Source organism: Actinomycetota bacterium, assembly GCA_005888325.1.
GTDB lineage: Bacteria > Actinomycetota > Acidimicrobiia > Acidimicrobiales > AC-14 > AC-14.
Genome location: VAWU01000019.1, coordinates 20,798 through 77,334 on the forward strand (window position 1 = coordinate 20,798; position 56,537 = coordinate 77,334).

Here is a 56,537-nt window from a genome sequence, read left to right on the forward strand (position 1 = left end):
GACCTCGCCCGGCTCGAGCCCCGCGTCGGCGAGCGCCCGCTCGACGGCCTGAGCCGCGATCTCCGTCGTCGTGCGGCCCGACGCGCGGGTCTGCTCGGCCTCGCCGACGCCGGCGATGGCGACCTGGCCGCTCACGTCGTCGAGGCGGGTGGCGAAGCCCCAGCTGTGCGCCTCCGCTTCGCTCTGCTTCTGAGAGGCATGGTGCTCGCTCATCGGTTCGCCGTCCTCGTCCCTCGGACGCCGCACCGATCTGTCACATGGGAGCTGTGCGCCTCCGCTTCGCTTCGGTGCTCGCTCATCAGGCGCCGAGGGGACGTTCGCCGATGATGTCGCGGGCGCGCAGGTCGTCGATCTCCGCGTCGTCGAGACCGAGCTCCCCGCGCAGCACCTCGTCGTTGTGCTGGCCGAGCGTGGGCGCAGGCGAGCGGTACCACGGGCGCTGACCCCGGCTCGCGAAGCGGAACGGCACGCCCGGCAGCTCATGGGTGCCGGTGACGGGGTGCTCGAGCGCCTCGAAGAACCGGCGCGCCCGCATGTGCGGGTTGTCGGCGATGTCGCGGGGGACGATCACGGGCGCGGCCGGCACGTCGCGCCGGGCGAGCTGCTCGACCAGGTCGTCGAGCTCGCGGTCCGCGCACCAGACGGCCAGCTCCTCGTCGACGAGGTCGTGGTCGGCGCGCCGGTCGATGGCACGGGCCCATTGGGGGTCACCCATCACGTCGCGGAGCGCGTCCCAGTGCTCGTCGGTCACAACCGCGAGCGCCAGCCAGCGCTCGGTGCCGGCACACGCGTACAGACCCTGCGGCGCCGCGACGGGCCCGCGGTTGCCGTGACGGCCCAGCAGGGTGCCGTTGGCCGAGTACTCGACCACCTGCTCGGCGGCGGCGTTGAGCGCGGCCTCGACCATCGTGACCTCGACGAGCATCCCCACACCTGTGCGGTCGCGGGCATCGAGGGCGGTGAGCAGCGCGAGCACCGCGTGCATGCCCGCAAAGGGATCGCATGCGCCGCGCGGGATGAGCGGCGGTCCGTCGGCGAACCCGGTCACCCAGGCCATGCCGGTGATCTGCTCCATGGTTTGCGCGAAGCCGGTGCGGTCCCGCCAGGGACCGTCGAGCCCGAAGGCGGGCATGCGCACCATGACCGCGCGCGCGTTGCACGCGTGGACGGCATCCCAGTCGAGCCCGAAGTTCTCCATCACACGCGGCGAGAAGTTCTCGATCACCGCGTCGGCGCCGGCGATGAGACGCTTGGCCAACGTCAGGCCGTCGGGTTGGTCGAGGGCGAGGGTGATGCTGCGCTTGCCCGCGTTGGCGCCGTGGAACACGGGACACCACTCCCACCACTGCTCGGCGCGGGGAGCCGTCGTGGTGTAGCGCATTCCGTCGGGACGCTGGACCGACTCGACCTTGACCACGTCGGCGCCGAGCGCGGCGAGCATGTGGGTCGCGGCCGGGCCCGCCCAGAAGGCGGTGAAGTCGAGGATCCGGAGCCCGTCGAGGGGGAGGCCGTCGCGGGGGCGCGAGGGCGCCGCCGGCGGGCGCGGCTCCCATCGCACGCCGCCCGAATGCTCACCGAGTCTCGGCGCAGGGGTGAACGGGCGGCCGCGGCGACCGTCGACCGCGTACGGCACCCGCGGCTGCACGAACCCACCGCCCGGATGCTCGACGAAGGTGCCCCGGGCCCGGAAGTGGTCGAGGGCGGGGAGGGTCGCGCCGTTGCCGACCGGCGTGACCGGGATGCGCAGCAGCGTGGCGAGCTCGATGATCTCGTCGCTGGTGCGCTTCGTCGTCCAGTCGTGGATGACTGCGAGGATCTCGTCCATGCGCTTCGAACGCCCGATGGCGCTCGCCAGGTCGCGGTCGTCGATGAGGTCGGGTCGCTCGATCAGGACGAGGAAGTCCTGGAACTGCTGCGCGGTGATCGTGCAGAAGCCGACGTAGCCGTCGGTCGTCGGCTCGACCGAGGGGATCTCGATCGTGCGCGCGGGGCCGCGGAAGGCGGGCCGGCCCATGAAGCTGGAGAACACCGACGTGAAGGTGTTCATCGTCACCGACATGCACTCGAGCAACGACACGTCGACCCGCTCGCCGCGGCCCGTGCGCCGCGCCTGCTTCCACGCCGCCACCGCCGCTACCGCGGCATAGGCGCCGCCGATCCACTCGCCGAGGCGGCCGCCGGCCGCGACCGGGGGCCGGTCGGGGGTGCCCCGCGAGCCGGTCGACCCGCACCACGCCTGCAGCACGAACTCGGTGGCGGCGCGGCCGGCCCACGGGCCCGAGAGCCCGAACGGCGAGATCGACACGACCACGATTGGCGCACCATCGGGCACCGCGGGGTCGCGTCCCGAGCTGTCGATCACGATGTCGGCCGCGGCGACGAGGTCGCGCACCTCGTCGACTGCGATGTCACCCACGACCGAGCGCTTCGACGTGTTGAGGAACTCGAAGAGGGCTCCCGAACGCCACTGGCGGAGCGGGTCGCCGCCGGGTGGCTCCACCTTCACCACGTCGGCGCCCGCGTCGGCGAGCAGCTTGGTGCAGTAGGGACCCGCGATCTCGGTGGAGAGATCGACGACGCGCAGGTCGTCCAGCACGCTTACGTCCTCGAGAACTCGACGGGGAGATGGTCGATGCCGCGGACGAAGGCGCCGGGGGTCCAGCGCACCTCGTGGCCGGGGACGACGTGGATGTCGGGCAGGCGCCGGAGCAGCTCCTCGTACATCACCCGGATCTCCATGCGGGCGAGCGACGCGCCCAGGCAGAAATGCGTGCCGAACCCGAAGGCGACGTGCGGGTTGTGCTCGCGAGTGATGTCGAAGCGCTCAGGGTCGTCGAAGACCGTCTCGTCTCGGTTCGCCGACGAGTACATGAGCAGCACCTTGTCGCCGGCGCGGATCGTCTCGCCGTGGAGCTCCACGTCGACTGTGGCCGTGCGGGCCATGTTGAGGATGGGCGTGACGTACCGGAGGAACTCCTCGACGGCAGTCGGAAGGCGGGCCGGGTCGTCGCGCAGGAGCCGCCACTGGTCGGGATGGCGGCTCACGAGGTCGAGCGCACCGGTCATGGCGTTGCGACTGGTCTCGTTGCCTCCGATGAGCAGCAGCAACGACTCCGCCAACAGCTCGTCGTCGCTCAGCCCGCTGCCGTCGATCTCCGCGTGGGTGAGGATGCTGATGAGGTCGTCGGTCGGCCGGCCCTTGCGGGCTTCGAGGATGGGGGTCGTGTACTCGTAGAACGCGAACACCGCGGCCATGCGCTCGTCGTTCATGTACCTCGGGCCGCCACCGAGCTGGACGAGCTTGTCGGACCACTCTTGCAGGAGGTGCCAGTCCTCGGGGCGGACGCCGAGCATCTCGGCGATCACGATCATCGGCAACGGTGCCGCGAGGTCGTGGACGAAGTCGCACTCGCCGCGCGTCGCGACCTTGTCGATCAGGTTCGTGACGAGCCCGCGCACGTGGGTCTCGTGGTCGCCCACCCGCTTGGGGGTGAAGCCCTTGTAGACCAGCCGGCGCTGGACGTTGTGACGGGGATCGTCGCGGTCGATCATCGACGGCGTCGTCGCCTCCGCCGACATCCCCGGCCGCGAGCCCGCAGCGTTGCTGAACCGCACCGGGTCCTTCTCGACCGCGACGACGTCGGCATGACGCGAGATGCCCCAGAGCCGGTTGACGTCGTCCCAGTAGGCGGGCGCGTCGGACCGCAGCCAGGCATAGGTCGGGTAGGGGTCGCCCGCGTAGAAGTCGCCGTCGAGCAGGTCGACGTTCGATGACGGCGCGTGCACCGACGAGGCGTTCACGCGGTGAGCACCTCGCGGCTCGACAGGATGCGGCCGGTGAAGGTGGCGGGGTCGCAGGTGCACAGCACGAGCACGGCGTCGACGAAGAAGTCGAGCTCCTCGACGATGCCCGGGTTCGCGTCCATCACGTCGCCGACGATCGCCTCGGCGCCGGGTGTGCGCACCGCCGCGACCGGCGCGAGCGAGTTCACCGCGATGCCGTCGCCGTGGAGCTCTGCGGCCAGACCGGTCGTGACGCGCTCGAGCGCCGCTTTGGTGGCCCCGTACATGGTCGACGTGGCTCCGAGCTTGTGCCCACGCGAGAAGGGCGGCCCTTCGGGGTGCTTCGAGGTCGCGCTCGAGATGTTGACGATCCATCCCTGTCCGCGGGCTCGCATGGCGGGCGCGACGGCCTGTGCCAGGTCCACCGCGGCATGCACGTTGAGCTCGAACAGCAGACGGCGGCGCTTCAACGACATCTCCGCGGTCGGCAGGTAGAAGGCGGCCGCCGCGTTGTTCACGAGGATGTCGATGGGCCCCAGCACGGCTTGCGCGTCCGGCACGATCCGTGCCCGGTCGTCGGCGTCGGTGAGGTCGGCCCTGATCGCGAGCGCACGGCCTCCACCGCTCTCGATCGCGGCGATCGTCTCGTGCAGCGTTCCCTCGAGCGGGCCGGGCGCGTCGAGCGTGCGTGCGGTGACCGCGACGGCCGCTCCCTCGGCGGCCAGGCGCCGGGCGACGGCTGCGCCGATGCCGCGGCTGGCGCCGGTGACGAGCGCGGTGCGTCCCTCGAGACCCATGGGCCCGGTCAGACGATCAGTGGGCCCAGCCCGTCGGCCTGGGGCTTCCGGCCTTCGAGGTCGGCGGTCTGCGCGTCGCGCTGGCGCGTGGTGCTGTGGACAGGGTCGGTGTCGAACTCGGGGATGATGTGGCGGCCGAAGGTCTCGACCGCCTCGACCGCCACCTCGATCGGCATCGTGCTCGAGAGCATCCCGAAGGTGAGCTGGTCGGCGCCCACGTCCGCGTAGCCCTTCACCGCCCGGTGGCACTCGTCGGGTGTGCCCACGCACACCAGGCCCTTGGCGATCTGCTGCTCGAGGCCCTCGGGGGTGGGCTCGGGGATGAGGTCGGGCCACACGGGGAGCCCGGGGGGCTTCGGGAAGGTGTCGAGGTAGCGGAACACCAGGCTGTTCTGGTAGCCGGACGCCATGTTGCACGCGATGTCGCGGGCGCGGCCGCCGTCCTCGAGGCACAGCATCTGGCTCGTGACCATCACGTTGTTGTTCACGTACTCGCCGACCGGCTCGGCGTGCTCGATCTCCTTCTTGTACGTCTCGATGAGCGGCGCCAGCGTCGCGGGCGAGCCCATCGTGAAGCACAGCACGCCGAGGCCCATGCGGGCCGCTTTCTCGAAGGTCGAGGGACTGCCCGCGGCCACCCACATCGGCGGGTGGGGGAGCGTGTAGGGCTTCGGCAGGACGTTGCGCGGCGGCATGGAGAAGAAGCGACCCTCGTAGCTGTAGTCCGTCTCCCGCCACATGCGCTTGAACTGGGGTACGACCTCGTCGAACATCTCGCGCGTCAACTCGGAGTCTCCGATGCCGAAGCCCTTCTGCTCGGTCGTCGACGAACCGCGTCCCATGCCGAACTCGAAGCGGCCACCGCTGAGGTGGTCGAGCATCGCGACCCGCTCCGCCACGCGGGCCGGGTGGTTCACCGGCGGGGTGACGTTGAAGATGCCGGTGCCGACGTGGATGCGGTCGGTGATGGCGGCGACGTAGGCCAGGAACGACTCGTTCGCCGAGAGGTGCGAGTACTCCTTGAGGAAGTGGTGCTCCGTGGCCCACGTGTACTTGAACCCGTTGGCGTCGGCTGCCTTCGTCCACGTCACCTCGTCGATCAACCGGTTGTGTTCTGCGTGCCGGGGGTCCGCGTCGGTGAGGTGGTGCGGGAGATAGAGGCTGTTGAAGATCCGGAACTCCATGGGCGAAAGCTAGCCCCCGGAGGGAGGAAATGAAACACGATCTAGAAACGCGCGGTCGCCCCGACGCACCGTCGATCCGACGCGGTCAATCCAACGCGGTGAAGCCCACGAGGTCGGTGTCGGAGAGATCGACCGCGAACATGCACGTGCCGCGGGCGAGCAGTTGACCGTCGCGGTCGTGGATGGTCGTGTCGGCGACCGAGAGGCGGCGCCCGGCGCGCACGACGACGCCGCGACACTCGACGGTGTCTCCCACCCTGATGCCGCGCAGGAAGTCGACGTGCAGCGACGCGGTGGGGAAGGCGCGCCAGTCGGGCAGCATCGACGACACCGCCATGCCGGCGATGTCGTCGACCAGCACGCCGACGAAGCCGCCGTGCACGAACCCCATCGGGTTGCCCACGTTGGCCTGCGGCGTCCAGCTCACCACGCTCCGGCCCCCACCCATCTCCACCATCCGGTAGCCGAGCAGGCTCGACCGGCCGTTGCGCAGCTTCTCCCAGTCGGGTTCCTTCTCGGCACGCATGAGGCCGTCAGACTAGAACCTGTTGTCGTGAGGGCGTCGCTCGGGCTCCCGACCCACCGGATCGACCGCGGCGACGAGTTCGTCGGCGGCGATGCCATCGCGCACATGGCCCGGGCCGCGGAAGCCGCCGGCTTCGACGCGGTGTTCGTGACGGAGCATCCGTTCCCGGGCGACGCCTGGTTGGCCCACGGTGGCCACCACGCGCTCGACCCGCTCGTCGCGCTCTCGTTCGCGGCCGCGGCCACGACCCGGTTGCGCCTGCAGACCAACCTGTACATCGCCGCCTACCGCAACCCGTTCCTCTCGGCCAAGGCGGTGGCGACGCTCGACGTGCTGTCGGGTGGCCGCGTGATCCTCGGGGTGGGGACGGGCTACCTGGAGCCGGAGTTCGTCGCCCTGGGCGTCGACTTCGAGGAGCGCAACGCGCTCACCGATGAGGCGTTGCGTGCCATGAAGGCAGCGTGGTCGGGCGAGAGCGTCGCGCTCGACGGCATGCACTTCACCGCGACGGGCAACACGATGCTTCCGCGGCCGGTGCAGCGGCCGCACCCGCCGTTGTGGGTCGGCGGCAACAGCCGCCGCGCCATTCGCCGCGCCGTCGAGCAGGCCGACGGTTGGGTACCGATGCCGAACCCGGCCCGTTCCGCGTCTCGGCGGCGAACGCCCCCACTCGAGTCGATCGACGACCTGCGCGCGGGCATCGCGTACGCACGCGAGCACGGCGAGGCCGTCGGCCGCGAGGCACCCCTTGACGTCGAGTTCATGGCCCTCGGCGCCGACATGTTCAGCACCGGCCGGCTCGACGCCGGTCGCGTCGTCGAGAGCGTCGCCGAGCTGGCGGCGGCCGGCGTGACCTGGCTGGCCGCCGGCGTGCCCGGCGAGTCGAGGGCCGAGTTCGTGGACAACGTGGTGCGTTACGGGGAGGAGGTACTCCGGTCCCCCGACTTCCCGGCGACTCCAGCAGGGCCGTCAAAGCTGTCCTGAGGTCGCGTCCTCGGTGTTGAGTCGGCAGGGGTGCCGGTCACCCTGTCGGCCAGGGAGACCAGACCGACCGCGGCGATCATGGCGATCAGGGGAGTGGCCGGGACCTTGTAGCGGGGCGCGCCGTACAGCAGGATCGGCGTCGACGCGAGCGAGGCGGCCGTCAGCAGGAGGAACCAGTGCCTGCCCGTCCTGCGCCCCGCTGACCGCGACACCCCGACCGCGGCCAGCCCGAGGGTGACGAAGAAGAACCAGTCACCGACCTTGGCGAGTGTCGTCCCGGTGCCTGGAGCGATGAACGGCCCGACATCCTCCAGCGCGTCGTGATCGTCTCGATAGGCGAGCCTGATTCGTGTGGGCCACTGCCGGACCTCCCGTGCCGGGTTGTGGACGACGAAGGTGATCGCCTGAGACATGGCGTAGTCGTTCTCTCTCACCTCTTGATCCTCGGGAGCAATGCCCTTTGTGGGTGGGACGCAGTACCGGCGCATGTTCTCGCGCGCCGCAGCGGACTCCAAGACCGAGTTCCCTCCCGATGCGCCGGGATGGCGCGCCATGCACAATGCCGCGCCGTAGCCGGTCGAGATGACCACAGGAGAATGCAGCTTGACGATGTTGCGGATGGTCCACGGCAGCACGATGAGGCCGACCACCGCAACGACGATGCCGCACTGCGCCAGCGCCCGGCGGAGGCTCGACCCCTCGAGCCGGGCGGCAAGAGCCAGCAGCAAGACCATCGGCCACGCGATGGGGCGGATCAGAACGGAGCATCCGAACAGGGCAGCGAAGGCGAGCAATCGGCGATTCGGGACGCGCCCACCGGGCCATGGCCGCCCGAGCAGCACCAGGAGCGCGGCCATGGCGACGAAGATGAACGTCGTCTCCCAATGCAGGGTGGCGGTGTGGAACACGAGGTTCGGGTACACCGCGAGCACCGCGGCGGCCACGAGCGCCACCCTCGTGTCGAAGAGCCGCCGCATGATCTCGAACGCCATGAGGATGGTCGCGACGCCGAGCGCGACGTTGAGCGCGACTGCCGCGGCGACGAAGTTGTCGGGAAGCGGTGAGTGGATCACCAACCAGAAGAGCGCCCCGAGCGTCGCCGGGTAGCCGGGGGGACCGATGGCGGTGGGGACGTCGTGTCCGGGAACCGCGTTCGACCGGGACACGACTGCGCGGGCGATGCGCTGCCAGTACACGGTCGCGCTGTTGTAGCCCTCGCCGCGGGCGATCTGGACCGCTTGGATGTGGTACTGAGCCGGGTCGCCGACGACGGGAATGTCTGCGGCGTAGACGCACCAGACGACGCGGAGCGAAAGTGCAACCGCGAGGATCGCGACGAGTGCCTTGCGCTGTGCCGGAGTTCCCGTGCCCCGCCACCAACGGGCGATCCCGCTCGGTTCGCGGACGCGTGGACGTTCACCTGCAGGACGCTCTTCGAGCGCAGTCCGCGACGAGCCACGCGGCCCCAGGCTCACGCGGCATCGTACCCGTCCGGCGCCCGGGCAGGCTGGAATGACGACACCGGCTCGCGTCACCATGTCACCGTGGTCGGCGGTGGGGACGGGTGAAGGGGATGGGTGAAGAGGTGCCGGCACGGGCTCGATCGATCGAAGGAGCGACATGGCGCTGAAGGGCCTCGAAGGGAAGGTCGCCGTGGTGACGGGCGCCGCGGGCGGCATCGGGCGGGCGGTGGGCCTGCGCCTCGCCGACGAGGGGGCGCAGGTGGTGCTGGTCGACCTGGACGAGGTGGCGGCCAAGGTGGTGGCCGACTCGCTGGGCGCGACGGGAACCCACGCGCTCGCGGTCGGAGCCGACGTGTCCACGGAAGAGGGGACCGACGCGTGGATGCACGCCGCCCTCTCGACCTTCGGGCGCGTCGACCTCCTCCACGCCAACGCCGGGGTCGAGGGCCCGCTCGCCGCGGTGCCCGACTACCCGATCGCCGAATTCGACCGCATCATGTCGGTGAACGTGCGCGGCGTGTTCCTCGGCGTGCGCGCGGTCATGCACCACCAGCGGGCCGTCTCCGGCGGTGGCGCAATCGTGATCACCTCGTCGGTCGCCGGGCTCATGGGCTCGCCGCTGTTCCCGGCCTACGTCACGAGCAAGCACGCGGTCCTCGGTCTCACCAAGTGCGCGGCGCGCGACGGTGGGCCCTTCGGGGTGCGGGTCAACGCGGTGTGCCCGGGCCCGATCAACACCGACATGATGCGGCGGCTCGAGTCGGGGCTGGGTGACGAGCTGGCGGACACCACCGCCGAGCAGATGCGCTCCACCGTGCCGATGGGCCGCTACGGCGAGCCCGCCGAGGTCGCCGCGCTCGTCGCCTGGCTCCTGAGCGACGAGGCGTCCTACGTCAGCGGCGGCGTCTTCACCGTCGACGGCGGCCAGCGCTACTGAAGCGCTGATACCCAACCTGTTCTCTGAACGATCGGCGGGGTCAGGGCCACACGAATCGTTCCGAGAACGATCGGTCGACTAGGTGGTGAAGATGCCTCCGTTGACGGGCAGCGTCTGTCCGGTCACCCACGCCGCCTCGTCCGACGCGAGGTAGGCGATCGCCCCGGCCACGTCGGCGGGCCGACCGAGACGCCGGGTGGGGTACCCCTTGACCATGCCGTGGCCGGCGCCGTCGGCCCGTTCGATGACACCGAGCGACACACAGTTGACCGTGACTCCGAACGGGCCGAGCTCCACCGCCAGATGACGGGACAACCCGACCGCGGCCGCCTTGGATGCGCCGTAGAGCGAGATACCGAGGCCGGTGCCGGCCCGACCCGCCTCGGAGGAGACGGTGACCACGCGGCCCCAGCCCCGCTCGCACATCCCGTCGACCACCGCACGCGTGCAGTGCAGGGTGCCGTACAGGTTGAGGCGGATGAAGGGCTCCCAGTCCTCGAGGGTCGTGTCGCGGAACTGCTTCAAGGCGAAGCCGTCGGCGGGGATGCCGGCGTTGTTCACGAGGATGTCGACCGGCCCGACGCGGGCCTCGACGGTCGCGACCATCGCCCCCACCGCGTCGACGTCGGTGATGTCGGCGTCCACCGCCTCGGCGCGGCCCCCGCTCGCGATGATCTCGTCGGCAACCGTCCGGGCCCGCGCCGCGAACAGATCGTTCACCGCGACCGCCGCGCCCTGGCGCGCGAGCGTGCGCGCCACCTCCGCGCCCACGCCCTGACCCGCCCCGGTGACCAGCGCGACCCGGCGCGAGAGGTCGAACATCACGCCGTCGCGCGGAACCCGCTCAGCACGTCGTGCATGCATTCGGTGCTGGGCTCGTAGGGCATCGAGAAGCTGATGCGGTCGGCCAGGTCGCCGTAGCGCTCCCGCACCCGCGCGCCGATCGACCCGGGCTCGCCCCGGACCGCCAGCGCGTCGACGATCTCGTCGTCGATCAAACCCGTCATCTCGTCCCAGCGCCCCTGCTTCGACAACGCGTTCAAGTCGGTCTGCAGATCGCCCCAGCCGTGGGCATCGAGCGTGACGCGATAGGCCGGGGTCGATCCGTAGAACGACAGCAGGCGGCGAACGCCTGCGTCGGCGCCCTTCAGCTCCTGCTCGTCGCGACCGGTGAGCACGATGGTCGTGACGGCGACGGTGAAGTCCTCGCGGGAGCGCCCGGCGCGCGCCAGGCCCCGCTCGACCGCGGCCGCGGCCTGCTCGCGCACGAAGCGCTCGGTGTTGAACGGGTGGATGAGGAGGCCGTCGCCCACCTCGGCGGCCATCTCGGTCATACGGGGCCCGAGCCCGGCGACGAAGATCGGGGGTGCGCCGTGGGGGTTGGGCCCCGGGTCGAAGAACGGCGTCATGAGCGTGTGCGTATAGAAGTCGCCGCGGAAGTCGAGCCGGGCGCCGTCGTTCCAGCAGCGGTGGATGGCGCGGACGGCCTCGACCAGCTCGCGCATGCGCGCCACCGGACGGCCCCACGGCATGCTGAAGCGCTTCTCGATGTGGGGCCGGATCTGGGAGCCGAGGCCGAGTATGAAGCGTCCGTTGCTGGCGAGCTGCAGGTCGTTGGCGATCTGCGCCAGGTCCATCGGGCTGCGTGCGAAGGCGACCGCGATGTTGGTCATCAGCTCGATGCGCTCGGTGTGCTCGGCCGCGAGCAAGAGCGGGAAGAAGGGGCCGTGCGGGCCCTCGAACGTGAACGCGCCGTCGTAGCCGAGCGACTCGAGCCGGCGGGCGGCGGCGCCGGAATCGGTGAGCGAGCCCTTGACCCAGCCGTCGAGCTTCATGAGGTGCGTGTCACGATAGCCAGATGTCCTTCCGCGGGGAGGCGGCGATCGTCGGGATCGGCGAGACCGACTACATGCGCGGCGCCGAGCGCCTGCCCGTCGAGCTGATGCTCGACGCGGCCCGGGTCGCGGTCGCCGACGCGGGCCTCTCGCCCGCAGACATCGACGGCATCATCCCCCCGGCGGGCTTCACGACCGCGGAGGAGCTCGCGGTCAACCTCGGGATCGAGAACCTGAGCTACTCCGTGACGGTCATGATGGGCGGCGCCAGCCCGACCGCGGCGCTGCAGAGCGCGGCGATGGCGGTGACCTGCGGCCTGGCGCGCCACGTCCTCGTCGTCGTGGGATGGAACGGCTACTCGGCGTTCCGGGCCAAGCCCGGGGCCCGCCGACCGCGCCACGGGTTCCTGCGCACGTCGGTCACCGACACCACCGCCGACTTCTACGTGCCGCACGGCGGTTTCGCACCATCGCAGTTCTACGGATGGATCGCCATGCGCCACAAGCTGTTGCACGGCATCCGCGACGAGGACGCCGGTGCGGTCGCGCTTGCCTGCCGCAAGCACGCGCAGCTCAACGACAAGGCGCTCATGCGTGGCAAGCCGCTCACCATCGACGACTACCTCGGCGCCCGCTGGGTGTCGGAGCCGTTCCGCCTCTATCACTGCTGCCTCGAAACCGACTGCGCGGCGGCCATCGTCGTGTCGACGACCGAGCGCGCCCGCGACCTGGCGCGCGTTCCGGTCGTCGTGCTGGGCGCGGCGGAGGGGCATCCCTATCCGGCCGACGACATCGCCAGTCGGCCCGACCTCAGCCGCATCGGACTGACCGCGGCCGCGCCGCAGGCGTACGCGATGGCCGGCATCGCGCCGCACGACGTCGACTTCCTCGAGGTCTACGACTGCTTCACCTACGTCGTGCTGCTGCAGCTTGAGGCGCTGGGGCTGTGTGGTCCCGGGGAGTCGGGTGCGTTCGTCGCCGACGGTGCCATCGAGCTCGGCGGCCGTTACCCGCTCAACACCCACGGCGGACTGCTGTCGCAGGGTCACATGTGGGGGATGAACCATCTCGTCGAGGCGACCCGCCAGCTGCGTCACGAGGCGGGTGCGGCGCAGGTCGCGGACTGCGAGCTCGGGCTCGTCACCGGGTGGGGCGACTTCGGCGACGGGAGCATCGCCGTCCTGGCCCGGGCGGCGTGATCAAGCCGATCCCGAAGCCCGAGGGTTTGAACGCGGAGTTCTACGAGCACTGCGCGCGCCACGAGCTGCGGTTTCAGCGGTGCGAGTGCGGCGTCTGGCGCCACCCGCCACGGGTGCTGTGCGCGGCGTGCGGTTCCGAGGAATGGACGTGGGCGCCGGCGAGCGGCCGCGGTCGGGTGTTCACCTGGACGGTCACCCATCAGGCGCTCCACCCCGCGTACGCGGACGACGTACCTTACGCGGTGCTCGTGGTGGAGATGGACGAAGGCGTGCGCATGGTCTCGTCGCTGCGCGACCTCGACCCCGGGGACCTCGCGCTCGATCTCCCCGTCGAGGTGGTGTTCGAGGCGCGCCCCGACGCAACCCGGCCGGACGCGATCACCCTGCCGTGCTTCAGGCCTTCCACGCGGCGATGACGTCGTCGACCGCCACGCGCGTGGCGAGCAGGGCGATGGTGTTGTCGATCACCGCGCGTCCGTACTCACGCGGCACACCCGCCACCGCGTCGGTGACGACCGCGACGCGATAGCCGAGGTTCACCGCCTCGATGGCGAGCCCCAGCACGCCGAGGTTCACCGACACCCCGGTCGCCACGACCGTGGTCACGCCGAGGTTGCGCAGGATCGAGTCGAGGTCGGTACCGGTGAACGGCGAGATGCCGTGGCGGCGGGACGACACGACGTCGGAGGGGTGCGGGCCCAGCTCACCGACGACCTCGGCCGCGGGTGAGCCCACCTCGAGGTGGGTCGGGTTGCGCATCATGACCGCGAGCATCGGCGCGTTCACGGCCGAGCCGGCGCGATCGGCGCGGAACTCGGCCGTGCAGTGGACGACGCGCACGCCGGCGCGTCGCGCCGCCGTCGCCAGCCGCGCCGCGTTCGTGATGACGCTCTGGGACGCCACCTCGGCCGCCAGATCCGGGACGGCGGCGAGGTCGCCGATGACGCCCCGCTGCATCTCCATCGTCAGCATCGCCGTGTGGCCGGGCGCCAGCAGCTCGACGAGGTCGATCGGCATGTGGGGAGGCTAGCGAGCCGAGGCGCTCGCCCCGCTCCGGGCCCGGCCCGGTCGAGCGTCCCCTCGTAATGTGGCGTGATGAGCGGGCGCAGGAGCTAGCCGCATGGGCAACGGGGTCGACCTCCAGGGCGTGGCGCTGGTGACGGGCGGGCGCGGCGGGTTGGGCCGGGCGCTCTGCCAGCGGCTGGCGAACGCAGGCATGACGGCTCTGGCCGTCGACCTGCCCGGGCTCGGCGCGGACGTCGAGCTCGACGTCACCGATGCCGAGGCGGTTCGGGGTGCGGTCGAGCAGGTCATCGGCACCCACGGCCGGCTCGACGTCGTCATCGCCAACGCCGGCATCGGCGTCGGTGGGGTCGTCGAGGCGCTGCCCGCGGCTGCTTGGTCGCGGTCGTCGGCGGTGAACCTGGGCGGTGCGATCAACGTGCTCCGCGCCGTGTACCCGACGATGATCGAGCAGCGGCGTGGGCATCTCGTGTTCGTCTCGTCGCTCGCGGGTCTCGTCCCGACACCGCTCCTCGTCCCCTACGCAATGACGAAGCACGCGATCGTCGGGCTCTCGACCAGCCTGCGCCCCGAGGCGGCGCGCTACGGGATCGGCGTCACGGTGGTGTGCCCCGGCCCGATCGACACCGGGTTCCTCGACACCGGCGGCAGTGCGGGCGTGGTCGAGGGCGTCGACATCCGGCGCTACCTCACGCGCGCCGCCGGACGCGCCATCACGCCCGAGGCGGTTGCGGCAGCCACCTTGCGCGGCATCCGCCACAACCGGGCGGTCGTGGCGCCCGGGCGGGCCGGTCTGATCTGGCGCGCGGCCCGGCTCTCCCCCCGGCTCGTCGAACAGGTCATCAGCCGGACCATCCGCGCCGAGCTCGCGCACACGGGTTGAGGGCCGGGCCCGTCACGGTCGAGCGCGTCACTGCCGAGCAGTCGCGGCGCGCCCAGTCGAGAGTCGCCGGCGCGCTCGCGCGGCTGGGCATCGGGCGCGGTGAGCGCGTCGCCTTTCTGTGTGCCAACTCGGCCGGGCTCGTCGCCGCGTGCCTCGGTGCGTTGCGCACCGGCGTCGTGCCGGTGTGCCTCAACCCCGCGTTGCTCGCGCGCGAGAGGCGGGTCCTCTTGGACGACGCGGAGCCCGCGCTCGTCGCGGGACCGCGCGCGCTGACCGCCCTGCTCGACGGGCCCGAGGCCGACCTGGCGCCGGTGCCCCTCGCCCGGCCCATGCACTACACGTCGGGCACGACGGGCACACCGAAGGGGGTGTGGTCGGGCGTGCTCGACGAGGCGACCGCCGGCGCGCTCCACGACGACGAGTCCGCGGTGTGGGCCTTCTCGGCGGACGACCGCCTGCTCGTCGCCTCACCGCTGCACCACTCGGCGCCGCTGCGGTTCAGCACCGGTGTGCTGCTCGCGGGGGGAGAGCTCTGCGTGCTCGAACGGTTCGACGCCGCGGCCGTGGCCGATGCCATCGCGACCTTCCGCCCTACGCTCGCGTTCTTCGTCCCCGCGCACCTCCACCGGCTGTTCGCGCTCGGCGCGCTCCCGCGGCTCGACTCGTTCCGCCTCTTGGCCCATGCGGGCGCACCGTGCCCGGTGGCGCTGAAGGAGGCCGCGCTCGCCGCGTTCCCGACGGGCACGGTGTGGGAGTTCTACGGCTCGACCGAGGGGCAGTTCACCGTCTGCTCGCCCGACGAATGGCTGGAGCGCCCGGGCACGGTGGGCCGCGCCCGCCCCGGCCGCACGTTGTCGGTGGACGACGGCACGATCTGGTGCGACGTCCCGCCGTTCGCGCGCTTCGAGTACTGGCGCGACCCGGAGAAGACCGCGAGAGCGTGGCGGGGAAGCGCGTTCACGGTCGGCGACCTCGGCCGGCTCGATGACGACGGCTTCCTGTTCCTCGACGGCCGCCGCGACGACCTCATCATCTCGGGTGGGGTGAACGTGTACCCGCTCGAGGTCGAAGCCGCGCTGTCTGCGGTTGAGGGGATCGAGGAGGTCGTCGTCTTCGGCGTGCCGGACGAGCGGTGGGGTCAGCGCGTGTGCGCGGCGGTGATAGGCGACGCAGCCGCGACGGCCGTCATGACGCACGCGCGCGCCACGCTCGCCGCGTACAAGTGCCCGAAGGACGTCTACGTGGTGGCCGACCTGCCGCGCACGGCCAGCGGCAAGGTGCGTCGCTCAGCCGTGGCGAGCCACCTCGGCCTCGATGTCGAGGGGGGCGACCGGGGCTGAGTGCTCGTAGTCGCCCCACTCCGCCCGCGGCAGCATCCACATCACCTCGAACTCGTTGCCGTCGGGGTCGCGGCCGTAGAGCGACTTGGTCGCCCCGTGGTCGCTCTGGCCCGAGAGCGCGCCCAGCGCCTCGAGCGTGTCGCGCCCTGCGGCCAGGTCGTGGATGGACGCGACCTGCCACGCCAGGTGGTACAGCCCCACCGCGCCGGACGGCGGTGAGGGAGCGCCCGCGCCGACCGCGAAGAGACCGAGGTCGTGATGGTTGTCGGATCCCGCGGCCCGGAGGAAGGCCGCCCGTCCCGCCAGCCGCTGCACGACCTCGAAGCCGAAGGCCTGCTGGTAGAAGGCGACCGACCGGTCGACGTCGCGGACATAGAGCACGGCGTGGTTCAGGCGTTGGACGGGGATGGGACGGGGTTCTTCCATGTCACCACTCAACCACGCCGGGCCGACGCGATCTTCCCTCGTCGGTCGACTAGAGCTGGACGGCGCCGCGGGCGGCGAGGTAGAGCCCGACGACGACGATCAGCGACGAGGTCGCGACCGGGAGCACGCGTGCCAGGTCGCCGAAGCGGCTGGGCCGTGCACGACGGGCCGCTCGCCGGTCGAGCGCGCCGCGCGCCCGGACGAGGAGGATCCCCGCCGCGGTGAGGGTGACCGCCATCCCCATGCCGTAGGCGACGACGAGCACGACGCCGAACCACGTGTGCCCCAGCGCGATCGCGCCGAGGAGCACGACGAGGGCCGACGGCGCCGGCACCATGCCCCCGGCGAAGCCCATGGCGACCAGGCTGCGCCAGTGCAGGGGGCGGTCGGGGTCGACGGGCGCGTGGGAGTGGACCCGTCCGCCGTGGGCATGGGGGGCGTGCTCGTGGTGCGGGTGCTCGTGGTCATGCGAGACGTGGTCGTGGTGCGCATGCTCGTGGGGCGGGTGGTCGTGCGCGTGCGAGCGGGCCCGCTCGCGCCGGGCGCGCAGCGCGCGCGTCAACAGGCCGCCGCCGACCCCAGCCAGCAGCGCCCCGCTCGCCAGGCCCAGCCACGGGTACAGGCGCTCGGGCGCGATCACCGCGCTCGTCGAGAGCACGAGGCCGAGCACCATCACGCCGAGCGTGTGGGTGATGGTGACCGTGAGGCCGACGAGGCCGGCCTGGCGCATCGAGCCCCGCTGGCCCACGAGGTAGGCGGCCATCACCGTCTTGCCGTGCCCGGGCGCGAGCGCGTGGAGCCCGCCGAGGAAGAGCGCGATGGCGAACGCCAGCACGCCGAAGCCCACACTGATGTCGTGCCGGGCGACGAGGTCGGTGAACGACCGGGTCGCCTGGTCGATGCCGCGGGGGAGCGCGGCACCCGGCAGGACGAGCTTGGCGGCTGGCCCCGAGTAGCGGGCACCGCCGGGGCGCACGCTCAGCGATGCCGCCCGTTGGTTCAGCGGCGACCGCAGCAGGTCGTTGGGGTATGCGGTCAGCTGGCGGCTCACGCTGTTCCGGGGCACGGTGCTCGCCACGAGGGTGGCGCCGTCGCCGACGGCGGTGATCTCGTGCCACCCGACGCGGTCGGTGAAGTTGGCGTTGTGGAAGTCGAGCCGGTGCTCGCCGCGCAGGAGACCGCTCATGGCGACGAGGTTGCACGTGAGGCGCAACGTGACGAGCCCGCCCTGCCCGGGCGGGAACCGCAGCCCGCTGCTGACCACCCGCACGGGCGCGGGCGCCCCGTCGAGCTGCAGCCTCAGCCGGCCGGCCTGCTGCGCGCACGCGCGGTTGCCGTACGCCGTCGCCTCGGCCGGGTCGGTGCGACCGTCGCCGTTGGTGTCGTAGTCGCTCCGGCTCTGGAACGTCGGGATCTCCGCCATGTCGACGACCAGGTCGAGGAGCACCCGATCGGGTTGCACGCGCAAGCCGCTGTACTCGTTGACCGTGAAGTTCCCGAGCGGGTGGGCCGACGCAGGGGCCGCAGGCACCAGCACGGCCACGACCCCAACCGCGCCCAGCGCCAGCAGGCGGCGGACCGACCTCACCGCGCCACCCCGAGCTGCGTTGCCAGCGCCTGCGCCGCCGGCAGGTCGCGAACGCTGATGTGCGGGTCGATCCCGAACGCGCGCGTGAGGTGGGCCCGTGCGTCCGCCGTACGGCCCAGGTCGGCGTCGATGACCGCCAGGTGGTACCAGAGCAGTGCCTGCTGGGTGCCCAGGCGCACCGCGGCCGTCGCATGGGGGAGCGCGTCGGCCGGTTGTCGCGCGCCGCGCAGGGCCCAGGCCAGCGCGTCCTCGGCGAAGATCGTCGGACGCGCCGCGAGCGCCGCCTGCGCCTGGGCGACGGTGGCGGCGGGGTTGGCGCCCGCGTCGCCGAGATGGTCGGCATCGAAGCGCGCCAGCTCGAAGTCGACCGACACGCCGTTGGCGCGGTTGAGCGACTCGATGGCGCGCACCAGGTCGTACTGCCGGGCCGCGTCGGACGGCCTGCCCATCGCGTCGAGGACGTCACCGAGCAACGCGACCGTGGCGGGGAGCGGGAGGCGGTTCGCGGTGGCCGTGAGCCGGTCGGCCGCACCCTGGAGGTCGCCGCGCGCCGCGGCCACGCGTGCCCGGCCGACCTCGGCCGGCCCGTAGTCGGGGTGGTCGCGCTCGGCCCGCAGGTAGTTCGCCTCGGCCACGGCGAGGTCGCCGCGTCCGAGGTGGAGGTCGCCGAGCAGCACGAGGACGTAGGCGCGGTCGTCGGGTGACCCCGCACCTGCCTCCACTGCCTCCGTCATGGCGCCGATGGCACCAGGGGTGTCACCGCGCAGCTCGCGCAGGTACGAGAGGCGTGCGTAGCTCGCGAGCGCGGGACGCGTGCTCAACATCTCGTCGACGGTGGTGGCCGCCGCGTCGTACTGGCCGAGCTCGATGTGCGCATCGAAGATGGCCGTCAGCGGATCGGGGTCGTCGGGGTTGAGCGCGTGGGCGCGGGTGGCGCGCTCGAGGGCGCGGCCGAAGTTGTGGCGGGCCAGGTCGAGAAAGGCAGCCGTGGTCAGCGTGTGGCCGTCGTCGGGCGCGAGGGCGGCGCTGCGCGCCACGGCCTGGTCGGCCTTGTTGTAGTACGTCGGGTCGGCGGTCTCGCGGGCGCGCACGAGGTAGGCGTCGGCCAGCTGGGTGAGGAGCGCGGGGCTGTCGGGTTGCGCGCGCAGTTGCGACTGCAGGCGGGCGACGCGCGCCTCGGCGCTGGTCCGGTCGCTCGGCGGCGCAGGCGCCGGCACGGGATGGTCGTTGCGCCCGGCCACGATGAAGCGGCCGAGGAGGAGCCCGAAGACGGCGGCCACGACGAGCGTGGCCGCCAGCCCTCGCCGCCAGGCCCCCCGTCGAGGGGGCTGGGCGGCAGAGTCCCGGGAAGGGGGCCCGGTGGCCCGGGCCCCCTCCGTCGGGTGTGCAGCGGTGTCAGTCAGCAGCACGTGGTCGTGGAGCCGACGGCGTGGTGCGTGTGGTCGTAGCCCTGGTGGGGCGTGGCCACGTACGGGAACCGGGCGAGGAACGGAAGGTCGTTCTTGTTGACCCCGTCGCCCAGGATGTTGTTCGGCGCACTGTTGAAGTCCGGTGTCAGGACCGTGCCACCGGCGAGCGCGCGCAGCTCGATGTCGGTGACGTCGTCGGCGAGTCGTCGGCCGTTCGGGAAGCCGGCGTTGTCACCCGCGATGACCCCGAGGTGGTTCTCGTTGCCGAAGGGGTCACTCCCCGACTTGAGGGGCACCGGCGGGATCGCCATGTTGAGCCGGAGCATCTCCGACGGCCTGACGTTCGGCGGCTGGTTGAGACCGGGGATCCCGGTGAGGAACACCGCGACCAGGTCGTTGCGTGGGTTCGGCGGCACCTTGACCCCCGGGTAGAGGGCCGGGATGAGGCCCGCCAGCTCCGGGTTGGTCACGTTGCCGAGGAACTGGGCGTCGTCCTCGGGCTCGGATGCGTTGAAGCGGTCCTTCTTGCCCAACGGGATCACGACCTCGTTCACCAACGGGGCCCCGAGGCGGGACACGTTGACCCACTCGCCCGACTGCCGCACGAACGGGTCACGCTCGCTCAGGCTGCGATTGGCCATGCGCTGGGTCTCGGAGTACACACCGATGATCGAGTTGGGGCCGGTGTCGCCCTTGTCGCCGTGATCGTCGTCGCCGTCGTCGTCACCCTCGCCGTCGTGTCGGGACGTCGTCGTCGCCACGTTCAGGCCGCGTGCCGGCTTGCCGTCCCGAGTCAGCTCGGTGATGGGCACCTGCAGGGCGATCGTGTGGGTGTTGAATCCGCCCACACCGTCGACACCCGGCTGGGTCGTCTTCGGCGGCAGCGCGTGCGCGGAGTTCAACGGGCGCAGGCCACCGAGGTCGAAGATCGATCCCAGGTCGACGAAGAACGGGTCGTCGCGCTGTCCGACGAACGACTTGTAGCCACCCGGCAGGTCGTAGACGGCTGACCGAGCCAACGCCTCGTAGTTCGGCGTCGAGCGGGGACCGATGTTCACCGGCGGCGTGGCGAGGCCCTCGCCGATGATCTTGCGCGAGTCACCTTGGATCTTCGCGATCGAGTAGTACTGCCGGATGTTGAAGTGCGGGTCGTTCAGGCTGGTGATCGGCCCCGTGTTGTAGAGGAACGTGTTGGGGTTCACCACCTTGGTGGTGAAGCGCCACTCGTAGATGATGTCGTCGGCGGCATCACCGTTGTTGTCGATGTTGATGCGATAACGCACGTCGTCGCCGAACTTGAAAAAGTTCGGTCCGCCCGCCGGCTCCTCCAACGGGATCCAGTTGGCGATGAACGTCACCGTGTCGGGACGGTCCGGGCTCACGAAGGCGTACAGATCGGTCGTGTCCGCCAGGGGGTCCTCGCTGATGCGAGGCGCTTCCCGGTGGCTCGACGTCTGTCCCGGTACGACTGATGCCAGCAGGCCGGCCAATCCGAGGGCCGGTACCAGCAGCAGTTTTCGGTAGTTCCGCACTGCAGCTCCTCCTTCTTTCAGAAAACGGGTTTCAGAGAACAGGGACACGCGCCCCGACGCGAGACCGGGGTCCCTCAGCACCGGCTCGGACGATCACCCCCTTTCATCCGTCCGCGCCGTCGACCAACACACCGAGAACGCGCCAGTCGTCGCCCAGGGGCCCGACGGCTGCGAAGAAATGCGAACGCGGGCCCTTCACCGGCACGAGACGACCCCACGAGCCGACGCCCGGCCCGAAGGCGGCCACATAGGTGCCGTTGTCGGGGGCCGCGTCGAATCTGGTGGTGCTGCCGACCTGCCACGCGCCCTGCTCCTTGCACGGCGCCTGGCCGAGCTGGATGGGCCCGTAGAGCATTGAGCTCAGCTGCAGGGAGCGCGCCCCGCCCGTGTCGCACGCCTCCATCCGCGCCACCCACGCGCGCACGACGTCCTGCGCCGCCTGATCGACCGGCAGCACCGGCACGGCCTTCACCGGTTCGGGGTCGACGCGCCAATGGTCGTTCTCGCGCCAGACCCGCCACGTCTCCTGGGCGCGACCGGGTACGAGCCCGCTGAAGGTGTCGAGCGCGGGCGCGTGCGTCGCGTTCACCTCGATGTCGACCGCCTGCCCGTTGTCGACCTCGGCCGCGTGCTCGGCGCCCAGCTCGAAGGTCGTGGGCACCAGGCGGTCGACGGCGCTCGTCTCCCAGGTGCTCAACGACGGGAAGTGCCGGCGGCTGTCGGTCGTGATGAGCGCGTACGAGGCGCCGGCCTGCTTGGCGGCCTGCGCCTGGAAGAAGTCGGTGAGGGCCTCGGCCGCGGTTGCCGGTTCCACCGCGGGGACCGGCGCCGGGTCGCCCGTGATCGGGCGGGGGCCGGGGTGGGCGACGGACCGGGGCAGGTGGATGCTCTTCGCGGAGGGCACCGGTTTCGCCGAGCCGTCGCCCTTGTCGCGCCAGAGCACCAGGGCGCCGCCGACGCCGAGCGCGAGGCCGAGCGCGGTCACCGTCGTGACGAGCACGGGTTTTCGGGCGCGTCGCAACAACTCGGCGGATGTCGCCTTCACTGCGATCCCCTCCCCTTTGCGGACTTCGGTGTGTTATTCGCTGAGCCGCGGCGGATGGATGACGACCGGCGGGCGAAGGGGAGATATGTCCGGGTTCGCCAGGCTACGCGTCGCCCGCGCCCGCGGCGACCAACGCGGCACGGAGTTGCTCGAACACCGACGGCGCGGCGGCGAGGACGAACTCTGTCGACGGCGCGCCGCCCTCGAGGTCGCCGGTGCGTGCTCCGGCCTCGGTCGCGATCAGCGCGCCCGCCGCGAAGTCCCACGGGGCGAGGCCCTTCTCGTAGAACGCGTCCAGGCGCCCCGCTGCCAGCCAGCAGAGATCGAGCGCGGCCGAGCCCGCGCGCCTGACGTCGCGGACGGCGGGGAGCACGGCGGTGAGCACCTGCGCCTGACGCGCCCGGCGATCGGCGAGGTAGGAGAAGCCGGTGCCGACGAGCGCGGTGGCCAGCTCCGCGTGGTCGACGACGTCGAGCGGCACACCGTCGCACTGCGCGCCTGACCCGCGGGCGCCGGTGAACACCTCGCCGTTGGACGCGTCGGCGACGACACCGACCACGACCTCGCCGTCGACCTCGGCCGCGATCGAGACCGCGTACGCGTGGTAGCCGTAGAGGTAGTTCGTCGTGCCGTCGAGCGGGTCGACGAGCCACCGCACGCCGCTCGTGCCGGTGTCGGCGGTACCCTCCTCACCGACGATGGCGTCGTGCGGTCGGGCCGCCCGCAGCCCGGCGACGATCAGCGCCTCCGACGCGCGATCCACCTCGGTGACCATGTCGGTGCCGCTCGACTTGGTGCTCACGACGTGGCGACGTGACCGCCGTTCACCGAGCACCGAGCTCGCGTCGCGGGCGAGCCCCACCGCGAGGTCGAGGAGGGTTCGCTGATCGGCGCCGCCGGTGGTGCCCGCGCCGGTATCGGTCACGCTTCCACCCTAGAGGTGTCTAGCCTCGGCGCGATGACCGACGGGTTCGTCGACCTCCGCTCCGACACGGTCACCCGGCCCACGCCCGAGATGCGGCGCGCCATGGCCGAGGCCGATGTCGGCGACGACGTGTACGGCGAGGATCCCACCGTCAACGCGCTGCAGGAGGCGTTCGCGGCGCGTGTCGGCAAGGAGGCGGCGCTGTTCGTGCCTTCGGGCACGATGGGCAACCAGCTCGCGCTGCGCCTCCTCACCCGACCGGGCACCGGCGTCGTCGCCGGCCGGCGCCAGCACGTCGTCGTCTACGAGAACGCCGCCGCCGCGTACAACGCGGGCGTGCAGTTCACGATCGTCGACGACGACGACGGAACGCTCTCGGCGAGCGATATCGCGTGGGCGGTGAGCGCGGCCGACCACCACTACCCGAAGCTGTCGCTCGTGTGCGTCGAGAACACGCACATGCCTGCCAACGGGGCGCCCTGGCCGCTCGCGCGGCTCGAGGCCGTCGCCGCGTGCGGCCTGCCGGTTCACCTCGACGGCGCGCGGCTCTTCAACGCCGAAGTCGCGACGGGCACGCCCGCGGCCGCGTACGCGAGGTGCGCCACCACCGTGATGTGCTGCATGTCGAAAGGCCTGGGCGCGCCCGTCGGCTCGTTGCTGGCCGGTCCCGCCGACGTCATGGCCGAGGCGCGGGCGACCCGTCAGCGACTCGGTGGCGGCATGCGGCAGGCGGGCGTGATCGCGGCGGCCGCGCTGGTTGCGCTGACGACGATGGTCGAGCGCCTCGACGACGACCATCGGCGCGCCCGGCGGCTGGCCGAGTGCGTGGCCGAGCGCTGGCCCGAGGCGGGGCTCGACCCCGACACCGCGCGCACCAACATGGTGATCTGGCGCCACCCCCGGGCTTCCGCGGTGCTCGACCGGCTCCGGGCCGACGGCGTGCTTGCCGGCGCGATCGCTCCCGGCGTGCTCCGGATGGCGACGCATCTCGACGTCGACGACCATGGCATCGAGCGGGCCTGTAAGGCGCTGTCCGCGGCCTGAGCACGCTGCCCCTCCAGGTACGCTGCTTCTCCATGCCCGAGCTGGTCGACGAGGCGCCGGTCTCGGCCCTCGCCGTCTACGCCCATCCAAACGATCCCGAGGTGTCGTGCGGGGGCACGCTCGCGCGCTGGACGCGCGCGGGGGCCGAGGTGCACGTGCTGGTCGCCACGCGTGGCGACAAGGGATCGTCCGATCCCGATGTCGACGCCGACGAGTTGGCGGTGCTGCGGGCCGAGGAGATGGCGGCCGCGGCGCGTGTGCTCGGGCTCGCGGGTCATCACCAGCTCGGGATCGACGACGGTGAGCTCGAGAACACACCCGCCGTGCGGTCGCGCATCGTCGAGCTGATCCGACGGCTGCGCCCCGAGGTGCTCGTCTGCCCCGACCCGACCGCGGTGTTCTTCGGTGACCGCTACTACAACCACCACGACCACCGGATCACGGGTTGGGCAACCCTCGACGCGGCCGCGCCGATGGCGGGCAGCCCGCACTACTTCCCGGGGTTCGGCGGCGTGCACGCGGTGCCTCGCGTGCTCATGTCGGGCACGCTCGAGCCCAACGTCTGGGTCGACGTGACCGCCACGCTCGAGACCAAGGTCGACGCCCTCTTCTGCCACCGCAGCCAGCTGCCGACGACCGACGAGTGGTTCCGCGACTTCCTGCGCGATCGGGCCGAGGAGAGCGGCCGGGTCGCGGGCGTGCGCTATGCCGAGGGCTTCCGGCGTCTCTGGCTCGCGGAGTGACGGACTACCCGATCGGCTCGGGGGGCTCGCCCTCCTTGATCGTGCGCCATTCACCCATGGCCCGCAGGACGAGGGTGGCGATCACGGCCACGCCGGCGGCGGCGACGACGGCACCCACGAACGCACCGAGACCGTTCGGCACCGCACAGTCGCCTTTGCACTGCACGCGCACCACCGCGTAGCCGATCAGGCCGCCGCTCACGCCCGCGACGAGGATCGCGGCGAACGCGAGCGCACGGGCAGCCACGGACGGGAGGGCCGATGGCGACGGCTCGGGTTGCATGGACGAGGATCGTACGGCGTCGACCGTATGGTGTCGCGCTAGGTTGCCCCGATGACACCGACCGTCGACGTCCTCGCCGACTTCGAGCGCACCGAGTTCACCGCCGAAGGCAAGACCCGCGACGTCTACCGCATCGGGAGCGGGCCGGGCGTCATCGTGATCAGTGAGATGCCGGGCATCACGCCGCGCGTTGCCGATTTCGGCCGCATCGTGGCCCGCGACGGGTTCACGGCCGTGCTGCCCCACGTGTTCGGCGAGCCGGGACGCGAGGTGTCGGTGCCTTACGTGCTGAGCAGCGTCTCGTGGGGCTGCATCTCACGAGAGTTCTCCACCATGGCCCTGCGACGCACGAGCCCGATCACCAACTGGCTGCGCGCGCTGGCGCGCGCGGTGCACGCGGAGCTCGGCGGTCCCGGCGTGGGTGTGGTCGGCATGTGCTTCACCGGCGGGTTCGCGCTGGCGATGATGGTGGACGAGACGGTGATGGCCCCGGTGCTCAGCCAGCCGTCGCTTCCGTTCGGCCTCACGCGCGCCCACCGTCGCGACCTCGGCGTCTCCGACGACGACCTGGCGCGCGTCAAGGAACGAGTCCGCGCGTCCGAGGCCGGCCGCGGAGACGAGCCCGGACTGTGCGTGCTCGCGCTCCGCTTCACGGGCGACAAGTTGGTGCCCGCCGACCGGTTCCAACGGCTGCGCGACGAGCTGGGCGACGGGGTCGTGACGGTGGAGATCGACTCGTCACCCGGCAACGCGTGGGGGATCAAGCGCAACGCGCATTCCGTGCTCACCGAGGAGCTGGTGGCCGACGACCCCGACCACCCGACGCGTCAGGCGCTCGAACAGGTGCTCGACCTGTTCCGCACCCGACTGCGACCCGGCCCCGACGCCTGAGCGCCTGAAGGTTTACCGCCGCTTGGCGAGGTCGCACACGAGCCCGCCCGTCGCCTTCACCAGCTCCGAGGGCGTGATCGAGAAGTTGACGTGCGGCGTGCCCGCCGCGGCCCAGAGCTCGTCGTAGTCGAGCAGGTCCTCGTCGACGAAGACCCGCAACGGCTCGCGGTGTCCGAACGGCGGCACCCCACCCACCGGGAACCCGGTGGCGTCGCGGACGGTGTCGGCGTCCTCGCGCCATGCCCGTTCGCCGCCGGCGCGCGTCGCCAGCTTCTTCTCGTCGAGCAGGTTGTCGCCGCTCACCAGGGCCACCACGACCTCGCCGTCGACGCTGAAGACCAGCGATTTGACGATCTGGCCCAGGTCGACGCCGATGGCGAGCGCGGCGTCGGCCGCCGATCGCGTCGAGTCGGGGAAGTCCCGTGGGTGGATGTCGACCCCGAGCGCCCGGCCTGCCTCGACCACCGCCCTGACGTTGCGATGCACGGTCGCTCATGCTGCCAGACTGCGGTCGTGCGTGAGTGGCTCGTGGCCGGCGCCCTCATCGAAGGGCCCGAAGGGTTGCTGATGGTGCGCAACCGCAGGCGCGACGGGTCGCACGACTGGTCAACGCCCGGGGGTGTCATCGACCGCGGCGAGACGGTGCACGCCGGGCTCTCCCGTGAGGTGAACGAGGAGACCGGTCTCGTCGTCACCGAGTGGGAGGGCCCGCTCTACGAGGTCGATGCGCTCGCACCCGACCTCGACTGGCATCTGCGCGTCGAGGTGCATCGTGCGGTCGCCTACGAAGGCGCGCTGCACGTCGACGATCCCGACGGGATCGTGGTCGACGCGCGGTTCGTATCGGTCGACGGCTGTTCCACGCTCCTCGACGGCGCGCACCCGTGGGTGGTCGAGCCCTTGGCCGAGTGGTTGGGCGAGCGCTGGGGCCTCGATGCCCGGCGCGGCTTCCGCTACGAGATCAGCGGCGCCGACCGCCGCTCGATCGTGGTCGTGCGCGTGTGAGCGACGACAGCCGCCGGCGCCGCGACGCCACCGTCCTCCACGTCGACATGGACGCGTTCTACGCGTCGGTCGAGGTGTTGCACGACCCCGCGTTGCGGGGCAGGCCCGTGATCGTTGGTGGGACGGGCGATCGGGGTGTCGTCGCGTCCTGCTCCTACGAGGCGCGCGTGCACGGCGTGCACTCCGCCATGCCGTCGACGCGCGCCCGGCGGCTGTGTCCGCACGCGGTGTTCCTCGCCGGCCGCTACGAGCTCTACAGCGACTACAGCCGGCGCATCCACGAGGTGTTCAGGTCGTTCACGCCGCTCGTCGAGGGGATCGCGCTGGACGAGGCGTTCCTCGACGTGTCGGGCGCGCGCCGGCTCTTCGGTGAGCCGCCCGCGATCGCGTCGGCCATCCGGGCGCGGATCCACGACCACGTCGGTCTGACCGCGTCGGTGGGCGTCGCCACCACCAAGTTCGTGGCCAAGCTCGCCTCCGAGGCGGCCAAGCCGCGCGCCGACCGAAGCGGCACCCGTCCGGGCCGGGGCGTCGTGGTGGTGGCGCCGGGAGAGGAGCTCGCCTTCCTCCATCCGTTGCCGGTGCAGTCCCTCTGGGGGGTGGGCCCGGCCACGCGCCGGCGGCTCGACCGCTTCGGCGTGCGCACCATCGGCGATCTGGCCGCGCTGCCGGAGGCCACCCTGGTGACGGCTTTGGGACCTGCCGTCGGCCATCACCTCCATCAACTCGCATGGGCGCACGACGAGCGCGCGGTCGAGCCCGACCATCAGGCGAAGTCCATCGGTCACGAGGAGACGTACGCACGTGATCACCACGAGCTCGCGACGTTGCAGCGAGAAGCCGTGCGTCTGGCCGACTCAGTGGCGTCGCGGCTGCGCAAGCACGAGCTGGCCGGGCGCACGGTGAACATCAAGGTCCGCTTCCACGACTTCCGAACGATCACGCGGTCGCGCACGGTGCCCAGCGCGGTCGACACCGGGCCCGACATCGCGCGCGTGGCTGCCGGCTTGCTCGAGCACGTCGATCCATCGCCGGGTGTCCGGCTGTTCGGCGTCAGCGTGTCGAACCTGATCGACCAGCGCACGCGCCAGCTCACGCTCGACGACGGCGACGAGCAGCGCGGTGTCACGGCCGCCGTCGACCGGATCCGCGGTCGCTTCGGCGACCGGGCCGTGGGCCCGGCGACGCTCGTCGACGACGCCGGCCTGCGCGTGAAGCGCCAAGGCGACACGCAATGGGGCCCGGCCGGCCCCGCCGGCGACGGGCACAGCCACGAGCACGGCCCGGCCGGGCCGGAGGATCGGCGCGACGGGTGACGACGCGCATCGGCATCGTCGGCTGCGGCACGATCGCGCAGGCGCACTCGCGCTCGTTGAAGGCGATCATCAAGGCTGGGCTCGTCGACGCGGCCGTGGTGGCCACCCACGACATCGACACGGCCCGGGCGGAGGCGTTCGCTCGCGCCCATGGAGCCGATGTGGCGGCCGACGCTGACGCGCTGCTCGACGGGGTCGACGCGGTCTGGGTGTGCACGCCGACGAGCAGCCACCTGCCGCTGGTGGAGGCGGCGGCCGGTCGCGGGGTTGCGATCTTCTGCGAGAAGCCGCTCGCACCCACGCTCGCCGAGGCCGAGGCCCTGACGCACGCGGCCGCGGTCGCGCGGGTGCCCGCCCAGGTGGGTCTGGTCCTCCGTACCTCGCCGGTGTTCGTGGCGCTGCGCGAGGAGGTGACGTCGGGCGTGCTGGGCCGGCCCATGGCCGTCAGCTTCCGTGACGACCAGTTCTTCCCGATCCAGGGCCACTACGCGTCGACGTGGCGCGGCGATGTCACGGTGGCCGGCGGTGGCACCTTGCTCGAGCACTCCATCCACGACCTCGACGTCCTGCGCCACTGCCTGGGCGAGGTCACTGAGGTGACCGCCCGCACGGCCAACTACGCGGGCCACGACGAGATCGAGGACGTCGCGGTGACCCTGCTGTCGTTCGCGTCCGGTGCCACGGCGGCCCTGGTCAGCGTCTGGCACGACGTGCTCACCCGTCCGTCGGGCCGCCGGGTCGAGGTCTTCTGCGAGCGAGGCCTGGTCTGGCTCGACGACGACTTCTCGGGCCCGCTCCACGTGGAGACGACCGCCGGGACGGAGGTGCGCCCGTGCCCGCCGCCCGATTGGGTGACCGCGCTCCCGTGGTCGGACGACTCCACGATGATCGTCGTCTCCCATTACGCGGAGGCCAACCGGGCCTTTTTGGACGCGATCGCGACCGGGCGCGCGCCTCGGCCGGGCCTCGAGGAAGGCCTCGCCGCCCACCGCCTGGCGGACGCCGTCTACCGCTCCGCCAGGCAGGGAAGGCCGGTGGGCATCGCGTTGTTGAGCCGCTGAGGCTGTGCCAAGATGGCTCGGGTCAGGGGCCATCGAACTAAGAGGGCGAGAGTCACGAGGGGTTGCCGTGCCGCTGTCTGAGGACGAGCAGCGAATCCTCCAGGAGATCGAGCAGCAGTTCTACGAGCACGACCCCGACCTCGCCCGCGCCGTCGGCTCGACGACCGTCTACAGCCACGCCGGACGCAACCTGAAGTGGGCGGCCCTGGGCTTCGTTGCCGGCTTCGCCCTCATGATCGTGTCGTTCGCGTCGCGGACGTGGCTGGGCATCGCCGGGTTCCTCGCGATGTTCGCCTGCGCGGTGGTCTTCGAACGTAACCTGCGCCGGATGGGCAAGGCGGGCTGGCAGCAGGTCACCGAGACCATGCGGGCCGGCAACCTGCGCGAGTACTTCGGCGACGCGGGCAAGCGCATCCGCCGCCGGTTCAAGCCCGAGGACTGATCCTCACCGCAGGTTCCGCGGGTCGACCGACCACTTGACCCGCTGCACGCGGGTGGCCCGGTCGAGCAGGGTCCGCCGCATCTGGGCGACCGTCGCCTCGGAGCGGTCCGCGATCCCGTCGTCGACGCCTGTGGACGAGAAGCCGGCGGCCGACGTGTCGCGCGCGAGCCCGGCGAGCAGCCCGGCGTCGAGCGGTGCGGCCGCCGCCACGCGGGCGGCATACTCGAGCGGGGTCTCCGCCGGGCGCCGGGGAAGCCCGGCGGCCACCGCGAGGATCTCCTCGGCTTCCTCCCATGCCACGAGGACGCGCGCTTGCGGCGTGACGGCCGCGGCCCGCCGCTGCCTGCGGCGCAGCGCCCGCACGACCGGCACCCCGGTGAGCCCGGCGGTGGCGAGCCCGGCGAGCACGATCAGGATCACCAGCGGGTGCCGCCACCACGGCCGGTGCCCGCCGGCCCCGGTCGAGCCGGCGCCCCCGACGTTGAGGCCCTCGATGTTGCGGTTCGAGGAGGACCCGGCGGCCGGCGCCACGGTGGTCGGCGGGGTGGACGTGGCCGTGGCTGCCGGATCGTCGCTGGTCCTCGCCTGGTACACGGGCGTCCCTGCGTACGTGTCACCGCCCGGCAGGCCCCGCCCGTCGGCCGGTGTGGGCTCGAACGGCACCCATCCGTAGCCGGACAGGTAGACCTCGGGCCACGCGTGGGCGTCCTTCCCGCGCACGTGGAAGCCGTCTTTCTGCAACAGGCCGGGAACGAACCCGACCGCGATCCGCGCCGGCAGTCCCACCGCCCGGGCCATGGCCGCATACGTGCCGGCGAACTGTTGGCAGAAGCCGCTCCGCGTCTTGAACAGGAACTGCTCGATCGCCGTCTCGTCGGTTCCGAGCGTGGCGCTCGCGTTGTAGGTGAACCGCGACGACCGGAAGTACGCCTGGAGCGCGAGCGCCTTGCGGTACGGGGTGGTCGCCGCGGCCGTGACCTGCTCGGCCTCGCGGATCACCTTCAGGGGGAAGCCGCGGGGCAGCCGGAGGTAGCGGTCCGCGATCCGTCGCGGGACGGCGCTCCGCACGCGGGCCAGGTCGGCCTCCGAGAACCGGGGGATCCTCGACACGACCGTGTAGGTGAGGCCGTTGCCGTTGGCGGTCGAGCTGATGAGGCTCCCCGACTCCTCGTCGTAGCGGGCTCCGGACTGGCCGGTCAGCCGCTCCGGCTGCACCGCTGCCGGCAGCCAGATGCTCGACAGCTCCTGGATGCTGTAATCCTGCCGCAGCGTCGTCTCGGGAGCCTTGCTCGGCTCGCCCCGCGGCAAGCGCCCGTTCGCGCCCTTGTAGCTGTTCGACGACTTCCAGATCGTCCCGTCGAAGTCGTCGAGCGCGGTGAGGCGCCAGTACCGCGGGACCGCGCCGGTGGTCTTGACCGTGAAGAACTCGGTCGTGCCCTGGTCGAGCAGTCGCGACTGGATGTCGACGAGCGGGCTCACGGTGACGCGGTTGCGCGGGCCGCTGTTGCCGTCGTGGTGACGCCACTGGACGAGGGACGCGCTGTGCGCTCCCGGCAGCGCGGGTCCGACGAGCGCGGCGACCACGACCCCGGCCGTGGCGAGCCGGACTCCGCCCTGCGCGATCGTGCTCGCGCCACCTCCGCGCCGGCCTGCGAACCACGATGTCGTCTCGGCTCTTCGGGTGGCGGTGCTCACGAGGACGAAGACGAGCACGCCCGCGAGGTACACGATCGTGTAGAGGACGCGGTGTTTGTCGGGCCCGAGCGCCGACGAGAAGACGAAGAGGGTGAGCGAGGGGACGACCGCCTCGAACGTGGCCGGGAGCCGGAAGGCGGCGGCGTCGGCGAGGAAGGCCGCGGCCCAGGCACCGACGACGGCGGCGGCGACGAAGCCCACGGTGGCGGGCGTGGGGGCGACGACGTCGCCGAAGCGACGCCACGCGTCGCGCAGATCGCGGCCCACCGCGTGCCAGCTCGCGCCCCGCGGGATGCCGTACGTGGTGGTCGACGGCTCGATGACCCAGACGAGGACGATGGCGCCCGCCACCAACGACAGCAGCGCGGCGGCGGGCAGTCCGAGGCCGAGCCGCCGACCCAACCACGCCACCACGTGCGAGCAGACCGCGGCGGCGAAGACGGGCCCGAAGAAGCGACCGTCCTCGAACAGACGGCCGAACGAGACGACCGCACCGATCGTGAGCGCGGTCAGCGCCAGCTCCGGCGCCACCGAGAGCTCACGGTCGCGTACGAGACCGCGTCCGGCGGGCTTCACGGACGCCAACCCGAATGCGACGCCGTCGCGGTGCGACGACCCGCGAAGGCGCGGTTCCATGCGGCGGCGAACGGCTGATCGCCCGTGACGCGCACGAGGGTGGTCACCGGCGGCGACGAGCGCGACGAGCGCGTCGTGGCATCGGGGTCCCAAGCCGAGCGCTCGATGAGCACGAGGGACAACGAGCCGAAGCGCCCGCGCAAGCGGCCCAGCCGTTCGAGCTCTTCACCCGGGACGTTCGCGGTGAGCACCGCGACCATCGCACCCGCGTTGCCGGCACGTCGCAGTCCGCCCAGCACGCTCGCCAGGCGGTCGCCGCGTGCGGCGCGCACGATCGCCAGACGCTCCATGATCGCCTCGACGTGCGCCTGGCCCGCGGCGAAGCTCGAGTCGGTGCCGTCGGTGGTCACCAGCCGGACGAGCGAGCCTTGACGCCAGCACGCGTTCACGACGCTCGCGGCCGCCCGTACGGCAACCTCCAGCGAATCTCCCTCGTGCGCCTGCGCGCGCGTGTCGAGCAGCACCGTGGCCCGGCCCTGCCACGGCATCTCGTTCTGGCGGATCATGAGCTCGTCGACCCGCGCGGTCGACGGCCAGTGCACCCGGCGCAGGTCGTCGCCCATCTCGTACGCGCGCAGGGCGTAGAAGTCCTCACCCGCCACGCCGAGCGCCGTCGGGTGGTCGGCCCCGGCCAGCGGGTCGTGGCCCTGGGTCTGGGGGAGCGGCACGATGGCGTCGAGCGCGGGGTACACGGTGAGCTCGGTCGCGGCGGCCACGACCTGGCGGATCGACGCCAGCCCGAAGGAGTCCAGGTTGGTGATCTCGAGCGGCCCGATCTCGAACACGCCCCGGCGATCGGTGGGCAGGCGATAGGCGGCGCGCGACGACGTGTTGGGCTTCAGCGGCCCGAGCATGAAGCGTGCCTGCCGGCGCCCTCGGTCGAACGGGTCGCGGACCGTGAGCACCGGTGTCGCGCGCGCGCCCCGGTTGGCGAGCTCCAGCTCGACGCGGCTGTCGGTGCCGGCGAACACACGCGTCGGGTGCAGGTGTCGCGTGGCGCGCAGCCGCACTGTGGTCAACCGCACCTGCACCAGCGCGCCGAGCACGAGCGCGCCGGACGCGGCCGCGAGGACGAACAGCTCGAGGATCCCGAGCATCCGGCCCGCGAAGAGCAGCGCGACCGCGCCCGACGCCAGGAGCCAGCCGCGCCGCGTCAGCACGACTTGGTCAGCACGGTTCGGTCGACATGATCGACTACCCCTGCGCGCTGGCGCGGCCGCTGGGCACCGGCACCCGCCCGAGCACCTCGGTCAGCAGCTCGTTGCGACTGACGCCGCGCATCTGCGCTTCGGGCGTGAGGGCCAGCCGGTGCTCGAGCACGGGTGCCGCGAGCAGCTTGAGGTCGTCGGGCACCACGTAGTCGCGGCCCGACGCGGCGGCACGTGCCCGAGCCGCGCGTTGCAGCCCGAGGGCGGCGCGCGGTGACACGCCGAGGGCGAGGTCGGGATGGTTCCGCGTCGCCTCGGCGAGGTCGACGATGTAGCCCTTCAGGCTGGGCGCGACGTGCACGGACTGAGCCATCGCGATCATCGTCTCGACGTCGGCCACCGTGGCCACGGGTTTCAGGTCGTCGACCACCACGGTCGCGGTGCCGTGCGTGTCGAGGATGGCGATCTCGGCCGTGCGCGCGGGGTAGCCCATGTGGATCCGCATGAGGAAGCGGTCGAGCTGGCTGTCGGGGAGCGGGTAGGTGCCCTCGTGCTCGATCGGGTTCTGGGTCGCGATCACCATGAACGGGGGGTCGAGCCGGTACGTCTTGTTGTCGACGGTGACCTGTCCCTCCTCCATGGCCTCGAGGAGCGCCGACTGGGTCTTGGGCGAGGCGCGGTTGATCTCGTCGCCGAGCACGATGTTGTGGAAGATGCCGCCCGGCCGGAACTCGAACTCGCCCGTCGCCCGGCTGTAGACGGTGACGCCCGTGACGTCGGACGGGAGCAGGTCGGGGGTGAACTGGATGCGCCCCCAGGTGCACTCCAGGCTGGCGGCCAGCGCCTTCGCCAGGCTGGTCTTGCCGACGCCGGGCACGTCCTCGATGAGCAGGTGCCCCTCGGCGACGAGGCAGGTGAACGCGAGCGCGATCGCCTCGTCCTTGCCCTGGATGACACGCGCCACGTTGTCGACGACCGCCTCGAAACGGTCGGAGAACGACGCCACCCCGCGCGCCACGGCCGGCTCCCTGGCCACGCTGGACTCCTCTCCCTCGCCAACGCCCGCGAACGCCACAGGCTACCGTCGCATGAGACGTTCGGTCGCGCCGGAAGGTTCTTTCTGGTGACCCGCGTGACACGCCCGGCTGAGGTTCGCCTGTACGGTCGACGGGGTGGACGTGGCGCTCGCGCTCGACATCGGCGGCACCAAGCTCGCCGCCGGCCTCGTCACCGCGGCGGGAGGGCTGCTGACCTCCGCGACCGCGCCCACACCGGCGTCCACCGACCCCGATGCGGTGTTCGACGTCGTGCTCACGCTGCTCGACGCGGTCCGCGGCCCGGCCGGCTCGACCGACGCCGTGGTCTGCGGTGTCGGTTGCGGGGGACCGATGACCGCCGGCGGGGAGGCCGTGTCGCCGCTGAACATCGGCGCGTGGCGCGACTTCCCGTTGCGGGCCCGGCTCGGCGCGAGCACGGGCCTGCCCACGTTCGTCGACAACGATGCCAAGGCGCTCGCCCTCGGCGAAGGGTGGAAGGGCGCGGCTGCCGGGGCGCGCGACTTCATCGCCATGGTGGTGTCGACGGGTGTCGGCGGCGGGATCGTCCTCGACGGTCGGTTGCTCGACGGCGCCGACGGCAACGCCGGGCACATCGGGCACGTGATCGTCGAGCCCGACGGGAGGCCGTGCGCCTGCGGCGCGCGGGGTTGCCTCGAGGCGGAGGCGTCGGGCCCGAGCATCGCCGCCGCGACCGGGCGCCCCGCCGTCGAGGCGGGGCCCGAGGTGGTGGCGCGCACCGGCCGGCTGGTCGGCCGGGCGGTCGCATCGGTGGCGAACCTGCTCGACCTCCCGCTGGCGGTGGTTGCGGGATCGGTCGCGCTCGGCTTCGGGGCGCCGTTCTTCGCGGCCGCCCAGGAGGAGCTCCACGCGCGTGCCCGGCTCGACTTCTCGCGCCGGGCGCGCATCGTCCCCGCCGGCCTCGGCGGTGACGGCCCGCTCGTGGGTGCGGCCGCGGTGGGATGGCGGAGCGTCGGCCGGTTGTGATGGGGCAGAGACGTTGACTGCCGGGGCGCGCGGCTCTCCCGTGATGGGCGCGGCGTGGCTGGCGCGGGCGGCGGTCGCAGTGCTCGCCCGTCCCGCGCTGTGGGGGGTCGCGGTCGCCCAAGTCGTGCGTCTCGCACAGCCCGGGTGGTGGCGCCGGCGCCCGTTCCTCCCTGTCCCCGACCCCGCCTACCTGCGGTTCCGGCTGCAGACCGCCTATGGCGACCCCGACCGCGAGCCCGTGCCCGCTGACGTCGTTAGCTACCTGCACTGGTGTAGGGGGTTCCGACGGGTCCTGCGGTAACCTCCGCTGCCAATGCACGTCCCACCAGCGCCGGAGTAGCGGCATGGCGAAGGCGCTCGTTCTGAACGCCACCTACGAGCCGCTGTGCGTCGTCCCGGTGCGGCGCGCGGTCGTGCTGGTCCTGAAGGAGAAGGCCGAGGTGCTCCACGCGACCGACGCCGAGCTCCACTCCGAGCGCCGGGCGTTCGCGGTGCCGTCCGTCATCCGGCTGACGTACTTCGTGAAGGTGCCGTTCCGCGCCCGCGCCGCCCTGAGCCGGCGCGCGGTGTTCGTGCGCGACGGCCACCGCTGTCAGTACTGCGGAGCCAACGCGGAGAACATCGACCACATCGTCCCGCGCAGTCGGGGTGGCGAGCATGTGTGGGAGAACGTGGTGGCGGCCTGTCGACCGTGCAACACGCGCAAGGAGGACCGGCTTCTCCACGAGGTCGGCTTCGTCCTCCGGCGCAAGCCCATGGCGCCACGCGAGCTCACCTGGGTCATCGTCGCGGTGGGAACCGTGCACCCCCACTGGGAGCCGTACCTCCAACCGGGCGCCGCGCTGTCCGCTTGACCCGCGCGTGGCGGGTCGAGCGCGCCACCGCACCCGCGGCCGAGCTCGTCGCCCGGCCCGCGCCGCGCACCGCCCGGCGCACGCTGTCGCTGCTCGCGGTGACCGCGCCGGCCGTCGTGCTCGGCAGCACGCAGCCCGACGACGTCGTCGACCGGGCGCGCACCGACTCGGCCGGCCTCGCCGTGGCGCGCCGGCGCAGCGGTGGCGGCGCCGTGCTGGTGCGCCCCGGCGAGCTGCTGTGGGCCGACGTGTTCGTGCCGGCCGGAGACCCGCTCTGGACCGACGACGTCGGACGCGCCTTTCGCTGGTTGGGCCCCGTCTGGACGTCGTCGTTGCGGGCGCTCGGCGTCGATGCGCGCTGGCACGACGGTCCGCTGCGGGAGACGCGGTGGTCGCGCCTCGTGTGCTTCGCAGGCGTCGGCCCCGGCGAGGTGCTGGTCGGCGGGCGCAAGGTCGTGGGCATCTCGCAACGGCGCACGCGCGCGGGCGCACGCTTCCACTGCGCCGCGTTGCGGGCGTGGGACGCACGGGCACTGCTCGCGGTGCTGGCGCTGCCGGACGACGAGCGTGAGGCGGCGGCCGCCGAGCTGCCTTCCGTCGCGACCGGGGTCGGCGTCGAGCTCGAGCAGCTGGAGGCCGCCTTGTCGCGAGAGCTGGCCGCCGCGACGGTGTGACGGCTACCGGCGTTCGCGACTCGCGGCGGTCAGCCGCTCCTTCCTGAGCACCTCGGCCTCGGCGTCGTCGAGTGGCTCGAGGTCGCCGACCACCGACGCGAGGAGGTGATCGGCGAGCGCGGGGTTGCGCGCCAGCACCGGGCCATGGAGGTAGGTGCCGACCACGCGGCCTGCGATCGCCCCCTCGCTGCGGTCGCCCGTGTCGTTCCCCGCGCCCACGACGACCCGCCCGAGCGGGCGCACACCCCTTCCCAGAGCGGTGACGCTCTGGTGGTTCTCGTAACCCGTCAGCCGGGGCACGTCGATGGACGGGTCGGGAACCGTGACGACCTCGCCGACGCGGCGGGCGCCCGTGTCGCGGCTCGTGACGCAGTCGAGCAGGCCGAGCCCGGCGTGGGGCTCGCCGTCGGGACCCACGAACCGGTGGCCCACGACCTGGAAGCCGGCGCACACCGCCAGCAGGGCGGCGCCACCGTCGATGGCGCGGTGCAGGGCCCGACTGGCCGTGAGCTCCCGCGCGGCCAGGGCCTGGGGGCCGTCCTCCCCCCCGCCCATGAGATAGAGCTGGCCCGACTCGGGGACCGGCTCGCCCGCGGTGACCTCGACGATCTCCGCCCGTCGCCCGCGCCAGCGCAGCCGTTGGGCGAGAACGACCGCATTGCCGCCGTCGCCGTAGGTGCCGAGCAGCTCGGGATAGAGCAGCACGACGGTGACCGCCTCAGGGGCCACGGTCGCTCTCCTCTCGCGACCCGCCGCTCCCGACCGCCTTGCGGATCTGCTGGAACGACGAGTAGTTGGCGGCGACGTCAACGTCCACTCCCGCGGCGCTGGCCGGCGCGCTCGCGGCGGCGCAGCGGATCGCCTCGAGCTCGTCCGCGACGAACCGGTGCTCGACCTCCGCGTAGTGGAGGCGCACGGCCAGGTCACGGCCCCGCTCGCCGGTCGCCACCACGAATCGGCCCCGGAGACGCTCGAAGGGCACGTCCCACAGCCACGATGGGTCGCGCCCGTCCTGGATGCGGGCGTTGATTCCCACGACGACCGGGAGCGGCGCGGGCCGCAGCAGGTCGAGCGCCTCCGCCCACCCCGCGGGGTTCTTGGCGAGGAGGAGGCGGGCTCGCACACCGCCGTCCAACGCGACGACCTGGTAGCGCCCGGCCACGTCGGCGACGTCGGCCATCGCGCGCAACGCCGCCTCTGCGTCCGCGCCGGCCTCACGCGCGCCGGCGACGGCCATCGCCGCGTTGGCCCGGTTCGCCCACCCCGGGAGGCTGAGGCGGACGTCGAGGCGCAGGCCGTCGGCGAGCACGAGCGTGTCGCCGTCGAGCCACATGTCGGCCGCCGGGCGCCGGAGGTCGCACACGGAGCACGCCCACCCGTCCTCCGGCGGCTCGTCCCAGAGGATGCGCGCGCCGCATTGGGGACACGACGCCGCGTCGAGCCGCCAGCGCTGACCGGTGCCCACCCACGTGACGCGCGCCGAAGGGCGCGCCGCCCAGGTGACCAGGGGGTCGTCCACGTTGGCCACGACGTGCGTCGCCGGTGAGCCCGCGAGCGCGGCCCGCCACCGCTGCGCGTGCATGCGCACCTCGCCGGTGCGGTCGAGCTGGTCACGGCTGAGGTTCAGCAGCAGCACGACTGCGGGGTGCACGGCCGCGACGGCCTGGGGCAGCAGGCCCTCGTCGACCTCGAGCACGGCCGCCGCGCCCGCCGGGTGACGCGCCAGCGCGCTCACCAGCCCGCTCACGAGGTTGGCCCCGGCCGCGTTGGTCGTGACCGGGCCTCGCGCGCGCATCGCCGCCGTGAGCAGCCGGGTCGTCGTCGTCTTGCCGTTCGTGCCGGTGACCAGCGCGACGACCTGGCCCGCCGCGAGCCGCTCGAGCGCCCGCGGGTCGATCGCGAGCATCACCCGCCCACCGATCACCGACCCGCCGCCGGCGCGCGCCCGACGCGACACCTCGGCCACCGCCCGACCCGCGAGGGCGGCGGCGCGCGTGCGAACGGGCAGGGCGCGGTGGGGCAAAAGGGGTTGACTGGGTGGAGTGTGGGGGCTTATGGTGGGCCGAAGTGGTGACAGGTGGAGGGGATTCGGGCGTCGGGGGGTCAGGTGCGCAGTCGGTGCGGCAGATGGTGGAGCAGACGGTGGGGCGGTGGGGCTGGACGGGCTCCCCGCACGACGCCGCCGGGAACGGCGCGGGTTAGGCGCCCGTCGTGTTCCTCGGTGAGAACCGTCACGCCGTCGATGATAAGGGGCGGGTCATCCTCCCGTCCCAGTACCGCGACGAGCTCCAGGGCGGCGCGGTGATGACCAAGGAGGTCGACGGCTGCATCGCCGTCTGGCCGCTCGAGGACTTCGAGGCCCGCGCCCAGGAGATGGCCCAGATGCGGCGCACCGGCGAGCAGCGCACGCGTGCAGGAGTGCGGAACTTCTTCGCAACCGCCGAGCGCCGCGAGCTCGACCGGCAGGGCCGCATCGCCATCCCGCCCAGCCTGCGTGCCTTCGCCGGCCTCCAGCGCGACGTCGTCATCAGCGGTCAGTTCGACCGCATCGAGATCTGGGACGTCGAGCGCTGGCAACAGCGCGAGGAGTCGGGTGACGAGGTGCTGGTCGAAGGTCCGAGTCGCATCTGACGAGGAGGAAGTCGCCAAGAGCGAGCAGACACCGCGCGCACAGCGACGCGCGTACAACAGAGACGAGTGGGACGTGGGAACGTCCGCTCATGCGCAACCCCCCGGTCGGCGAGGTGGAAAGGCCCCTACTCCGCCCGCTTTCCATCAGATCGATCGGGGCACACATCCCGACGGTGTCGCGGCCGGGGGGTTGCGGATGAGCGAGGCGTTCCTCCACCGGCCGGTGATGGTCGACGAGGTCGTCGAGATCATGCGGACGGTGCCTCCGGGCGTGGTGGTCGATGCGACCGTCGGCGCAGGCGGCCACGCACGGGCGCTCCTCGAGGCCCGGTCCGACCTGCGGCTGGTCGGCCTCGACCGTGACGGCGAGGCCGTCGACGCGGCAACGGGAGCGCTGGCCGGCTTCGCGGACAGGGTGGTCCTCCGCCGGCGCCCGTTCGACGAGATCACGACGACGTTGCAGGAGCTTGGACATGAGACGGGGACAGGTGGGGACATCAGCGGTGCGCTGTTCGATCTGGGAGTCAGCTCCCCACAGCTCGATCGACCCGAGCGCGGCTTCAGCTACCGGGCGGACGGGCCCCTCGACATGCGCATGGACGTCCGGCAGTCGCTCACCGCGGCCGATGTCGTCAACGGCTACGCCGAGGACCAGCTGTCCCGCGTGCTGTACGAGCACGGTGGCGAGCGCTTCGCCCGCCGCCTGGCGCGCGCCATCGTCGCCGCTCGCCCGCTCGACGGGACCGGGGAGCTGGTCGAGGTGATCCGCGCCACCATCCCCGCACCGGCGCGCCGGCGCGGTGGACACCCCGCCAAGCGGACGTTCCAGGCCGTCCGCATCGAGGTGAACGGCGAGCTGCGGCTCCTGCCCGATGCCATCGATCAGGCGATCGACGTGCTCGTGCCCGGCGGCCGGTGCGCCGTCCTCGCCTACCACTCCGGTGAGGACCGCATCGTCAAGCAGCGCTTCACCCGCGCCGCCACCGGCGGCTGCAGCTGTCCGCCCGGCCTTCCCTGCGTGTGCGGGGCGCAGGCCACGGTCCGCCTCCTGGGCCGCCGCGCCCGACGCCCGTCGGCCGCGGAGGTCGCCGCCAACCGGCGCAGCGAGAGCGCACGCCTGCGCGCGTGCGAGAAGCTCCCCGTGGCGCAGGCCGAGCCCGGTCCCGACGGGGACGCCGCATGAGGTTCCGCGGCCGGTGCCACCCGTCATGAGTGAGTACCGGAGCGCGGCGGTCGCGGCCGAGCGCGCGCTGCATCCGGCGGGGACGGCGCGTCCGCAGCCTGACCTGCGCATCGTCGGTGACGAGCCGGGCGCGGGTGCGCGCCGCCGCCGCCGGCGGCTGGCGGTATCGGCGGTGGTGCTGCTCGTGTGTGCATCGCTCTTCGGGGTGGTGGCCTTCCACGTCGTGCTCACCGAGGGTCAGCTCGACCTCGAGCGCCTGCGTTCGCAGACGTCGTCGGAGGAGGCGCGCAACGCGCGGCTCCGCCTCTCTGTCGCGGAGCTCGAGTCGCCGGGGTGGATCGTGGCCGCGGCCCGCCAGCAGGGCATGGTGCCGCCCGCCGGCGTGACCTATCTGTCACCGGGGCCCCCGGGCTCCCGGTGACCGACGCGACCCGCACCCGCCGGTCGCCACCGCTCCGCCCCGCGGCCCGGCCGCTGCCGCGGACACGTCCCCTGCCGCGGACCAGGTCGCACCCGGGCGCGCCTCGGCGTGCAGGTGGCCATCCCGGGACGAGGCACTCGTCGGTCCCGCGGCGGCGCCTCGTCGTCCTCCTCGTCGTGATGGCGCTGGCCTTCGCCGCGATCGCCGTGCGGCTGACGCTGGTGCAGGGGGTGTCGTGGCGGCAGTACGCGGACCTGGGCGCGTCGCAGCGGTTGCGGCGAGTGCAGCTGCCCGCCGAGCGCGGCTCCGTGCTCGACCGCAACGGCGCCGCGCTCGCCATGACGATGCCTCAGCGCACGGTGTGGGCCAACCCTCGCCTCGTCACCGATCCCGCGGCGGAGGCGCGCGCGCTGGCGCCGGTGCTCGGGGCGGACGAAGGCGTGCTCCGCGACCGCCTGAGCTCGAGCACCACGTTCACCTACCTGGCCCGCAAGGTGGACGACACCGTCGCCAACCGCGTCGCCGCGCTGCGACTGCCTGGCATCGCCTTCCTCCACGAGCCGAAGCGCTTCCAACCCGCGGGCGACCTCGCCGCCACCCTGCTCGGCCAGGTCGGCGTGGACAACAACGGCCTCACCGGGCTCGAGCTGCAGTTCGAGCACCGGCTCAAGGGCAGCCCGGGGGACCTCCTCGTCGAGCGCGACCCGAGCGGACGGGAGATCGCGTCCGGCGTGCGCGAGCACCGGCCGTCGAGGCGCGGCGACGACCTCGTGCTCACCCTCGACCGCTCCCTCCAGTACGAGACCGAGCAGGCGCTCGCGTCCAAGATCCAGGAGAGCGCGGCGAAGGGCGGGACCGCCATCGTGATGGACCCGCGCAACGGTGAGGTGCTGGCGATGGCCAGCCTGGTGGCCGGCGCTCCGGGAACGCCCGCGCGGCCGGCCGCGAACAACCTCGGCGTGACGAGCGTCTACGAACCGGGCTCGGTGAACAAGGTCATCACGATCGCGGCCGCGCTCCAGGAAGGCGTCGTGCGGGCCACTGACAAGTTCGTCGTGCCGGACCACATGAACGTGGGCGGGAGCCGGTTCGTGGACCACGACCAACACGAGCCCAAGAGCTGGACCGTCACCGACATCGTCGCCAACTCGTCGAACATCGGCACGATCATGATCGGCAAGGACCTCGGCAAGCAGCGTCTGGACCGCTACCTGCGCGCGTTCGGCCTCGGGACACGGACCGCGCTGCACTTCCCGGGTGAATCCGCGGGACTGCTGATCGCGCCCGACGCCTGGACGGGGCCGTCGATCGGCACCGTGCCCATCGGACAGGGTCTGGCGGTGACCGCGCTGCAGATGCTCGGGGCGTACAACACCGTGGCCAACGGCGGGATCTACGTGGCGCCCAAGCTGGTGAAGCGCACCGTCGACACGCACGGCGTCTCGCACGAGACCAAGCCCTCGGCGCGCCACCGGGTGGTGTCGGCGCGCACCGCGCAACAGGTGACGGCCATGCTGACCGAGGTGACGCGCGTCGGCACGGGAACCCAGGCGCAGATCAAGGGCTACTCGGTCGCGGGCAAGACCGGGACGGCGAAGAAGCCCAGGGAGGGCGGCGGCGGCTACCAGGAGGGCGCCTACGTGGCCACGTTCGCGGGGTTCGTTCCCGCCGAGGCGCCGCGCCTTTCGGCGATCGTCGTCCTCGACGAGCCGACGCACGGGTACTACGGGGGCACGGTGTCGGCCCCGACGTTCGCCGAGGTCACGCAGTACGCGCTCCGCCTGTTCCGGGTGCCTCCTCCCGGTCCGCTCCCCGCGCCCGCCCCTGCCGCCGCGGTTCCCCCGCTCGCCGACCCCTTCAGCAAGGACCTCGACGTCGAGCCCCCTCCCGCGACGACCGTTGCCGCCGTCCCCACTACGCTCGCGGCGTTCCCGTCGCCACCCGTACGTCCCTAGGAACTGCGCTGTGCGACTCGACCGGCTGCTCGGCGACGTCGAGGTGATCGACCTTCGCGGTGATTCGACGCTCGAGGTGACTGCGGTCAGCTACGACTCGCGAGCCGTGCACCCGGGCGCGCTGTTCTGCTGCGTGCGAGGCGAGCGCGTCGACGGGCACGACCACGCGCGTGCCGCGGTGTCGGCCGGCGCGGTGGCGCTCCTCTGTGAGCGCGTCCTGCCGGTCGACGTGCCACAGGTCGTCGTGGCCGACGTGCGCACGGCCATGGCAAATGCCGCCGCCGCCTTCCACGATCACCCGTCGCGCGCGTTGGAGGTCGTCGGCGTCACGGGCACTAACGGCAAGACCACGACCACGCATCTCCTGCGCGCTGTCCTCGAGGCCGACGGGCGCCGTACCGGGCTCATCGGCACCCTGACCGGGGCGCGCACCACGCCCGAGGCTCCCGACCTGCAGGCCCAGCTGGCGCAACTGCGCGACGACGGCCATCGCGCGGTGGCCATGGAGGTCTCGTCGCACGCGCTCGCGCAGCATCGCGTCGACGCGACCTGGTTCGCCGTCGCCGTCTTCACCAACCTCAGCCAGGACCACCTCGACTACCACCGCACGATGGAGGCCTACTTCCAGGCGAAGGCGCGTCTGTTCGAGGCGGCCCGCACGGCCAGGGCCGTCGTCAACACCGACGATCCCCACGGTCGCATCCTCCTCGACGCAGCCGTCGTGCCGACGCGCGGCTACTCGATGGCCGATGCGGTCGACCTCGACGTGGGGCCGCGCGGCAGCGCGTTCCGGTGGGAGGGCGAGCCGGTGCAGCTCCGGCTCGGGGGGGCGTTCAACGTGAGCAACGCGCTGGCGGCGGCCGCCGCCGCCCGCGAGCTCGGGGTCGGGGCGTCGACCGTCGCGGCCGGGCTGTCCTCCGTCGCGTCCGTCCCCGGCCGCTTCGAGATCGTTGAGGCGGGTCAGCCGTTCACGGTCGTGGTCGACTACGCCCACACGCCGGCGGGCCTCGAGCTCCTCTTGTCCGATGGACGGCGGAGCGCGGCGCCTGGCGCGCGCGTCATCGTCGTGTTCGGATGCGGAGGCGAACGCGACCGCGACAAGCGCCCGCTCATGGGCGCGGTCGCCACGCGTGACGCCGACGTCGCCGTGTTGACCTCGGACAACCCCCGGCGCGAGGACCCGGCGGCGATCATCGCCGACGTGCGTTCGGGCGTGACCGGCACCGGGACGCTGCGCGTCGAGCCCGATCGGCGCGCCGCCATCCGGCTCGCCTTCGCACAGGCCCACAAGGGCGACGTCGTGCTGATCGCAGGCAAGGGTCACGAGACCACCCAGGTGGTCGGCAGTCGCGAGCTCCCGTTCGACGACCGTACGGTCGCGCGCGAGGAGCTGTCCGCCCGGTGAAGACGCGCGCCGCGCACGTCGCAGAGATCGTCGGTGGCACCCTGTACGGCCCCGACGCCGAGGTCGACGGGGCGACCATCGACTCCCGTGCCGTGCGCGGGGGAGAGCTTTTCGTGCCGGTCGCGGCGGCGCGCGACGGTCACGACTTCATCGCGTCGGCGTTGCAGGCGGGCGCGAGCGCGTACCTCACGGCGCGCCCTGCCGGCGCAGGATCGGCGATCGCGGTGCTCGACACGGTCGCCGCGCTGAGCACGCTCGGAGGCTGGGCCCGTGGCCGCCTGCCCGACCGCGTCGTGGGGATCACGGGATCGACGGGCAAGACGTCCACCAAGGACCTCCTCGCCGCCGTGCTCCGCCGCGGCCACGTGGTCACCGTCAGCCCGCAGTCGTTCAACAACGAGCTCGGCGTGCCCCTCACGCTGCTGAACGCGCCCGGCGGCACCGACATCACGGTGGTCGAGATGGGCGCGCGCCGCGCCGGCCACATCGCACAGCTGTGCGAGCTCGCCCGCCCGACCGTTGGTGTCGTGACCAACGTGGGGCTGGCCCACACCTCGACCTTCGGGTCGATCGAGGCCGTCGCCCGCGCCAAGGGTGAGCTCCCCGCGGCGTTGCCGCCCGGCGGCACCGCCGTCCTCAACGCGGACGACGACCGCGTGGTGGCCATGAAGGGCGCCACGTCGGCATCGGTGCTCACCTACGGGCGCGACGCGGGCGATGTGCGTGCCACCGGGGTCTCCCTCGACGGCGAGTTGCAGCCGTCGTTCCGCCTGCTCACCGCATGGGGCGACGCCGACGTGCGCCTGCTCGCGCGCGGGGCCCACCAGGTGTCGAACGCGCTCGCAGCGGCCGCGGCCGCGCTCGCGCTCGACGTCGCCCTCGACGACGTGGCGGCGGGACTGGGCGCAGCCGAGCTGTCCGCGTGGCGCATGGAGCTGTCGCGCGCGCCGTCCGGCGCGATCGTCGTCAACGACGCGTACAACGCCAACCCGCAGTCCACCGAGGCCGCGCTGCGCGCCCTCGCCCGCATCGACGCCGACCGGCGGGTCGCGGTCCTCGGCCCGATGCTCGAGCTGGGCGAGGTGTCGGTGCGCGAGCACCGGCGCATCGGCGAGCTGGCCGGCTTGCTCGGCATTGCCGTGATCACGGTCAACGCACCCGACTATGGCGGTGACGACGTTGCCGACGTCGATGCTGCGCGGGAGCGCCTCGGCCGGCTGGGACCGGGCGATGCCGTGCTCGTGAAGGCCAGCCGCGCCGCCGGGCTCGAACGTCTGGCCCACGCGCTCGTCGTCGAGGAAGAGGAGTCGCGGTGGTCGCGCTCCTGATCGCCGCGAGCATGGGCCTGCTCGTCACGTTGGTGGGCACCCCCGTGCTGATCCGCGCGTTCCAGGCGCGCGGCATCGGTCAGCAGATCCGCGATGACGGGCCCGAGGGCCACGCCACCAAGGCGGGCACGCCGACCATGGGCGGCCTGATGGTGGTGCTGGCCGCCATCGTCGGCTACGCCGCCGCGCACGTGCCGCGCCTGTTCACGAGCAAGGGCGCCACGTTCACCGCCGCGGGGTTCTTCGTCCTGATGGCCATCGTCGGCTCGGGGATCGTGGGGATGATCGACGACTGGGCCAGCGTGCGGAACCAGCGCAGCCTCGGCCTCAACAAGCGGGCCAAGCTGGCGGGACAGCTGATCGTGGCGACGACCTTCGCGTTCCTCGCCGTGTACCGGGCGAAGGTGCTCGTGGAGCTGTCGTTCACCCGCTCGATCAACCTGCACCTCGCGGTGGGGGCGTACATCCTCTGGGCGGTCATCATCATCGTGGCGACGTCGAACGCGGTGAACCTCACCGACGGCCTCGACGGCCTCGCGGCGGGGTCCGCCACCTTCGCCTTCGCCGCGTTCGTGTTCATCGGTTTCTGGGAGTTCCGCCACCCCGACGTCTACGGCGTCGGCCCCGCGCTCGACCTCGCCCTCGTGGCCGCGGCGATGGCGGGCGCGTGCACCGGCTTCCTCTGGTGGAACGCGGCACCCGCGCGCGTGTTCATGGGCGACACGGGCGCGCTCGCCCTCGGCGCGGGCCTGGGCGCGCTCGCGCTGGGCACCAACACGCAGCTGCTCCTCCCCATCGTCGGCGGTCTGTTCGTGATGGTCACCCTCTCCGTGGTGATCCAGGTCGTCGCCTTCCGCTTCTTCCATCGTCGGGTCTTCCGCATGGCACCGATCCATCACCACTTCGAGCTCGTGGGCTGGCCCGAGACGACGGTCATCGTGCGCTTCTGGATCCTCTCGGGCCTGTGCACCGCGCTGGCCATCGGGATCTTCTACGCCGACTTCCTCACCACCGGGGCGATCGACTGACCCGGCGTGCTCTCGTGGTGGGGTTCGGCGTGAGCGGACGGGCCGTGACGCGCGCGCTGCTGCAGCGCGGCACGCACGTGACCGTCGTCGACGACCGACCCGGCGCCGACACGCGTGCGGTTGCGGCCGACCTCGGTGTCGAGCTGGTCGAGGCGCCCGGGCGCGATGCCCTGGCCGGCCTGGTGGCGGGCGTCGACCTCGTCGTCCCCAGCCCCGGTGTGCGATTCGACCACCCGGTCTTCGCGCTCGCGAGCGAAGCGGCGACGGCGGTGCGGGGCGAGCTCGAGCTGGCTTCGCAGTGGGCCGGCCGGCCCTTCGTCGCCGTCACCGGCACCAACGGCAAGACGACCGTCACCACGCTCGTCACCGAGATGCTGCTGGCGTCGGGGGTGCGTGCGGTGGCCGCGGGCAACATCGGTCTCGCGCTGTCCGACGCGGTCTCGTCCGACGCGGACGTGCTCGTCGTCGAGGCTTCTTCGTTCCAGCTCCAGCTGACCGACACCTTCCGTCCGACGATCTCGGTGTGGCTCAACGCGGCACCCGACCACCTCGACATCCACGGGACGTTCGCGGCCTACACCGCGGCCAAGGCGCGGATCTGGGCCAACCAGGGTGACGGCGACGTGGCGGTGGTCAACGCCGATGACGCCGTCGTCACGCAGGCGGCGCGCTCGGCCCACGCGGGCCGGGTCGTCACGTTCGGTCGCGATCACGGCGACTACCACGTGAGTGGGGGAGCGCTCCGCACACCCGAGGGTCACGAGATCGCCACGCTCGCGGCGCTGGGGCGCGTGCTGCCTCACGAGGTGAGCAACGCGCTCGCCGCGAGCGCAGCTGCGATCAGCGCGGGGGCGACGGTCGAGGGTGTCCATCGCGCCCTGCTCGACTTCCGCACCCTCCCCCACCGGCTGACCCTGGTCGGCGAGGCTGGTGGGGTGCAGTGGTACGACGATTCGAAGGCGACCAACCCGCACGCCGCGCTCGCGGCCGTCGACGGGTTCGACTCGGTGGTGTTGATCGCGGGCGGGCAGAACAAGGGCCTCGACCTGCGTGCGCTGACGCAGTCCGCCGACCGTGTGCGCGCCGTCGTCGCGATCGGCGAGGCCGCGGCCGAGGTCGAGGTCGCGTTTCGCGCCGTGCGGCCCGTAGAACGCGCCGGGTCGATGCGGGACGCAGTGAGCCGAGCGGCCGCGCTGGCCCGCCCCGGCGACGCCGTGCTGTTGTCGCCGGGCTGCGCATCGTTCGACTGGTACGACAGCTACAGCGCGCGGGGCGACGATTTCGCGCGCGCGGTGCGCGAGCTGTTCGACGACGAGGGAGCCCATGGCCGCGCGGGTTGAGCAACGGCGTGCCCGCGTGCGCCCCGCGGTCGCGCCGCGCCCGGCGTCCCGGCGTCCTCGCACCTCCTGGCTGCTGCTCGGCCTCGTGGCGGCGCTCGACGTCATCGGCCTGGTGATGGTGCTGTCGGCGTCGTCGGTGAACGCGCTACGGGTCTACGGCAGCGCCTGGATCTTCTTCGAGCGCCAGCTGCTCTGGGTCGGTGTCGGCGCGCTTCTCCTGGTGGTCACCATGCGCGTCGACTACCGCGTCTGGCGCCGGCTCGTGGTCCCCCTGCTGCTCCTCACGGTGACGCTCCTGGTGCTCGTGCTGGTGCCGGGCTTCGGCATCTCGGTCGGCGGCTCCGCCCGCTGGCTGGGCGTCGGCTTCCTCAGGGTCCAGCCGTCGGAGCTCGCCAAGCTCGCCGTGATCGTCTTCGCGGCCGATGTCCTCACCCGGCGCGCCGACCACATGCGTTCGACGCGGTTGACCGTCGTCCCCGTGCTGCTCGTGTTCAGCATCATCGCGCTCCTCGTCCTGGTGCAGCCCGACCTCGGCACCACGCTCGTCCTCGCGTGCATCGTCATGGCGGTGTTGTTCATCGCGGGCGTTCCGCTCCACACCATGGCGGCCGTCGCCGCTCTCGCGGGCGTGACGACATCGCTCGCGGGGATGACGAAGAGCTACCGGCGCGGTCGCCTGCTGTGCTTCCTCCACCCCGCGAGCGACCCGGGGAACGCGTGCTACCAGCTGCGCCAGTCGCTCGTCGGGCTCGGCTCCGGCCACGTCATGGGCGTGGGCCTGGGCGCGAGCCGGGCCAAGTGGGGCTTCCTGCCCAACGCCCACACCGACTTCATCTTCGCCATCATCGGAGAAGAGGTGGGCCTGATCGGCAGCCTGTTCGTGGCGGGCCTGTTCGTCGCGTTCGCGGTGCTCGGCGTGCGCGCCGCCAGCCGGGCGCCCGACCACTTCGGTGCGCTGCTCGCCGGAGGCATCACCGCGTGGGTGGTGGGTCAGGCGTTCATCAACATCGGCGCGGCGATCGGCACCCTGCCGGTCACCGGTGTGCCCCTGCCGTTCGTCAGCTTCGGTGGCTCCTCGCTCGTGATCGCGATGGCGGCCAGCGGCATCCTCATCAACGTCGCGCGCCAGTCCCGCTAGCGGGCAACTAGTGCCCTGACCGGCAACGTCTGCCGCGTCTCGCCGGCCAGTTGACGCCGCTCGCGGCGTTCTCGTCCTAGCCGTAGGGCTCGGCTATGGCTTCGTCCTGCGGCCTTGCGAGCGACGCCCCTGACTCGCCGATACGCCGGCGAACGTTACCGGTCACGGCACTAGACCTGGTAGCGGCCGGGGTCGACGAGGGCGAGGTTGTCGCGCACCCAGTCCGAGGTGCGGCGCAGTCCCTCCTCGAGCGGCACCTCGGGCTGCCAGCCGGCCCACTCGCGCGCGCGCGTCGTGTCGGCGAGCAGACGTTCGACCTCGCTACCCGAAGGCCGTAGCCGGTCGGCCTCGACGACGACGCGCGCGTCGCATCCCGTGATCGCGATCAACAGGTCCACCAGGGCGCCGATGGCGATCTCCCGGCCCGAGCCCACGTTGACGACGTTCCCCAACGCGCGGTCGCAACCCGCGACGGCGAGGAAGCCGCTGACGGTGTCGTCGACGTAGTTGAAGTCGCGTGTCGGAGTGATCGCGCCGAGGCGGATCTCGGTCGCACCGCTGTGCAGCTGGCCGAGGATCGTCGGGATCACGGCCCGCGCCGACTGGCGGGGCCCGTAGGTGTTGAACGGCCGGACGACCGCCACGGGGAGGTCGAAGGCGTGGTGGAAGCTGAGCGCCATCATGTCGGCGCCGATCTTGGATGCCGAGTACGGCGATTGCGGTTGCAGCGGGTGGCTCTCGTCGATCGGCACGCGGAGCGCGGTGCCGTACGTCTCGCTCGTCGACGTGTGCACCATGCGCGCCACCCCGGCTCTTCGACATGCGGCGGCGACGTTCTGGGTTCCCATCACGTTCGTCTGCACATAGCTCTCGGGCGCGACGTAGCTGTAGGGGATGCCGATGAGCGCGGCCAGGTGGAACACCACCTCGCAGCCCTCGACCACCGTGAGCACGCGCCCTGCGTCGCGCACGTCGCCCGCCTGGATGTCGACGTCGTCCTCGCGTCCCGCGAGCCAGCCCCGCTCGCCGTAGGGCTTGTAGTGCACGAACGCGCGCACGTCCGCGCCCTCGTGCAGCAGCCGGTCGACCAGCGTGCTGCCGATGAAGCCCTCGGCGCCCGTGACGAGCACCGTTCGCCCCGCCCAGGGCCCAGAACCGCTCATTCGCTGTCCGCGCCGACGGCGAAGTGCAGCAGCACCCGCTCGAACTCCTCGGGGCTGCCGATGTCGAACCAGCGCTCGAGGATCGGGAAGACGTGAGTGGGCAGCCCCTCGCCGACCGCCCGGGCGATGAGGTCGGGCATGCCCGATGGCGCGTCGCGGGGCACGAAGCGGAGCACCGGCGCCTCCACCACGTAGATGCCGGCGGCGACGAGGTCGCGGCGCTGCGGCTTCTCGTCGATCCCCAGCAGGTGGTGCTCGACGAAGCGCAGCACGCCGTACGGGATCGGTGAGAGGTGCTCGACGCCGGTAACCGTGATCGAGCCCTCGTGGTGCCAGTGGAAGTCGAGCAGGGCGCGGAAGTCGATCGTGGTGACGAGGTCGCCGTTGGCCACGACGACGGGCCCCTCGAGGTCGTCGGGCAGCAGCGACAGCGCGCCCGCGGTGCCCATGGCCTTGCGCTCGCGCACGTAGTGGAGGGCGACACCGAGGTGCTTGCCCGTGCCGAGCCGGTCCTCGAAGACGTCGGCCTTGTAGTTGAGCGTGAGGTAGACGTCGCGCACACCGGCCGCCGCCATGCCCTCGATGAGACGCTCGACGATCGAGAGCCCACCGATCTTCAGCAAGGGCTTCGGCATCGTGTCGGTGAGCGGGCGCAACCGCTCGCCCTTGCCGCCCACCATCACGACCGCGACCGGGGCCGGCATGCCGGTGCCGCCGAGCTCGTCGAGCGAGCGGACGCCCACCAGGCGCCCGTCGGTGACGATGGGGATCGAGCGCAGCCGGTGGGTGCGGAGCAGCGCGAGCAGCTCCTTCTTGGTCGCACGCTTCGACGCGGTCAACGGCTGGAGCGACATCGCCTGGTCGACGCCGCCGTCGAGGTCCGCGCCCGCGAGCATGGCGCGACGGAGGGCACCGTCGGTGATCGTGCCCAGCAGCTTGTCGCCGCGTCCCACCACCGCAACCAGCCCGCGACCGTTGGCGCGCATGCGCTCGTGGGCCGTCCGCAGCGTGTCGGCGGGCCTGACCGTGAGCCCCGCGGCGAGCGTCACCGACCGCCCTCTGCGTCGCGGCGCCGCCGGTGTCGACCGTTCCGTGCGAGCTCGAGCACCCAGGCGGCGAGCGTCTCGGCCGCGTGCGGGCGGGCCACGCGCCCGGCCGCCGCGCCCATCCCCGCCAACCGGTCGCGATCGGCCAGCAGCTCCTCGACCTGTGGGGCCAGCTGTTCCGCGCTCGCGTCGCGGTCGGGCACGAGCAGGGCGGCGCCCGCGTCCACGAGGACGCGTGCGTTGACGGTCTGGTGGTCGTCGGGTGCGAACGGATACGGGACGAGCACCGACGGCAGCCCCACCACCGCCAGCTCCGCGATCGTGCCTGCTCCCGCCCGGCAGAGCGCGACATCGGCTGCCGCGTAGGCGTGGTCCATGCGGTCGAGGTACGCGACGCACGTGGCCACCGCGTCACCTCCCAGCTCCTTGAGCCGGCGCTCGACCGCCTCGACGTTCGCGCGCCCGGCCTTGACGACGATGTGCACGTCGTCGCGGTCTCGCCACCGTCGGGCCAGGCCGAGCGCGGCGTCGTTGAGCCGCGCCGAGCCCTGGCTCCCGCCGTTCACGAGCAGCATCGAGACGACGGGTGTCAGCCCGAAGGCGGCGCGGGCCTCGGCGCGGAGCGCGGCGCGGTCGAATCCGGCGAGCTCGGGGCCCAGCGGCATGCCGACGGTGCGCGTCTTCACGCGAGCGGGGAACTCGCCGACGCGCACGTCGAACGCCGTGGCCACGTTGCCCGTGAGACGCGCGGCCACCTGATTGGCGCGACCGGCGACGGCTCCCGACTCGTGGATCAACGAAGGCACCCGTGCCAGCCGGGCGCCCGCGATCAACGGGATGCTCGCGTAGCCGCCCATGCCGACGGCGACGTCGGCCCGCTCGCGTCGCAGGATGCCACGCGCCTGGACCGCGGCCCGCACCGTGTACGCGGGCAGCAGGAAGCGGCGGGGCCCCACGTTGCGGGCGAAGGGGATCATGTCGACGAGGTGCAGGCGGTGGCCGGCCTCGGGGATGAGGCGACCCTCCAGGCCGCGGCTCGTCCCCACGAACGACACCCGCGCGTCGGGCGCGAGGCGCCGGACCGCGCCTGCCAACGCGAGGCCCGGATAGATGTGGCCGCCCGTGCCCCCGGCAGCTATCACGATGGAGAGATCGGTCACGGCTGTGAGATCAGGCACGATTGAGTGATCGGGCGCAGACGTCGTCACGACGTACCGAAGTTAGGGCTTCCGGCCCCATGAGCGGTGTACCGGCCGCAGCCGGACACCGCCGATACGCTCCATCGAGTGCCCGCCGGCCCTCGCCCGTTCGACCTCACCGCGCCGCGCCGCGTCCACGTCGTCGGGATCGGGGGCGCGGGCATGAGCGCCATCGCCGGGGTGCTCGCGCGCATGGGACACGTCGTGTCGGGCAGCGACCTCAAGCCCTCCGCGAACCTCGAGCGGCTACGCGGCCTCGGTGTCGAGGTGCACGTCGGCCACGACGCGTCACACGTCAACGGCGTCGACGCGGTGACGATCTCGACCGCGATCCCCGGGCGCAACCGCGAGCTGCGAGCCGCGGCCGAGCGCGGGGTGCCCGTGCTGCGCAGGGCCGAGATGCTCGCCGCCATCGCCGGCACCCGGCGCACGATCGCGGTGGCCGGCACCCACGGCAAGACCACCACGTCCTCGATGCTCGCCCTCACGCTCGTGCAGGCTGGCCTCCGGCCGTCGTTCATCATCGGGGGCGAGGTCAACGAGATCGGCGGCGGCGCGGCGTGGGACACGGGCGAGTGGTTCGTGATCGAGGCGGACGAGAGCGACGGCACGTTCCTCGAGCTGCCGGCGGAGATCGCCGTCGTCACGAGCGTGGAGCCCGACCACCTCGAGCACTACGGAGACCTGAACGGTCTCGTCGACGCCTTCGCCCGGTTCCTCGACCAGGCGTCGGGCCTGCGCGTGGTGTGCGCCGACGACCCGGTCGCGGCGCGCCTGGGCCGGAGCGCGGGCGCGATCTCGTACGGCGAGCACGAGGATGCCGACTACCGGGTGGTGGACCTGCACGCCGGGCGCGGGGGATCGAGCTTCACGCTCGTCCACGCGGGCCGCGAGATCGGTGCCATCCGCCTCCCCGTTCCCGGCCGGTACAACGCGCTGAACGCGGCCGCCGCGCTCGTCACCGCACTGGGTGTCGGTGCGCCGTTCGCAGCCGCCGCCCAGGCGCTCGCGCGCTACGGCGGCGTCGCCCGACGCTTCGAGTTTCGCGGCGAGCGTGCGGGCGTCACGTTCGTCGACGACTACGCGCACCTTCCCGGCGAGGGGCGCGCCGCGCTCGCGGCCGCCCGCGAGGGCGGTTGGTCGCGCGTGGTGTGCGTCTTCCAGCCGCACCGGTACAGCCGTACCGCGTCGCTCTGGCGCGACTTCGATTCTGCCTTCGACGCCGCCGACCTGCTCGTGGTGACCGAGGTGTACCCGGCCGGGGAGGCGGCCCTCCTCGATCACGATCCCGGTCGGCGGGTGGCATGGCTGCCGCACCGGCACGACGTCGTCCGCTACCTGCGCGACCGGCTCCGCTCGGGTGACCTGTGCCTCACGTTGGGAGCGGGCGATCTCACATCGGTGCCCGACGACCTCCTCCGCTCCTCCGATGGATGACGCGGTCGCACGCGCCGCGGCGCGGCTGGGCGCGCGGGCGCGTCGCGACGCGGCGCTCGGGCCGCTGACCACCTACCGCGTCGGCGGGGCGGCCGCGCTGCTCTTCGAAGCGCGCGACGAAGACGACCTCGAGGCGGCGCGCGTCGCGGTGGGGGAGACGGGCATCCCCGTGTTGGTGGTCGGTGGCGGCTCCAACCTGCTCGTGGCCGACGCGGGCTGGCCCGGCCTCGCAGTCACGCTGGGCGACGGGTTCTCGACCATCGAGGTGGTCGGAGCCGGCAGCAGCCCCAGCGGGGCCGGCGGGCGGCGCCGTGTCACGGCGGGCACCGACGCCGATCCGGTACGGGTGCGCGCCGGGGCCGCGGTCAGCCTGCCCGTCCTCGCCCGCCGCACCGCGGCCCTGTCGCTCACCGGGCTCGAGTGGGCGGTGGGCGTGCCCGGCACCGTCGGAGGCGCGGTGCGCATGAACGCGGGCGGCCACGGCTCCGACGTCAGTCGCACGCTCGCTGCGGTCCGTGTCGTCGACCTCGACGGCGACGGCCCCCGGCAGCTGTCGCCCGGGCAGCTCGACCTGGCCTACCGCCACTCGTCGCTGCGCCCCGCCCAGGTCGTGGTGTGGGCCGACTTCTCGCTCCACCGCGGTGATCGGGCCGAGTCGGAGGCCGAGATCGCCGAGATCGTGCGGTGGCGGCGGGCCCACCAGCCCGGTGGCGCCAACGGAGGATCGGTCTTCACCAACCCACCGGACGACTCGGCCGGCCGGCTCATCGAGGCCGCCGGGCTCAAGGGCCTGCGGCGGGGATCCGCGTACGTCTCGCCGAAGCATGCCAACTTCTTCCAGGCGGACGAAGGGGGCACGGCCGACGACGTCCGTGCCCTGATCACGGAGGTGCAACGGTTGGTGGACGAGCGCATGGGCGTCCGGCTCGAGCCGGAGCTGCGCATGGTCGGCTTCCCGCCTGCGACGTGAGTGACCGGCCGCCGGCGACCGCGCCCATCGACCCCCGCTTCCGCCGACGCCGCATCGAGGTGCGCCGCCGCGCGGGCAGGCGCCGCCTGCGCCTCATCACCGGGATGACCGTGGGCGTCGCCGCGATCGGTATCGCGTGGGGCGCCAGCCGCTCGCCGTTGCTCGACGTCGACCACGTGCGCCTCACCGGGGCGACCCACACCCAGCCGTGGAAGATCATCCAGACCGCCGGGACGTTGCCGGGGCGGCCCATGGTCGACGTCGACGAGGCGGCGGCCGCGCATCGCATCGAGCGCCTGCCCTGGGTCGCCGAGGCGCGGGTGAGGCGGCGGTGGCCGAACACGGTCTCCATCCAGGTGCGCGAGCGCGCGCCGGCGGCATCGGTGCCGGCGGCCGCCGGCGGTTGGGCGCTCGTCGACGACCGCGGCCGCGTGCTCGCACCGGTGGCGAGCGCCCCTGCCGATCGGCCTGCGCTCGACGGTGTGCCCCCGGCCGGCCCGCCCGGCACGCTCGTGCCGGCCCGCACGCGCGCCCCCCTCGACGTGGTACGGGCCCTCACGCCGGCCATGCTGTTGCGCGTGGGGGCGGTCGTGCGCGCGCCCGACGGTGAGCTGCAGCTGCGGCTGCGCGCCGGCGGCGTGGTGCGCCTGGGGGACACGGGCCGGCTGGAGCCCAAGCTGGTCGCGGCGGAAGCCGTGCTGGGCGACGTCGACGCCCGTCACGTCGCGGTGCTCGACGTGCGCGTGCCCGACACGCCAGTCTTGACTCGCCGCTGATGGCGGGCCTAGCGTCTCGACCGTCACCAGAGGTTGACATAACTGTTGACCTGAAGCTGAGGTTGAGGGTGTGTCCGCGATGAGCGAGGAATCCACCCGTGGCCCCTCGAAGCGCAGCACCAAGCGCCGGACGGCGAAGAGCCGGAGGACGGAATCCATGGTCGGAGCACTGCAGAACTACCTCGCCGTCATCAAGGTCGTCGGCATCGGGGGCGGGGGGGTCAACGCCGTCAACCGCATGATCGACGCGGGGCTGAAGGGCGTCGAGTTCATCGCGGTCAACACCGACGCGCAGGCGTTGCTCATGAGCGACGCCGACGTGAAGCTCGACATCGGGCGCGAGCTCACGCGCGGGCTCGGTGCCGGGAGCGACCCCGAGGTCGGGCGCCAGGCTGCGGAGGAGCACCGCCAGGAGATCGAGGAGGTGCTCAAGGGCGCCGACATGGTGTTCATCACCGCGGGCAAGGGCGGCGGCACCGGCACCGGTGGCGCGCCGGTGGTGGCCGAGGTGGCCAAGGGGATCGGCGCGCTCACGATCGGTGTCGTCACGCGTCCGTTCGCGTTCGAGGGTCGGCGCCGCTCGGTGCAGGCCGACCAGGGCATCCAGCACCTGAAGGAGAAGGTCGACACCCTCATCGTCATCCCCAACGACCGGTTGCTCTCCGTCTCGAACGACAAGACGTCGGTGCTCAATGCGTTCAAGATGGCCGACGAGGTGCTGCTCCAGGGAGTGCAGGGCATCACCGACCTGATCACGACGCCCGGTCTCATCAACACCGACTTCGCCGACGTGAAGATGGTGAT

Annotated in this window: 55 protein-coding genes (1 of these 55 cut by a window edge); 30 read left to right on the forward strand and 25 right to left on the reverse strand. The window is 72.4% G+C overall.

Going from position 1 to position 56,537, the window contains the following annotated elements:
• Positions 1 to 298: 298 nt before the first annotated feature.
• From E6G06_05325 to E6G06_05345, 5 genes are all read right to left on the reverse strand, one after another.
• Positions 299 to 2,662: a CoA transferase gene (locus E6G06_05325; protein ID TML92475.1), complete on the reverse strand. Its 2,364-nt coding sequence runs from the start codon at positions 2,660 to 2,662 to the stop codon at positions 299 to 301.
• Complete coding sequence (locus E6G06_05330) at positions 2,599 to 3,786, reverse strand: cytochrome P450 (GenBank protein ID TML92608.1); 1,188 nt, start codon at positions 3,784 to 3,786, stop codon at positions 2,599 to 2,601. Before E6G06_05330 ends, E6G06_05325 begins: the two co-directional genes overlap by 64 nt.
• 11 nt (positions 3,787 to 3,797) lie before the next feature.
• The gene (locus tag E6G06_05335) at positions 3,798 to 4,580 is read right to left on the reverse strand and encodes an SDR family NAD(P)-dependent oxidoreductase (protein TML92476.1); all 783 of its coding nucleotides are present in this window, start codon (positions 4,578 to 4,580) and stop codon (positions 3,798 to 3,800) included.
• 8 nt (positions 4,581 to 4,588) lie between these two features.
• The gene (locus E6G06_05340; protein ID TML92477.1) at positions 4,589 to 5,764 is read right to left on the reverse strand and encodes an LLM class flavin-dependent oxidoreductase; all 1,176 of its coding nucleotides are present in this window, start codon (positions 5,762 to 5,764) and stop codon (positions 4,589 to 4,591) included.
• An 85-nt stretch (positions 5,765 to 5,849) separates the two neighbouring features.
• The gene (locus tag E6G06_05345) at positions 5,850 to 6,290 is read right to left on the reverse strand and encodes a PaaI family thioesterase (GenBank protein ID TML92478.1); all 441 of its coding nucleotides are present in this window, start codon (positions 6,288 to 6,290) and stop codon (positions 5,850 to 5,852) included.
• Positions 6,291 to 6,317: 27 nt separating this feature from the next.
• Between E6G06_05345 and E6G06_05350 the strand changes: the two genes are divergently transcribed.
• Positions 6,318 to 7,274, forward strand: coding sequence for an LLM class F420-dependent oxidoreductase (locus E6G06_05350; GenBank protein TML92479.1), 957 nt, complete (start codon positions 6,318 to 6,320; stop codon positions 7,272 to 7,274).
• Here the strand turns inward: E6G06_05350 and E6G06_05355 are convergent.
• Positions 7,205 to 8,953: a hypothetical protein gene (locus E6G06_05355; protein ID TML92480.1), complete on the reverse strand. Its 1,749-nt coding sequence runs from the start codon at positions 8,951 to 8,953 to the stop codon at positions 7,205 to 7,207. The genes E6G06_05350 and E6G06_05355 overlap by 70 nt on opposite strands.
• Here E6G06_05355 and E6G06_05360 point away from each other — a divergent pair.
• Entirely contained in the window at positions 8,895 to 9,674 is a 780-nt protein-coding gene (locus tag E6G06_05360) for an SDR family oxidoreductase (GenBank protein ID TML92481.1), read from the forward strand. The two genes, E6G06_05355 and E6G06_05360, sit on opposite strands and share 59 nt — an antisense overlap.
• 78 nt (positions 9,675 to 9,752) lie before the next feature.
• Here E6G06_05360 and E6G06_05365 read toward each other — a convergent pair whose 3' ends face one another.
• Together E6G06_05365 and E6G06_05370 are read right to left on the reverse strand one after the other, a co-directional pair.
• The gene (locus E6G06_05365; protein TML92609.1) at positions 9,753 to 10,496 is read right to left on the reverse strand and encodes an SDR family oxidoreductase; all 744 of its coding nucleotides are present in this window, start codon (positions 10,494 to 10,496) and stop codon (positions 9,753 to 9,755) included.
• Positions 10,496 to 11,509: an LLM class F420-dependent oxidoreductase gene (locus E6G06_05370; GenBank protein ID TML92482.1), complete on the reverse strand. Its 1,014-nt coding sequence runs from the start codon at positions 11,507 to 11,509 to the stop codon at positions 10,496 to 10,498. Before E6G06_05370 ends, E6G06_05365 begins: the two co-directional genes overlap by 1 nt.
• 23 nt (positions 11,510 to 11,532) lie before the next feature.
• Here E6G06_05370 and E6G06_05375 point away from each other — a divergent pair, with 23 nt between their 5' ends.
• On the forward strand, positions 11,533 to 12,708 hold the full coding sequence (locus E6G06_05375; protein ID TML92483.1) for a transporter: 1,176 nt from the start codon (positions 11,533 to 11,535) through the stop codon (positions 12,706 to 12,708).
• Positions 12,705 to 13,124: a DNA-binding protein gene (locus E6G06_05380; GenBank protein TML92484.1), complete on the forward strand. Its 420-nt coding sequence runs from the start codon at positions 12,705 to 12,707 to the stop codon at positions 13,122 to 13,124. Before E6G06_05375 ends, E6G06_05380 begins: the two co-directional genes overlap by 4 nt.
• On the opposite strand, the gene E6G06_05385 is transcribed toward E6G06_05380, so the two are convergent.
• On the reverse strand, positions 13,102 to 13,725 hold the full coding sequence (locus tag E6G06_05385) for a cysteine hydrolase (protein TML92485.1): 624 nt from the start codon (positions 13,723 to 13,725) through the stop codon (positions 13,102 to 13,104). The two genes, E6G06_05380 and E6G06_05385, sit on opposite strands and share 23 nt — an antisense overlap.
• 103 nt (positions 13,726 to 13,828) lie before the next feature.
• Between E6G06_05385 and E6G06_05390 the strand changes: the two genes are divergently transcribed.
• Together E6G06_05390 and E6G06_05395 are read left to right on the forward strand one after the other, a co-directional pair.
• A complete protein-coding gene (locus tag E6G06_05390; protein TML92486.1) occupies positions 13,829 to 14,614 on the forward strand; it encodes an SDR family NAD(P)-dependent oxidoreductase in 786 nt (261 codons plus the stop codon).
• Positions 14,611 to 15,954, forward strand: a complete 1,344-nt coding sequence (locus E6G06_05395; GenBank protein ID TML92487.1) for an AMP-dependent synthetase — start codon at positions 14,611 to 14,613, stop codon at positions 15,952 to 15,954. Before E6G06_05390 ends, E6G06_05395 begins: the two co-directional genes overlap by 4 nt.
• Here E6G06_05395 and E6G06_05400 read toward each other — a convergent pair.
• From E6G06_05400 to E6G06_05425, 6 genes are all read right to left on the reverse strand, one after another.
• Positions 15,901 to 16,380: a VOC family protein gene (locus tag E6G06_05400; protein ID TML92488.1), complete on the reverse strand. Its 480-nt coding sequence runs from the start codon at positions 16,378 to 16,380 to the stop codon at positions 15,901 to 15,903. The genes E6G06_05395 and E6G06_05400 overlap by 54 nt on opposite strands.
• Positions 16,381 to 16,429: 49 nt before the next feature.
• Complete coding sequence (locus E6G06_05405) at positions 16,430 to 17,968, reverse strand: nickel transporter (protein TML92489.1); 1,539 nt, start codon at positions 17,966 to 17,968, stop codon at positions 16,430 to 16,432.
• Positions 17,965 to 19,377: a tetratricopeptide repeat protein gene (locus E6G06_05410; GenBank protein ID TML92490.1), complete on the reverse strand. Its 1,413-nt coding sequence runs from the start codon at positions 19,375 to 19,377 to the stop codon at positions 17,965 to 17,967. The genes E6G06_05405 and E6G06_05410 overlap by 4 nt, the downstream gene beginning before the upstream one ends.
• Entirely contained in the window at positions 19,368 to 20,855 is a 1,488-nt protein-coding gene (locus E6G06_05415; GenBank protein TML92610.1) for a DUF4331 domain-containing protein, read from the reverse strand. Before E6G06_05415 ends, E6G06_05410 begins: the two co-directional genes overlap by 10 nt.
• A gap of 157 nt (positions 20,856 to 21,012) precedes the next feature.
• Positions 21,013 to 21,954: a hypothetical protein gene (locus E6G06_05420; protein TML92491.1), complete on the reverse strand. Its 942-nt coding sequence runs from the start codon at positions 21,952 to 21,954 to the stop codon at positions 21,013 to 21,015.
• Positions 21,955 to 22,057: 103 nt separating this feature from the next.
• Complete coding sequence (locus tag E6G06_05425; GenBank protein ID TML92492.1) at positions 22,058 to 22,879, reverse strand: inositol monophosphatase; 822 nt, start codon at positions 22,877 to 22,879, stop codon at positions 22,058 to 22,060.
• Between the two features lie 33 nt (positions 22,880 to 22,912).
• On the opposite strand from E6G06_05425, the gene E6G06_05430 reads away from it, so the two are divergent.
• Together E6G06_05430 and E6G06_05435 are read left to right on the forward strand one after the other, a co-directional pair.
• A complete protein-coding gene (locus E6G06_05430) occupies positions 22,913 to 23,923 on the forward strand; it encodes an aminotransferase class I/II-fold pyridoxal phosphate-dependent enzyme (GenBank protein TML92493.1) in 1,011 nt (336 codons plus the stop codon).
• 32 nt (positions 23,924 to 23,955) lie between these two features.
• A complete protein-coding gene (locus tag E6G06_05435; GenBank protein TML92494.1) occupies positions 23,956 to 24,666 on the forward strand; it encodes a PIG-L family deacetylase in 711 nt (236 codons plus the stop codon).
• A 4-nt stretch (positions 24,667 to 24,670) separates the two neighbouring features.
• Here E6G06_05435 and E6G06_05440 read toward each other — a convergent pair whose 3' ends face one another.
• Entirely contained in the window at positions 24,671 to 24,949 is a 279-nt protein-coding gene (locus E6G06_05440) for a hypothetical protein (GenBank protein ID TML92495.1), read from the reverse strand.
• A 51-nt stretch (positions 24,950 to 25,000) separates the two neighbouring features.
• Between E6G06_05440 and E6G06_05445 the strand changes: the two genes are divergently transcribed.
• Entirely contained in the window at positions 25,001 to 25,840 is an 840-nt protein-coding gene (locus E6G06_05445; protein ID TML92496.1) for a dienelactone hydrolase, read from the forward strand.
• A gap of 12 nt (positions 25,841 to 25,852) precedes the next feature.
• On the opposite strand, the gene E6G06_05450 is transcribed toward E6G06_05445, so the two are convergent.
• Positions 25,853 to 26,326 carry a YbaK/EbsC family protein gene (locus tag E6G06_05450; GenBank protein ID TML92497.1) on the reverse strand — a complete coding sequence of 158 codons (474 nt, stop codon included), beginning with the start codon at positions 26,324 to 26,326 and terminating at the stop codon, positions 25,853 to 25,855.
• Here E6G06_05450 and E6G06_05455 point away from each other — a divergent pair.
• From E6G06_05455 to E6G06_05470, 4 genes are read left to right on the forward strand one after another with little or no spacing between them, the layout of a single operon-like run.
• Positions 26,321 to 26,845: an NUDIX hydrolase gene (locus E6G06_05455; GenBank protein TML92498.1), complete on the forward strand. Its 525-nt coding sequence runs from the start codon at positions 26,321 to 26,323 to the stop codon at positions 26,843 to 26,845. The genes E6G06_05450 and E6G06_05455 overlap by 6 nt on opposite strands.
• A gap of 47 nt (positions 26,846 to 26,892) precedes the next feature.
• Positions 26,893 to 28,161 (forward strand): DNA polymerase IV, encoded by a 1,269-nt coding sequence (locus tag E6G06_05460; GenBank protein TML92611.1) that lies wholly within the window; start codon positions 26,893 to 26,895, stop codon positions 28,159 to 28,161.
• The gene (locus E6G06_05465) at positions 28,080 to 29,222 is read left to right on the forward strand and encodes a Gfo/Idh/MocA family oxidoreductase (protein TML92499.1); all 1,143 of its coding nucleotides are present in this window, start codon (positions 28,080 to 28,082) and stop codon (positions 29,220 to 29,222) included. Before E6G06_05460 ends, E6G06_05465 begins: the two co-directional genes overlap by 82 nt.
• Before the next feature lie 4 nt (positions 29,223 to 29,226).
• Positions 29,227 to 29,664: a DUF3040 domain-containing protein gene (locus E6G06_05470; GenBank protein TML92500.1), complete on the forward strand. Its 438-nt coding sequence runs from the start codon at positions 29,227 to 29,229 to the stop codon at positions 29,662 to 29,664.
• Positions 29,665 to 29,667: 3 nt separating this feature from the next.
• Here E6G06_05470 and E6G06_05475 read toward each other — a convergent pair whose 3' ends face one another.
• The 3 genes from E6G06_05475 to E6G06_05485 are packed head-to-tail and all read right to left on the reverse strand — an operon-like array spanning position 29,668 to position 34,149.
• Positions 29,668 to 31,935, reverse strand: coding sequence for a DUF4129 domain-containing protein (locus E6G06_05475; GenBank protein ID TML92501.1), 2,268 nt, complete (start codon positions 31,933 to 31,935; stop codon positions 29,668 to 29,670).
• The gene (locus E6G06_05480; protein TML92502.1) at positions 31,932 to 33,155 is read right to left on the reverse strand and encodes a DUF58 domain-containing protein; all 1,224 of its coding nucleotides are present in this window, start codon (positions 33,153 to 33,155) and stop codon (positions 31,932 to 31,934) included. The genes E6G06_05475 and E6G06_05480 overlap by 4 nt, the downstream gene beginning before the upstream one ends.
• A gap of 34 nt (positions 33,156 to 33,189) precedes the next feature.
• A complete protein-coding gene (locus E6G06_05485; GenBank protein TML92612.1) occupies positions 33,190 to 34,149 on the reverse strand; it encodes a MoxR family ATPase in 960 nt (319 codons plus the stop codon).
• Positions 34,150 to 34,315: 166 nt separating this feature from the next.
• Here E6G06_05485 and E6G06_05490 point away from each other — a divergent pair, with 166 nt between their 5' ends.
• From E6G06_05490 to E6G06_05505, 4 genes are read left to right on the forward strand one after another with little or no spacing between them, the layout of a single operon-like run.
• Complete coding sequence (locus tag E6G06_05490) at positions 34,316 to 35,185, forward strand: ROK family protein (GenBank protein TML92503.1); 870 nt, start codon at positions 34,316 to 34,318, stop codon at positions 35,183 to 35,185.
• Positions 35,186 to 35,228: 43 nt separating this feature from the next.
• Positions 35,229 to 35,486: a hypothetical protein gene (locus E6G06_05495; GenBank protein ID TML92504.1), complete on the forward strand. Its 258-nt coding sequence runs from the start codon at positions 35,229 to 35,231 to the stop codon at positions 35,484 to 35,486.
• A 43-nt stretch (positions 35,487 to 35,529) separates the two neighbouring features.
• The gene (locus E6G06_05500) at positions 35,530 to 36,039 is read left to right on the forward strand and encodes an HNH endonuclease (GenBank protein ID TML92505.1); all 510 of its coding nucleotides are present in this window, start codon (positions 35,530 to 35,532) and stop codon (positions 36,037 to 36,039) included.
• The gene (locus tag E6G06_05505) at positions 35,877 to 36,713 is read left to right on the forward strand and encodes a hypothetical protein (GenBank protein ID TML92506.1); all 837 of its coding nucleotides are present in this window, start codon (positions 35,877 to 35,879) and stop codon (positions 36,711 to 36,713) included. The genes E6G06_05500 and E6G06_05505 overlap by 163 nt, the downstream gene beginning before the upstream one ends.
• Before the next feature lie 3 nt (positions 36,714 to 36,716).
• Here E6G06_05505 and E6G06_05510 read toward each other — a convergent pair whose 3' ends face one another.
• Positions 36,717 to 37,442 carry a glutamine amidotransferase gene (locus E6G06_05510; protein TML92507.1) on the reverse strand — a complete coding sequence of 242 codons (726 nt, stop codon included), beginning with the start codon at positions 37,440 to 37,442 and terminating at the stop codon, positions 36,717 to 36,719.
• On the reverse strand, positions 37,432 to 38,736 hold the full coding sequence (locus tag E6G06_05515; protein TML92508.1) for a DUF1727 domain-containing protein: 1,305 nt from the start codon (positions 38,734 to 38,736) through the stop codon (positions 37,432 to 37,434). The genes E6G06_05510 and E6G06_05515 overlap by 11 nt, the downstream gene beginning before the upstream one ends.
• 188 nt (positions 38,737 to 38,924) lie before the next feature.
• Here E6G06_05515 and mraZ point away from each other — a divergent pair, with 188 nt between their 5' ends.
• The 9 genes from mraZ to ftsW all read left to right on the forward strand — a co-directional run bounded on the left by mraZ (position 38,925) and on the right by ftsW (position 49,142).
• The gene (mraZ, locus tag E6G06_05520; protein TML92509.1) at positions 38,925 to 39,344 is read left to right on the forward strand and encodes a division/cell wall cluster transcriptional repressor MraZ; all 420 of its coding nucleotides are present in this window, start codon (positions 38,925 to 38,927) and stop codon (positions 39,342 to 39,344) included.
• 196 nt (positions 39,345 to 39,540) lie between these two features.
• Entirely contained in the window at positions 39,541 to 40,527 is a 987-nt protein-coding gene (gene rsmH / locus E6G06_05525) for a 16S rRNA (cytosine(1402)-N(4))-methyltransferase RsmH (GenBank protein ID TML92510.1), read from the forward strand.
• Positions 40,528 to 40,552: 25 nt separating this feature from the next.
• Positions 40,553 to 40,948, forward strand: a complete 396-nt coding sequence (locus E6G06_05530; GenBank protein TML92511.1) for a hypothetical protein — start codon at positions 40,553 to 40,555, stop codon at positions 40,946 to 40,948.
• Positions 40,949 to 41,127: 179 nt separating this feature from the next.
• Complete coding sequence (locus tag E6G06_05535; protein TML92512.1) at positions 41,128 to 42,903, forward strand: penicillin-binding protein 2; 1,776 nt, start codon at positions 41,128 to 41,130, stop codon at positions 42,901 to 42,903.
• A 10-nt stretch (positions 42,904 to 42,913) separates the two neighbouring features.
• Positions 42,914 to 44,308, forward strand: coding sequence for a UDP-N-acetylmuramoyl-L-alanyl-D-glutamate--2,6-diaminopimelate ligase (locus tag E6G06_05540; GenBank protein ID TML92513.1), 1,395 nt, complete (start codon positions 42,914 to 42,916; stop codon positions 44,306 to 44,308).
• Positions 44,305 to 45,636, forward strand: a complete 1,332-nt coding sequence (locus E6G06_05545; GenBank protein ID TML92514.1) for a UDP-N-acetylmuramoyl-tripeptide--D-alanyl-D-alanine ligase — start codon at positions 44,305 to 44,307, stop codon at positions 45,634 to 45,636. The genes E6G06_05540 and E6G06_05545 overlap by 4 nt, the downstream gene beginning before the upstream one ends.
• Entirely contained in the window at positions 45,621 to 46,664 is a 1,044-nt protein-coding gene (locus E6G06_05550; protein TML92515.1) for a phospho-N-acetylmuramoyl-pentapeptide-transferase, read from the forward strand. The genes E6G06_05545 and E6G06_05550 overlap by 16 nt, the downstream gene beginning before the upstream one ends.
• Entirely contained in the window at positions 46,661 to 48,004 is a 1,344-nt protein-coding gene (murD, locus tag E6G06_05555; protein ID TML92613.1) for a UDP-N-acetylmuramoyl-L-alanine--D-glutamate ligase, read from the forward strand. Before E6G06_05550 ends, murD begins: the two co-directional genes overlap by 4 nt.
• A complete protein-coding gene (ftsW, locus tag E6G06_05560; GenBank protein ID TML92516.1) occupies positions 47,988 to 49,142 on the forward strand; it encodes a putative lipid II flippase FtsW in 1,155 nt (384 codons plus the stop codon). The genes murD and ftsW overlap by 17 nt, the downstream gene beginning before the upstream one ends.
• A gap of 170 nt (positions 49,143 to 49,312) precedes the next feature.
• Here ftsW and E6G06_05565 read toward each other — a convergent pair whose 3' ends face one another.
• The 3 genes from E6G06_05565 to murG are packed head-to-tail and all read right to left on the reverse strand — an operon-like array spanning position 49,313 to position 52,532.
• Positions 49,313 to 50,305, reverse strand: a complete 993-nt coding sequence (locus E6G06_05565; GenBank protein ID TML92517.1) for an NAD-dependent epimerase/dehydratase family protein — start codon at positions 50,303 to 50,305, stop codon at positions 49,313 to 49,315.
• Positions 50,302 to 51,354, reverse strand: a complete 1,053-nt coding sequence (locus E6G06_05570) for a CBS domain-containing protein (protein TML92518.1) — start codon at positions 51,352 to 51,354, stop codon at positions 50,302 to 50,304. The genes E6G06_05565 and E6G06_05570 overlap by 4 nt, the downstream gene beginning before the upstream one ends.
• Positions 51,351 to 52,532 (reverse strand): undecaprenyldiphospho-muramoylpentapeptide beta-N-acetylglucosaminyltransferase, encoded by a 1,182-nt coding sequence (gene murG, locus E6G06_05575; GenBank protein ID TML92614.1) that lies wholly within the window; start codon positions 52,530 to 52,532, stop codon positions 51,351 to 51,353. Before murG ends, E6G06_05570 begins: the two co-directional genes overlap by 4 nt.
• A 180-nt stretch (positions 52,533 to 52,712) precedes the next feature.
• Here murG and murC point away from each other — a divergent pair, with 180 nt between their 5' ends.
• From murC to ftsZ, 4 genes are all read left to right on the forward strand, one after another.
• Positions 52,713 to 53,987 (forward strand): UDP-N-acetylmuramate--L-alanine ligase, encoded by a 1,275-nt coding sequence (gene murC / locus E6G06_05580; GenBank protein TML92615.1) that lies wholly within the window; start codon positions 52,713 to 52,715, stop codon positions 53,985 to 53,987.
• On the forward strand, positions 53,980 to 54,957 hold the full coding sequence (murB, locus tag E6G06_05585; protein TML92519.1) for a UDP-N-acetylmuramate dehydrogenase: 978 nt from the start codon (positions 53,980 to 53,982) through the stop codon (positions 54,955 to 54,957). The genes murC and murB overlap by 8 nt, the downstream gene beginning before the upstream one ends.
• Positions 54,954 to 55,733, forward strand: a complete 780-nt coding sequence (locus tag E6G06_05590) for an FtsQ-type POTRA domain-containing protein (protein TML92520.1) — start codon at positions 54,954 to 54,956, stop codon at positions 55,731 to 55,733. The genes murB and E6G06_05590 overlap by 4 nt, the downstream gene beginning before the upstream one ends.
• Positions 55,734 to 55,890: 157 nt before the next feature.
• A protein-coding gene (gene ftsZ / locus E6G06_05595; protein ID TML92521.1) for a cell division protein FtsZ crosses the window boundary here: on the forward strand, positions 55,891 to 56,537 show its 5' portion. The gene runs 439 nt beyond the window's last position; 647 of the gene's 1,086 nt are visible here — the first part of the coding sequence; the start codon lies at positions 55,891 to 55,893; its stop codon lies off the right edge, out of view.

Coding starts and splice junctions, on each gene's coding strand:
- E6G06_05335 (TML92476.1), bottom strand. CDS start 4,580: ATGGGTCTCGAGGGACGCACCGCGCTCGTCACCGGCGCCAGCCGCGGC.
- E6G06_05340 (TML92477.1), bottom strand. CDS start 5,764: ATGGAGTTCCGGATCTTCAACAGCCTCTATCTCCCGCACCACCTCACC.
- E6G06_05345 (TML92478.1), bottom strand. CDS start 6,290: ATGCGTGCCGAGAAGGAACCCGACTGGGAGAAGCTGCGCAACGGCCGG.
- E6G06_05360 (TML92481.1), top strand. CDS start 8,895: ATGGCGCTGAAGGGCCTCGAAGGGAAGGTCGCCGTGGTGACGGGCGCC.
- E6G06_05355 (TML92480.1), bottom strand. CDS start 8,953: ATGCCGCCCGCGGCGCCCGTCACCACGGCGACCTTCCCTTCGAGGCCC.
- E6G06_05365 (TML92609.1), bottom strand. CDS start 10,496: ATGTTCGACCTCTCGCGCCGGGTCGCGCTGGTCACCGGGGCGGGTCAG.
- E6G06_05370 (TML92482.1), bottom strand. CDS start 11,509: ATGAAGCTCGACGGCTGGGTCAAGGGCTCGCTCACCGATTCCGGCGCC.
- E6G06_05375 (TML92483.1), top strand. CDS start 11,533: ATGTCCTTCCGCGGGGAGGCGGCGATCGTCGGGATCGGCGAGACCGAC.
- E6G06_05385 (TML92485.1), bottom strand. CDS start 13,725: ATGCCGATCGACCTCGTCGAGCTGCTGGCGCCCGGCCACACGGCGATG.
- E6G06_05390 (TML92486.1), top strand. CDS start 13,829: ATGGGCAACGGGGTCGACCTCCAGGGCGTGGCGCTGGTGACGGGCGGG.
- E6G06_05400 (TML92488.1), bottom strand. CDS start 16,380: ATGGAAGAACCCCGTCCCATCCCCGTCCAACGCCTGAACCACGCCGTG.
- E6G06_05430 (TML92493.1), top strand. CDS start 22,913: ATGACCGACGGGTTCGTCGACCTCCGCTCCGACACGGTCACCCGGCCC.
- E6G06_05435 (TML92494.1), top strand. CDS start 23,956: ATGCCCGAGCTGGTCGACGAGGCGCCGGTCTCGGCCCTCGCCGTCTAC.
- E6G06_05440 (TML92495.1), bottom strand. CDS start 24,949: ATGCAACCCGAGCCGTCGCCATCGGCCCTCCCGTCCGTGGCTGCCCGT.
- E6G06_05445 (TML92496.1), top strand. CDS start 25,001: ATGACACCGACCGTCGACGTCCTCGCCGACTTCGAGCGCACCGAGTTC.
- E6G06_05455 (TML92498.1), top strand. CDS start 26,321: ATGCACGGTCGCTCATGCTGCCAGACTGCGGTCGTGCGTGAGTGGCTC.
- E6G06_05460 (TML92611.1), top strand. CDS start 26,893: ATGGACGCGTTCTACGCGTCGGTCGAGGTGTTGCACGACCCCGCGTTG.
- E6G06_05465 (TML92499.1), top strand. CDS start 28,080: ATGGGGCCCGGCCGGCCCCGCCGGCGACGGGCACAGCCACGAGCACGG.
- E6G06_05495 (TML92504.1), top strand. CDS start 35,229: ATGGGCGCGGCGTGGCTGGCGCGGGCGGCGGTCGCAGTGCTCGCCCGT.
- E6G06_05500 (TML92505.1), top strand. CDS start 35,530: ATGGCGAAGGCGCTCGTTCTGAACGCCACCTACGAGCCGCTGTGCGTC.
- rsmH (TML92510.1), top strand. CDS start 39,541: ATGAGCGAGGCGTTCCTCCACCGGCCGGTGATGGTCGACGAGGTCGTC.
- E6G06_05530 (TML92511.1), top strand. CDS start 40,553: ATGAGTGAGTACCGGAGCGCGGCGGTCGCGGCCGAGCGCGCGCTGCAT.
- E6G06_05535 (TML92512.1), top strand. CDS start 41,128: ATGGCGCTGGCCTTCGCCGCGATCGCCGTGCGGCTGACGCTGGTGCAG.
- ftsW (TML92516.1), top strand. CDS start 47,988: ATGGCCGCGCGGGTTGAGCAACGGCGTGCCCGCGTGCGCCCCGCGGTC.
- E6G06_05565 (TML92517.1), bottom strand. CDS start 50,305: ATGAGCGGTTCTGGGCCCTGGGCGGGGCGAACGGTGCTCGTCACGGGC.
- murC (TML92615.1), top strand. CDS start 52,713: ATGAGCGCCATCGCCGGGGTGCTCGCGCGCATGGGACACGTCGTGTCG.
- murB (TML92519.1), top strand. CDS start 53,980: ATGGATGACGCGGTCGCACGCGCCGCGGCGCGGCTGGGCGCGCGGGCG.